At 66.7% G+C, this 53995-nt stretch carries 64 protein-coding genes and 1 tRNA gene (3 of these 65 running past the window's edge); 45 read left to right on the top strand and 20 right to left on the bottom strand.

All coding sequences use genetic code 11. The features are described from left to right. The 26 genes from rpsC to MKI84_RS00900 all read left to right on the top strand — a co-directional run. Positions 1-36, top strand: partial view of a 30S ribosomal protein S3 gene (gene rpsC / locus MKI84_RS00775; RefSeq protein ID WP_241616066.1) — the final stretch only. 672 nt of this gene lie to the left of the window's left edge; 36 of the gene's 708 nt are visible here — the last part of the coding sequence; the start codon falls outside the window, past its left edge; it ends in the stop codon at positions 34-36. A gap of 27 nt (positions 37-63) precedes the next feature. Continuing rightward, positions 64-477, top strand: a complete 414-nt coding sequence (rplP, locus tag MKI84_RS00780) for a 50S ribosomal protein L16 (RefSeq protein WP_241616067.1) — start codon at positions 64-66, stop codon at positions 475-477. An 11-nt stretch (positions 478-488) separates the two neighbouring features. Next, positions 489-698 (top strand): 50S ribosomal protein L29, encoded by a 210-nt coding sequence (rpmC, locus tag MKI84_RS00785; RefSeq protein ID WP_241616068.1) that lies wholly within the window; start codon positions 489-491, stop codon positions 696-698. A 10-nt stretch (positions 699-708) separates the two neighbouring features. Then, positions 709-957: a 30S ribosomal protein S17 gene (rpsQ, locus tag MKI84_RS00790; RefSeq protein WP_241616069.1), complete on the top strand. Its 249-nt coding sequence runs from the start codon at positions 709-711 to the stop codon at positions 955-957. 72 nt (positions 958-1029) lie between these two features. After that, a complete protein-coding gene (gene rplN / locus MKI84_RS00795; RefSeq protein ID WP_163073307.1) occupies positions 1030-1398 on the top strand; it encodes a 50S ribosomal protein L14 in 369 nt (122 codons plus the stop codon). Continuing rightward, positions 1398-1715 (top strand): 50S ribosomal protein L24, encoded by a 318-nt coding sequence (gene rplX, locus MKI84_RS00800; protein WP_241616070.1) that lies wholly within the window; start codon positions 1398-1400, stop codon positions 1713-1715. The genes rplN and rplX overlap by 1 nt, the downstream gene beginning before the upstream one ends. Further along, positions 1708-2268, top strand: a complete 561-nt coding sequence (gene rplE / locus MKI84_RS00805; RefSeq protein WP_241616071.1) for a 50S ribosomal protein L5 — start codon at positions 1708-1710, stop codon at positions 2266-2268. Before rplX ends, rplE begins: the two co-directional genes overlap by 8 nt. A gap of 57 nt (positions 2269-2325) precedes the next feature. Next, positions 2326-2631, top strand: a complete 306-nt coding sequence (gene rpsN / locus MKI84_RS00810) for a 30S ribosomal protein S14 (protein WP_241616072.1) — start codon at positions 2326-2328, stop codon at positions 2629-2631. 13 nt (positions 2632-2644) lie between these two features. Beyond that, the gene (gene rpsH / locus MKI84_RS00815; protein ID WP_241616073.1) at positions 2645-3043 is read left to right on the top strand and encodes a 30S ribosomal protein S8; all 399 of its coding nucleotides are present in this window, start codon (positions 2645-2647) and stop codon (positions 3041-3043) included. 21 nt (positions 3044-3064) lie between these two features. Further along, positions 3065-3598 (top strand): 50S ribosomal protein L6, encoded by a 534-nt coding sequence (gene rplF, locus MKI84_RS00820; RefSeq protein ID WP_241616074.1) that lies wholly within the window; start codon positions 3065-3067, stop codon positions 3596-3598. A 12-nt stretch (positions 3599-3610) separates the two neighbouring features. Beyond that, positions 3611-3973 (top strand): 50S ribosomal protein L18, encoded by a 363-nt coding sequence (gene rplR / locus MKI84_RS00825; protein WP_241616075.1) that lies wholly within the window; start codon positions 3611-3613, stop codon positions 3971-3973. Positions 3974-4013: 40 nt separating this feature from the next. Then, a complete protein-coding gene (rpsE, locus tag MKI84_RS00830; protein WP_241616076.1) occupies positions 4014-4565 on the top strand; it encodes a 30S ribosomal protein S5 in 552 nt (183 codons plus the stop codon). A 12-nt stretch (positions 4566-4577) separates the two neighbouring features. Then, the gene (gene rpmD / locus MKI84_RS00835; RefSeq protein WP_241616077.1) at positions 4578-4766 is read left to right on the top strand and encodes a 50S ribosomal protein L30; all 189 of its coding nucleotides are present in this window, start codon (positions 4578-4580) and stop codon (positions 4764-4766) included. Between the two features lie 22 nt (positions 4767-4788). Next, a complete protein-coding gene (gene rplO / locus MKI84_RS00840) occupies positions 4789-5280 on the top strand; it encodes a 50S ribosomal protein L15 (RefSeq protein WP_241616078.1) in 492 nt (163 codons plus the stop codon). A 54-nt stretch (positions 5281-5334) separates the two neighbouring features. Further along, on the top strand, positions 5335-6666 hold the full coding sequence (gene secY / locus MKI84_RS00845; protein WP_241616079.1) for a preprotein translocase subunit SecY: 1332 nt from the start codon (positions 5335-5337) through the stop codon (positions 6664-6666). Then, complete coding sequence (locus MKI84_RS00850; RefSeq protein ID WP_241616080.1) at positions 6663-7247, top strand: adenylate kinase; 585 nt, start codon at positions 6663-6665, stop codon at positions 7245-7247. The genes secY and MKI84_RS00850 overlap by 4 nt, the downstream gene beginning before the upstream one ends. 193 nt (positions 7248-7440) lie before the next feature. Continuing rightward, positions 7441-7809, top strand: coding sequence for a 30S ribosomal protein S13 (rpsM, locus tag MKI84_RS00855; RefSeq protein WP_241616081.1), 369 nt, complete (start codon positions 7441-7443; stop codon positions 7807-7809). A gap of 116 nt (positions 7810-7925) precedes the next feature. After that, the gene (gene rpsK / locus MKI84_RS00860) at positions 7926-8315 is read left to right on the top strand and encodes a 30S ribosomal protein S11 (RefSeq protein ID WP_241616082.1); all 390 of its coding nucleotides are present in this window, start codon (positions 7926-7928) and stop codon (positions 8313-8315) included. 118 nt (positions 8316-8433) lie between these two features. Continuing rightward, the gene (locus tag MKI84_RS00865) at positions 8434-9459 is read left to right on the top strand and encodes a DNA-directed RNA polymerase subunit alpha (protein ID WP_425353777.1); all 1026 of its coding nucleotides are present in this window, start codon (positions 8434-8436) and stop codon (positions 9457-9459) included. 72 nt (positions 9460-9531) lie between these two features. Beyond that, on the top strand, positions 9532-9957 hold the full coding sequence (gene rplQ / locus MKI84_RS00870; protein ID WP_241616084.1) for a 50S ribosomal protein L17: 426 nt from the start codon (positions 9532-9534) through the stop codon (positions 9955-9957). Positions 9958-10090: 133 nt separating this feature from the next. Then, positions 10091-11512 (top strand): DegQ family serine endoprotease, encoded by a 1422-nt coding sequence (locus MKI84_RS00875; protein WP_241616085.1) that lies wholly within the window; start codon positions 10091-10093, stop codon positions 11510-11512. A gap of 3 nt (positions 11513-11515) precedes the next feature. Then, positions 11516-12835, top strand: coding sequence for a replication-associated recombination protein A (locus tag MKI84_RS00880; protein ID WP_241616086.1), 1320 nt, complete (start codon positions 11516-11518; stop codon positions 12833-12835). Then, positions 12832-13215, top strand: a complete 384-nt coding sequence (gene crcB / locus MKI84_RS00885) for a fluoride efflux transporter CrcB (RefSeq protein WP_241616087.1) — start codon at positions 12832-12834, stop codon at positions 13213-13215. Before MKI84_RS00880 ends, crcB begins: the two co-directional genes overlap by 4 nt. Positions 13216-13301: 86 nt before the next feature. Then, positions 13302-14387, top strand: coding sequence for an RluA family pseudouridine synthase (locus tag MKI84_RS00890; RefSeq protein ID WP_241616088.1), 1086 nt, complete (start codon positions 13302-13304; stop codon positions 14385-14387). 348 nt (positions 14388-14735) lie between these two features. Further along, positions 14736-16163 carry an exopolysaccharide biosynthesis polyprenyl glycosylphosphotransferase gene (locus tag MKI84_RS00895; RefSeq protein WP_241616089.1) on the top strand — a complete coding sequence of 476 codons (1428 nt, stop codon included), beginning with the start codon at positions 14736-14738 and terminating at the stop codon, positions 16161-16163. A gap of 127 nt (positions 16164-16290) precedes the next feature. Continuing rightward, positions 16291-17070: a polysaccharide deacetylase family protein gene (locus MKI84_RS00900; RefSeq protein WP_241616090.1), complete on the top strand. Its 780-nt coding sequence runs from the start codon at positions 16291-16293 to the stop codon at positions 17068-17070. Positions 17071-17097: 27 nt separating this feature from the next. Here MKI84_RS00900 and MKI84_RS00905 read toward each other — a convergent pair whose 3' ends face one another. Further along, positions 17098-17982, bottom strand: coding sequence for a LytTR family DNA-binding domain-containing protein (locus MKI84_RS00905; protein ID WP_241616091.1), 885 nt, complete (start codon positions 17980-17982; stop codon positions 17098-17100). Positions 17983-18331: 349 nt separating this feature from the next. Here MKI84_RS00905 and MKI84_RS00910 point away from each other — a divergent pair, with 349 nt between their 5' ends. Continuing rightward, positions 18332-18862, top strand: a complete 531-nt coding sequence (locus MKI84_RS00910) for a methyltransferase family protein (RefSeq protein WP_241616092.1) — start codon at positions 18332-18334, stop codon at positions 18860-18862. A 150-nt stretch (positions 18863-19012) separates the two neighbouring features. Here MKI84_RS00910 and MKI84_RS00915 read toward each other — a convergent pair. Then, positions 19013-19097, bottom strand: a tRNA-Leu gene (locus tag MKI84_RS00915). A gap of 193 nt (positions 19098-19290) precedes the next feature. Between MKI84_RS00915 and lipB the strand changes: the two genes are divergently transcribed. Continuing rightward, on the top strand, positions 19291-20010 hold the full coding sequence (lipB, locus tag MKI84_RS00920; RefSeq protein WP_241616093.1) for a lipoyl(octanoyl) transferase LipB: 720 nt from the start codon (positions 19291-19293) through the stop codon (positions 20008-20010). 6 nt (positions 20011-20016) lie between these two features. Here lipB and MKI84_RS00925 read toward each other — a convergent pair whose 3' ends face one another. Next, positions 20017-20301: an acylphosphatase gene (locus tag MKI84_RS00925; RefSeq protein WP_241616094.1), complete on the bottom strand. Its 285-nt coding sequence runs from the start codon at positions 20299-20301 to the stop codon at positions 20017-20019. 159 nt (positions 20302-20460) lie between these two features. On the opposite strand from MKI84_RS00925, the gene mgtE reads away from it, so the two are divergent. The 3 genes from mgtE (at position 20461) to MKI84_RS00940 (ending at position 25088) form a co-directional block, all read left to right on the top strand. After that, positions 20461-21861, top strand: a complete 1401-nt coding sequence (gene mgtE / locus MKI84_RS00930; protein WP_241616095.1) for a magnesium transporter — start codon at positions 20461-20463, stop codon at positions 21859-21861. A gap of 183 nt (positions 21862-22044) precedes the next feature. Then, the gene (locus MKI84_RS00935) at positions 22045-24273 is read left to right on the top strand and encodes a bifunctional diguanylate cyclase/phosphodiesterase (RefSeq protein ID WP_241616096.1); all 2229 of its coding nucleotides are present in this window, start codon (positions 22045-22047) and stop codon (positions 24271-24273) included. Between the two features lie 17 nt (positions 24274-24290). Beyond that, positions 24291-25088, top strand: a complete 798-nt coding sequence (locus MKI84_RS00940; RefSeq protein WP_241616097.1) for a YdcF family protein — start codon at positions 24291-24293, stop codon at positions 25086-25088. A gap of 13 nt (positions 25089-25101) precedes the next feature. Here the strand turns inward: MKI84_RS00940 and MKI84_RS00945 are convergent, their stop codons facing one another. Together MKI84_RS00945 and MKI84_RS00950 are read right to left on the bottom strand one after the other, a co-directional pair. Further along, the gene (locus tag MKI84_RS00945) at positions 25102-25398 is read right to left on the bottom strand and encodes a DUF3253 domain-containing protein (protein ID WP_241616098.1); all 297 of its coding nucleotides are present in this window, start codon (positions 25396-25398) and stop codon (positions 25102-25104) included. Continuing rightward, positions 25395-26084, bottom strand: a complete 690-nt coding sequence (locus tag MKI84_RS00950) for a DUF599 domain-containing protein (RefSeq protein WP_241616099.1) — start codon at positions 26082-26084, stop codon at positions 25395-25397. The genes MKI84_RS00945 and MKI84_RS00950 overlap by 4 nt, the downstream gene beginning before the upstream one ends. Before the next feature lie 647 nt (positions 26085-26731). Between MKI84_RS00950 and MKI84_RS00955 the strand changes: the two genes are divergently transcribed. From MKI84_RS00955 to MKI84_RS00965, 3 genes are all read left to right on the top strand, one after another. Next, positions 26732-27406 carry a glutathione S-transferase family protein gene (locus MKI84_RS00955; RefSeq protein ID WP_241616100.1) on the top strand — a complete coding sequence of 225 codons (675 nt, stop codon included), beginning with the start codon at positions 26732-26734 and terminating at the stop codon, positions 27404-27406. Between the two features lie 31 nt (positions 27407-27437). Next, entirely contained in the window at positions 27438-27872 is a 435-nt protein-coding gene (locus tag MKI84_RS00960) for a DUF1489 family protein (RefSeq protein ID WP_241616101.1), read from the top strand. Between the two features lie 68 nt (positions 27873-27940). Beyond that, on the top strand, positions 27941-28126 hold the full coding sequence (locus MKI84_RS00965) for a hypothetical protein (protein ID WP_241616102.1): 186 nt from the start codon (positions 27941-27943) through the stop codon (positions 28124-28126). A gap of 7 nt (positions 28127-28133) precedes the next feature. Here the strand turns inward: MKI84_RS00965 and panC are convergent, their stop codons facing one another. After that, complete coding sequence (gene panC, locus MKI84_RS00970) at positions 28134-29024, bottom strand: pantoate--beta-alanine ligase (RefSeq protein WP_241616103.1); 891 nt, start codon at positions 29022-29024, stop codon at positions 28134-28136. Positions 29025-29208: 184 nt separating this feature from the next. Here panC and MKI84_RS00975 point away from each other — a divergent pair, with 184 nt between their 5' ends. Together MKI84_RS00975 and MKI84_RS00980 are read left to right on the top strand one after the other, a co-directional pair. Next, entirely contained in the window at positions 29209-29934 is a 726-nt protein-coding gene (locus MKI84_RS00975; protein ID WP_241616104.1) for a VWA domain-containing protein, read from the top strand. After that, complete coding sequence (locus MKI84_RS00980; protein WP_241616105.1) at positions 29931-30641, top strand: DnaJ domain-containing protein; 711 nt, start codon at positions 29931-29933, stop codon at positions 30639-30641. The genes MKI84_RS00975 and MKI84_RS00980 overlap by 4 nt, the downstream gene beginning before the upstream one ends. Before the next feature lie 12 nt (positions 30642-30653). On the opposite strand, the gene MKI84_RS00985 is transcribed toward MKI84_RS00980, so the two are convergent. Further along, positions 30654-32375, bottom strand: a complete 1722-nt coding sequence (locus MKI84_RS00985; RefSeq protein ID WP_241616106.1) for a D-alanyl-D-alanine carboxypeptidase — start codon at positions 32373-32375, stop codon at positions 30654-30656. Between the two features lie 376 nt (positions 32376-32751). Here MKI84_RS00985 and MKI84_RS00990 point away from each other — a divergent pair, with 376 nt between their 5' ends. The 5 genes from MKI84_RS00990 to MKI84_RS01010 all read left to right on the top strand — a co-directional run bounded on the left by MKI84_RS00990 (position 32752) and on the right by MKI84_RS01010 (position 37707). Continuing rightward, positions 32752-33090: a phasin family protein gene (locus MKI84_RS00990; RefSeq protein WP_241616107.1), complete on the top strand. Its 339-nt coding sequence runs from the start codon at positions 32752-32754 to the stop codon at positions 33088-33090. Between the two features lie 444 nt (positions 33091-33534). Next, positions 33535-33870 (top strand): ATP-dependent Clp protease adapter ClpS, encoded by a 336-nt coding sequence (gene clpS, locus MKI84_RS00995; protein ID WP_241616502.1) that lies wholly within the window; start codon positions 33535-33537, stop codon positions 33868-33870. 31 nt (positions 33871-33901) lie between these two features. Next, positions 33902-36337 carry an ATP-dependent Clp protease ATP-binding subunit ClpA gene (gene clpA, locus MKI84_RS01000; protein ID WP_241616108.1) on the top strand — a complete coding sequence of 812 codons (2436 nt, stop codon included), beginning with the start codon at positions 33902-33904 and terminating at the stop codon, positions 36335-36337. 345 nt (positions 36338-36682) lie between these two features. Beyond that, positions 36683-37360, top strand: coding sequence for an AzlC family ABC transporter permease (locus tag MKI84_RS01005; protein ID WP_241616109.1), 678 nt, complete (start codon positions 36683-36685; stop codon positions 37358-37360). Further along, positions 37357-37707, top strand: a complete 351-nt coding sequence (locus MKI84_RS01010) for an AzlD domain-containing protein (RefSeq protein WP_241616110.1) — start codon at positions 37357-37359, stop codon at positions 37705-37707. Before MKI84_RS01005 ends, MKI84_RS01010 begins: the two co-directional genes overlap by 4 nt. 10 nt (positions 37708-37717) lie before the next feature. Here MKI84_RS01010 and MKI84_RS01015 read toward each other — a convergent pair whose 3' ends face one another. The 4 genes from MKI84_RS01015 to MKI84_RS01030 all read right to left on the bottom strand — a co-directional run bounded on the left by MKI84_RS01015 (position 37718) and on the right by MKI84_RS01030 (position 40738). Next, positions 37718-38140 (bottom strand): HIT family protein, encoded by a 423-nt coding sequence (locus tag MKI84_RS01015; protein ID WP_241616111.1) that lies wholly within the window; start codon positions 38138-38140, stop codon positions 37718-37720. Positions 38141-38209: 69 nt separating this feature from the next. After that, complete coding sequence (locus MKI84_RS01020; RefSeq protein ID WP_241616112.1) at positions 38210-39400, bottom strand: GNAT family N-acetyltransferase; 1191 nt, start codon at positions 39398-39400, stop codon at positions 38210-38212. Positions 39401-39512: 112 nt separating this feature from the next. Continuing rightward, a complete protein-coding gene (locus tag MKI84_RS01025; protein WP_241616113.1) occupies positions 39513-40259 on the bottom strand; it encodes a glycerophosphodiester phosphodiesterase family protein in 747 nt (248 codons plus the stop codon). Positions 40260-40276: 17 nt separating this feature from the next. Continuing rightward, on the bottom strand, positions 40277-40738 hold the full coding sequence (locus MKI84_RS01030) for a RidA family protein (RefSeq protein WP_241616114.1): 462 nt from the start codon (positions 40736-40738) through the stop codon (positions 40277-40279). Between the two features lie 138 nt (positions 40739-40876). Between MKI84_RS01030 and MKI84_RS01035 the strand changes: the two genes are divergently transcribed. Continuing rightward, positions 40877-41710 (top strand): cell envelope integrity EipB family protein, encoded by an 834-nt coding sequence (locus MKI84_RS01035; RefSeq protein ID WP_241616115.1) that lies wholly within the window; start codon positions 40877-40879, stop codon positions 41708-41710. On the opposite strand, the gene MKI84_RS01040 is transcribed toward MKI84_RS01035, so the two are convergent. Beyond that, positions 41667-43013, bottom strand: a complete 1347-nt coding sequence (locus tag MKI84_RS01040) for a DNA polymerase IV (RefSeq protein WP_241616116.1) — start codon at positions 43011-43013, stop codon at positions 41667-41669. The two genes, MKI84_RS01035 and MKI84_RS01040, sit on opposite strands and share 44 nt — an antisense overlap. Positions 43014-43025: 12 nt before the next feature. Beyond that, on the bottom strand, positions 43026-43328 hold the full coding sequence (locus MKI84_RS01045; protein ID WP_241616117.1) for a DUF3572 domain-containing protein: 303 nt from the start codon (positions 43326-43328) through the stop codon (positions 43026-43028). Between the two features lie 95 nt (positions 43329-43423). Between MKI84_RS01045 and MKI84_RS01050 the strand changes: the two genes are divergently transcribed. Further along, positions 43424-43795 carry a response regulator gene (locus tag MKI84_RS01050; RefSeq protein ID WP_241616118.1) on the top strand — a complete coding sequence of 124 codons (372 nt, stop codon included), beginning with the start codon at positions 43424-43426 and terminating at the stop codon, positions 43793-43795. A gap of 94 nt (positions 43796-43889) precedes the next feature. On the opposite strand, the gene rpmG is transcribed toward MKI84_RS01050, so the two are convergent. The 5 genes from rpmG to rnr form a co-directional block, all read right to left on the bottom strand. Beyond that, complete coding sequence (gene rpmG, locus MKI84_RS01055) at positions 43890-44057, bottom strand: 50S ribosomal protein L33 (RefSeq protein ID WP_241616119.1); 168 nt, start codon at positions 44055-44057, stop codon at positions 43890-43892. Between the two features lie 126 nt (positions 44058-44183). Beyond that, on the bottom strand, positions 44184-45341 hold the full coding sequence (locus MKI84_RS01060) for an MFS transporter (protein WP_241616120.1): 1158 nt from the start codon (positions 45339-45341) through the stop codon (positions 44184-44186). Between the two features lie 218 nt (positions 45342-45559). After that, positions 45560-46294: an NUDIX hydrolase gene (locus tag MKI84_RS01065; protein ID WP_241616121.1), complete on the bottom strand. Its 735-nt coding sequence runs from the start codon at positions 46292-46294 to the stop codon at positions 45560-45562. Beyond that, positions 46291-46743, bottom strand: coding sequence for a DUF983 domain-containing protein (locus tag MKI84_RS01070; protein WP_241616122.1), 453 nt, complete (start codon positions 46741-46743; stop codon positions 46291-46293). Before MKI84_RS01070 ends, MKI84_RS01065 begins: the two co-directional genes overlap by 4 nt. A 36-nt stretch (positions 46744-46779) precedes the next feature. Continuing rightward, positions 46780-49113, bottom strand: a complete 2334-nt coding sequence (gene rnr / locus MKI84_RS01075) for a ribonuclease R (protein ID WP_241616123.1) — start codon at positions 49111-49113, stop codon at positions 46780-46782. Positions 49114-49291: 178 nt separating this feature from the next. Here rnr and MKI84_RS01080 point away from each other — a divergent pair, with 178 nt between their 5' ends. Further along, on the top strand, positions 49292-50767 hold the full coding sequence (locus MKI84_RS01080) for an MDR family MFS transporter (RefSeq protein WP_241616124.1): 1476 nt from the start codon (positions 49292-49294) through the stop codon (positions 50765-50767). A gap of 68 nt (positions 50768-50835) precedes the next feature. Here MKI84_RS01080 and topA read toward each other — a convergent pair whose 3' ends face one another. After that, positions 50836-53523 carry a type I DNA topoisomerase gene (gene topA, locus MKI84_RS01085; protein WP_241616125.1) on the bottom strand — a complete coding sequence of 896 codons (2688 nt, stop codon included), beginning with the start codon at positions 53521-53523 and terminating at the stop codon, positions 50836-50838. 284 nt (positions 53524-53807) lie between these two features. Here topA and MKI84_RS01090 point away from each other — a divergent pair, with 284 nt between their 5' ends. Beyond that, positions 53808-53995 carry the 5' portion of a hypothetical protein gene (locus MKI84_RS01090; RefSeq protein WP_241616126.1) on the top strand. Its footprint extends 10 nt past the window's final position, so the window shows 188 of its 198 coding nt (coding positions 1-188); the start codon lies at positions 53808-53810; its stop codon lies beyond the right edge, outside the window. Continuing rightward, positions 53975-53995, bottom strand: the end of a protein-coding gene (gene dprA, locus MKI84_RS01095; RefSeq protein WP_241616127.1) for a DNA-processing protein DprA. 1089 nt of this gene lie beyond the right edge of the window; 21 of the gene's 1110 nt are visible here — the last part of the coding sequence; its start codon lies beyond the right edge, outside the window; the stop codon is at positions 53975-53977. The genes MKI84_RS01090 and dprA overlap by 31 nt on opposite strands.

Raw genomic sequence — 53995 nt, forward strand, 5'->3', positions numbered from 1 at the left:
TCGGGCGGTCGTTCTTCACGTCGCGACGCGGCGTGAGATCAATAAAGGAATAAGAGGCGCGACATGCTGCAACCGAAGCGCACAAAGTTCCGCAAGCAGTTCAAGGGCCGCATCAACGGCACTGCGAAGGGCGGGACTGACCTCAATTTCGGCCAGTTTGGCCTGAAGGCGCTGGAACCCGAGCGGGTCACCGCTCGCCAGATCGAAGCCGCGCGCCGCGCGCTGACCCGTCACATGAAGCGTGCGGGCCGCGTGTGGATCCGGGTGTTCCCGGACGTGCCGGTGTCGTCGAAGCCGACCGAAGTCCGCATGGGTAAGGGCAAGGGCGCTCCCGACTATTGGGCCGCCAAGGTCAAGCCCGGCCGTATCATGTTCGAGATCGATGGCGTGAGCCAGGAGATCGCCAAGGAAGCGTTGACGCTGGCCGCTGCGAAGCTGCCGATCAAGACGCGCTTCGTCGAACGTATCGTCGAGTGACGGGGGATATGATGACTAAGGCTTCCGACATTCGGACCAAGACCGTCGACGAGCTGTCCGACGAGCTGCTGAAGCTCAAGAAGGAACAGTTCAACCTTCGCTTCCAGAAGGCGACGGGCCAGCTCGAGAACACCGCGCGTGTGCGTCAGATCCGTCGCGATATCGCCCGGATCAAGACCGTTCAGGTGCAAAAGGCCGCTGTCGCGGCCCAGGCTAAGTGAGGAGACAGCGATGCCGAAGCGTTTGCTGCAGGGCGTCGTGGTGAGCGACAAGCAGGACAAGACCGTCGTGGTTCGTGTCGAGCGTCGTTTCACTCATCCGCTTCTGAAGAAGACCGTCCGCCGTTCCAAGAAGTACCACGCCCATGACGAGGCGAACTCCTGGAAGGAAGGCGACACTGTGTGGATCGAGGAGCATCGCCCCTTGTCCAAGCTGAAGCACTGGATTGTTGTCCAGGGCGAGAAGCGGGTTGAAGTCTGAGCTTCCCGGCAACGGGGTTGAGGGTGCGCCGGTCTTACGGCAGCGCGCAATTTTACGAGAAATAGGTGCGTCATGATCCAGATGCAGACCAATCTCGACGTGGCGGACAATTCCGGCGCGCGTCGCGTCATGTGCATCAAGGTGCTTGGCGGTTCAAAGCGTAAATATGCCCATGTCGGCGACATCATCGTGGTGTCGGTGAAGGAAGCTATTCCGCGTGGCCGCGTTAAGAAGGGCGACGTGATGAAGGCGGTCGTGGTTCGCACGGCCAAGGACATCCGGCGCGTTGACGGTACGGTTATCCGCTTCGATCGCAATGCGGCCGTGCTGATCAACAACAACAAGGAGCCGGTCGGCACGCGTATCTTCGGACCGGTTCCGCGCGAGCTGCGCGCGAAGAACCACATGAAGATCATCTCGCTGGCGCCGGAGGTGCTTTGATGGCCGCTAAGATCAAGAAGGGCGACAAGGTTGTCGTCCTCGCCGGCCGCGACAAGGGCCGCACCGGCGAAGTGTTTGAAGTGCTTCCGAAGGACAACACCGCCAAGGTGCGCGGCGTGAACCTGGTGAAGCGTCATCAGCGGCAGACCGCGAACCAGGAAGGTGGGATTATCTCCAAGGAGGCTCCCATCCAACTGTCGAACATCGCGATTGCCGATCCGAAGGACGGCAAGCCGACCCGCGTCGGTTTCCTTGTGCAGGCGGACGGCACCAAGGTGCGCATCGCCAAGCGCTCGGGGGAGAAGATCGATGGCTGAGACCAACTACACCCCGCGCATGAAGGCTCATTATGAGTCCGTCGTGCGCCAGGCCATGATCGAGCAGTTCGGCTACAAGAACCCCATGGAAGTGCCGACGATCGAGAAGATCGTCATCAACATGGGCGTGGGCGAAGCCACCGCCGACACCAAGAAGGTGCAGACCGCCGCTGGCGATCTCGCGCTGATCGCCGGCCAGAGGCCGGTTGTCACGCGTGCCCGGCAGGCGATCTCGAACTTCAAGCTGCGCGAGAACCAGCCGGTCGGCGCGAAGGTCACCCTTCGCAAGACCCGCATGTACGAGTTCGTCGACCGTCTCGTGAACATCGCGCTGCCCCGCGTGCGCGATTTCCGCGGCCTGAACCCCAAGAGCTTCGATGGCCGCGGCAATTATGCCCTGGGCATCAAGGAGCATATCGTGTTCCCGGAGATCAACTACGACAAGGTTGATCAGATGTGGGGCATGGACATCATTGTCGTGACGACGGCGAAGACCGACGACGAGGCGCGCGCGCTTCTGAAGGCCTTCAATTTCCCGTTCATCGCGAAGTAAGCATCCCCTTCCGGCTGTGGGGCGGGAGCCCCAAACGCGGAGACTAGGAGCAAGACCATGGCTAAGAAAAGCGCGGTCGAGAAGAACGAACACCGCCGGAAGCTCGCCAAGAGCTATGCCGGCCGGCGTTCGCGTCTCAAGGCCCTCGTGAGTAACAAGGAACTGCCGATCGAGGAGCGCTTCGCGGCGGTTCTCAAGCTGGCGCAGCTGCCCCGCAATTCGGCGCAGGTCCGCGTTCGCAACCGTTGCGAAGTGACCGGTCGTCCGCGTGCGTATTACCGCAAGCTCAAGATGTCGCGTATCGCGCTCCGTGAGCTGGGCTCGCAGGGCCAGGTGCCCGGTCTTGTCAAGTCGAGCTGGTGAGGAGGGCTGATCCATGTCTACCACTGATCCGATCAGCGACCTGATCACCCGCATCCGCAATGCGCAGATGCGTCGCAAGGAAAAGATCTCGACCCCCGGCTCGCGTCTGCGTGCGTCGGTGCTGGACGTTCTGACCGCCGAGGGCTTCATTCGGGGCTACAGCGCGTCGGAGCCGGTCAATGGCCGTTCCGAGTTCGAGATCGAGCTCAAGTACTATGATGGCGAGCCGGTGATCCGCGAGATTTCTCGCGTGTCCAAGCCTGGCCGCCGGGTCTATTCGTCCGTCAAGACCCTTCCCCGCGTCGCCAACGGTCTCGGCGTCGCTGTCGTCTCCACGCCGCAGGGCGTGATGGCGGACCACGAAGCCCGCGACAAGAACGTGGGCGGCGAGGTCCTCTTCACGGTCTTCTGATCGGAGAGGGAGAGAGAGCACATGTCCAAGATCGGCAAAGCCCCCATTACCGTTCCCGCCGGCGTCACCGCCTCGGTTGACGGACAGACTGTGAAAGTAAAGGGCCCCAAGGGCGCCCTGGAAGTCACGATCGTCGAAGAAATCGGTGCGACCCTCGAGAACGGGGTCCTCGAATTCAAACCGCGCGGCGAGACCAACCGCCACCGTGCGATGTGGGGCCTGTCCCGCACGCTGGTGTCGAACATCGTCGAAGGCGTGACCAAGGGCTTCGAAAAGAAGCTCGAGATCAACGGCGTCGGCTATCGCGCCGCGGTGCAGGGCAAGAACCTGAACCTCGCGCTCGGCTACAGCCACGACGTGGTCTACGCGATCCCGGAAGGTATCCAGATCGTGACGCCGAAGCCGACGGAAATCGTCGTGTCCGGCATCGACCGTCAGAAGGTCGGTCAGGTCGCCGCCGAAATCCGCGAGTATCGCGGCCCCGAGCCCTATAAGGGCAAGGGCGTCAAGTACGCTGGCGAGTTCATCTTCCGCAAGGAAGGCAAGAAGAAGTAACGGAACTGGAAAATGGCACAGCATCAGGACGCTACCGAGCGCCGTAAGGCGCGTGTCCGTCGGGCGATCCGCTCGACGGCGAACGGGCGGCCGCGCCTTTCGGTGCATCGTTCGTCGAAGCACATCTATGCGCAGATCATTGACGATGCGAAGGGCGTGACCATCGCCGCCGCATCGTCCCTTGAGAAGGATCTGCGGGGCAGCCTCAAGACCGGCGCGGACGTCGCGGCGGCCCAGGCTATCGGCAAGCTCGTGGCGGAACGTGCCGTCGCGGCCGGCGTGAAGGACGTGGTCTTCGACCGCGGCGCCTTCATCTATCACGGCCGCGTCAAGGCCCTCGCCGAAGCCGCCCGCGAGGGCGGCCTCAACTTCTGATCACGAGCGGGATCCCCCGCAGAACTACGAGGATAAGATCATGGCTCGTGAACGTGAGCGTGAACGCGAGGATCGCGACAACACGTTCGTGGACAAGCTGGTCCACATCAACCGTGTTGCCAAGGTTGTTAAGGGCGGCCGTCGTTTCGGTTTCGCCGCCCTGGTCGTCGTCGGCGACCAGAAGGGCCGCGTCGGCTTCGGCCACGGCAAGGCCCGCGAAGTGCCGGAAGCCATCCGCAAGGCCACGGAAGCCGCCAAGCGCGCGCTGATCCGCGTGCCGCTGCGCGAAGGCCGTACCCTGCATCATGACGTGCACGGCCATCACGGCGCCGGCAAGGTCGTGCTGCGCGCGGCTCCGGCCGGTACCGGCATCATCGCTGGCGGCCCGATGCGCGCCGTCTTCGAGACGCTCGGCATGCAGGACGTGGTGGCGAAGTCGTTCGGCTCGTCCAACCCGTACAACATGGTCCGCGCGACCTTCGACGCCCTGAAGAACCAGGACAGCCCGCGCCTCGTCGCGGCGCGCCGGAGCCTCAAGGTGTCGCAGCTTCAGTCGCGCCGTCGCGTCGACGACGCCGAAGCGACCGACTGATAGGAGCGCATCATGGCGAACGCTAACCAGATCACCGTCGAGCAGACCGGCAGCCCGATCCGCCGTCCGGGCGAGCAGCGGGCGACCCTCATCGGTCTCGGCCTTAATAAGCTCGGGCGTCGTTCGACGCTCGAAGACACCCCCGCCGTGCGTGGCATGATCTTCAAGGTCCGCCACCTGGTGCGCGTCGTCGAAGCGTGACGACGGGCGAAGGAGACAGGCGATGAGCAGCCTCAACGGCATTAAGGACAACGAAGGCGCGCGCAAGAAGCGCATGCGCGTCGGTCGTGGCATCGGTTCGGGCAAGGGCAAGACCGGCGGCCGGGGCGTGAAGGGTCAGACCTCCCGCACCGGCGTCGCGATCAAGGGTTTCGAGGGCGGCCAGATGCCGCTGCATCGTCGCCTGCCCAAGCGCGGCTTCAACAATATCTTCGCGCTGGACTGGAACGAGGTCACCCTCGGCCGCATCCAGACCGCGATCGAGGCCGGCAAGCTCGACGCTTCCGCGACGGTCGATCAGGCCGCGCTGGTGGCTTCCGGCGTGCTGCGCCGCGCCAAGGCCGGCGTGCGCGTGCTGGGCTCGGGCGAGCTGAAGGCCAAGGTCAAGCTTGAAGTGGCTCATGCCACCAAGTCGGCCGTGGAAGCGATCGAGAAGGCCGGCGGCACTGTGACGCTGCTCGCGTCGAAGGCCGAGGCTGGCGAAACGGCGGCCTGAGGATTACCTCAGGCCTAGACTACCTTTCAGGGCATCAAGTGAGGAGCGAGCCATATGGCCTCCGCAGCGGAACAACTCGCGGCAAACCTCAATTTCGGTGCTCTCGCAAAAGCTGATGAACTCAAGAAGCGCATCTGGTTTACGCTGGGTGCGCTTCTCGTGTATCGGCTTGGCACCTACATCCCTATGCCGGGCATCAACCCGGACGCGCTTGCCGACGTATTCCGCACGGCGCAGCAGGGCATTATCGGCCTGTTCAACATGTTCTCGGGCGGCGCGGTGTCGCGCATGGCGATCTTTGCCCTGAACATCATGCCGTACATCTCCGCCTCCATCATCATTCAGCTGCTGACGACCGTCTCCCCGACGCTCGAGGCGCTGAAGAAGGAAGGCGAGGCCGGCCGCAAGACGATCAACCAGTACACGCGCTACCTCACCGTAGTGCTCGCCGTCTTCCAGTCCTACGGCATCGCCGTCGGCCTTGAGGGTTCGGGCGCCGTGGTTTCGGATCCGGGCTGGTTCTTCCGCATCTCCACCGTGATCACCCTGACCGGCGGCACGATGTTCCTGATGTGGCTCGGCGAACAGATCACCTCGCGTGGCATTGGCAACGGTATCTCGCTGATCATCTTCGCGGGCATCGTGGCCGAACTCCCGTCGGCGATGATCAATACGCTGGAGCTCGGCCGTCAGGGCGCGCTGTCCACGGGCCTGATCCTGGCCGTTCTGCTGATGGCGGTCGCGGTGATCATGTTCATCGTGTTCGTCGAGCGCGCCCAGCGTCGGCTGCTGATCCAGTATCCGAAGCGCCAGGTCGGCAACAAGGTGTATGAGGGCCAGTCCTCGCATCTGCCACTGAAGCTGAACACCTCGGGCGTCATCCCGCCGATCTTCGCGTCGTCGCTGCTGTTGATCCCGACCACGGTCGCGAGCTTCACGCAGGGTTCGGGACCGGCGTGGCTGACCACCGTGACCACGCTGATCGGCCACGGCCAGCCGCTGTTCATGCTGCTCTATGTGCTGTTGATCGTGTTCTTCTGCTTCTTCTACACCGCGATCGTGTTCAATCCCACAGAGACCGCCGACAACCTCAAGAAGCATGGTGGCTTTATCCCGGGCATCCGGCCGGGCGAGCGTACCGCTGAGTATATCGACTATGTGCTGACTCGCATCACCGTCCTCGGTGCGGCTTACCTTGCGATCGTCTGCCTGTTCCCGGAGATCCTGATTTCCTATGCGGCGGTGCCTTTCTACTTCGGCGGCACCTCCCTGCTCATCGTGGTGAGCGTGACGATGGATACCGTGGCGCAAGTGCAGGGGCATTTGCTGGCCCATCAGTATGAGGGGCTGGTCAAGAAGGCAAAGCTCAGGGGGAAGCGTCGATGAGGTTGATTCTGCTCGGGCCGCCTGGGGCGGGCAAGGGCACGCAGGCGCAGCGTCTGGTCGCCCGGCATGGGATCGTCCAGCTCTCGACGGGGGATATGCTGCGCGAGGCGGTTCGTGACGGAACGCCGGTCGGTCTCAAGGCCAAGGCCGTGATGGATGCCGGGCAGCTGGTGTCGGACGACATCGTGATCGGGATCATCTCTGACCGAATCGACCAGGCGGATGCCGCCAAGGGCTTCATCCTCGACGGTTTCCCGCGCACCGTGGCCCAGGCGGAGGCGCTCGACCGCATCCTTGCCGAGAAGGGCCTCAAGCTCGACGCGGTGATCGAGTTCAAGGTCGATCAGGAGAAGTTGGTCGGCCGCATCATGCAGCGTGCTCGCGAGGCCGCCGAGCGCGGCGAGCCGGTGCGCAAGGATGACGATCCGGAAATCTTCAAGACCCGCCTTGAAGCCTTCAACCGCGATACCGCGGTCGTTGGGCCCTATTACGAGGCCCACGGGCTTCTGGTTCCTGTCGATGGCATGCGCCCGATCGACGAGGTTGAACAGGCGATTTCCCAGGTTCTGGAGACGGCCTGAGGGACGTTGGCGCTGCGGCGCTTGACATGGAGCGGGAATCGCTCTATGTGCCGCGCTTCACTTAAGCGAGCGTCGCCGATCGACATCATTCGCAGATGTCGATCGGTTGCGCACGTAACCCCGCAAGGGCCGGCCTCCACCGGACGCGGGGCTCATTTATCACCGGCTTGTCCGGTCTACATGGAGACGGCTCGTGGCCCGTATCGCAGGCGTAAACATTCCGACCAACAAGCGCGTGATCATCGCGCTTCAGTACATCCACGGCATCGGCGCGAAGTTCGCGTCCGAGATCGTCGAGAAGGTCGGCATTCCGGCCGAGCGTCGCGTGAACCAGCTCACCGACCAGGAAGTGCTTCAGATCCGCGAAGCCATCGATCGCGACTACCTCGTCGAGGGCGATCTGCGTCGCGAAGTCTCGATGAACATCAAGCGCCTGATGGACCTCGGTTGCTATCGCGGCCTGCGCCATCGTCGCGGCCTGCCGGTGCGCGGCCAGCGCACCCACACCAATGCGCGCACCCGCAAGGGTCCCGCCAAGGCGATCGCCGGCAAGAAGAAGTGAGGCGGGCGGGCGTCGCGCCCGCTCTCCACCCCGGCGGCCACGGCTGCCGGTTTCGCACGACAATTATTGTCCCGAGCGCCTGGCATCACGGGCGCGTCTGAAGGATCGAGAGTTTTATGGCTAAGGAAGCTACCCGCGTTAAACGCCGCGAGCGCAAGAACATCGCGTCCGGCGTTGCCCATGTGAACGCGTCGTTCAACAACACCATGATCACCATCACCGACGCGCAGGGCAACACCATTGCCTGGTCCTCGGCTGGTGCCATGGGCTTCAAGGGTTCGCGCAAGTCCACCCCCTATGCGGCGCAGGTTGCCGCTGAGGATTGCGCCCGCAAGGCGGCCGAGCACGGCATGCGCACCATCGAGGTCGAGGTCTCCGGCCCCGGTTCCGGTCGTGAGTCGGCTCTGCGCGCCTTCCAGGCGGCGGGCTTCATGGTGACGTCGATCCGCGACGTGACCCCGATCCCGCACAATGGTTGCCGTCCGCGCAAGCGTCGGCGCGTCTGACGCAGTTTCAATCCCGCGACGCTCGTCGTCGCGGGGCCGCCGCGTTTGGCATTCGCTCCCGCCGCAGGGTGGGGATGGCGCCGCCGGGTGAAGGTTCCGGGCGCTGTCGCAAGCAAGGGTGACCCAAGTGATTCAGAAGAACTGGCAAGAGCTGATCAAGCCCGAGAAGCTCGAAGTTGCCGTGGGCAGCGATCCCAAGCGCCTCGCGACGGTCGTCGCCGAGCCGCTGGAGCGCGGCTTCGGCCAGACGCTCGGCAATGCGCTTCGTCGTATTCTCCTGTCCTCGCTCCAGGGCGCGGCGGTGACGTCTGTCCACATTGACGGCGTGCTGCACGAGTTCTCCTCGATCCCGGGCGTTCGCGAGGACGTGACCGACATCATCCTCAACATCAAGGACATCGCCATCAAGATGGCTGGCGATGGCCCGAAGCGGATGGTGGTCAAGAAGCAGGGCCCCGGCATCGTTACCGCCGGCGACATCCAGACCGTGGGCGATGTTCAGGTGCTGAACCCCGAGCTGGTGCTGTGCACCCTCGACGACGGCGCCGAGATCCGCATGGAGTTCACGGTCGACACGGGCAAGGGCTATGTTGCCTCCGACCGCAATCGTCCGGAAGATGCGCCGATCGGCCTTATCCCGGTCGATAGCCTGTATTCCCCGGTCAAGAAGGTCTCCTACAAGGTCGAGAACACCCGTGAGGGCCAGATTCTCGACTATGACAAGCTGACCATGACCATCGAGACCAACGGCTCGATCAGCCCGGAAGATGCGCTGGCCTATGCCGCTCGCATCCTCCAGGATCAGCTCGAAATCTTCGTGAATTTCGAGGAGCCGAAGCGCGAGACCGAAAGCCCTGCGATGCAGGAGCTTCCGTTCAACCCCGCGCTGCTGAAGAAGGTGGACGAACTGGAGCTTTCGGTCCGTTCCGCCAACTGCCTGAAGAACGACAACATCGTCTATATCGGCGACCTGATCCAGAAGACCGAGGCGGAGATGCTCCGTACCCCGAACTTCGGCCGCAAGTCGCTGAACGAGATCAAGGAAGTTCTCGCCTCCATGGGGCTGCACCTCGGCATGGAAGTGCCGGGCTGGCCGCCGGAGAACATCGAGGATCTCGCCAAGCGGTTCGAAGATCACTACTGAGCATTCGCGCGGCGTTCGAGCCGCTAGTCCCTTATCCCGGCTCGAAAGCCGCCGCATTTTAGGAAATTCGCCATGAACCACGGCAAGACCTATCGCCGGTTCAACCGGACCGCCGAACACCGCAAGGCCATGTTTGCCAACATGGCTCAGGCGCTCCTGACCCATGAGCAGATCGTCACCACCCTGCCGAAGGCCAAGGACCTTCGCCCGGTGGTCGAGAAGCTGATCACCCTCGGCAAGCGCGGCGGCCTTCATGCCCGCCGTCAGGCTATCGCGGAAGTGCGCGACGTGGCCGTGGTGCGCAAGCTGTTCGACGTGATCGGCCCGCGCTACAAGGAGCGCAATGGCGGCTATATCCGCATCATCAAGGCGGGCTTCCGTCATGGTGATTCGGCCGCCATCGCCGTGATCGAACTGGTGGATCGCGATGAGTCGGCCAAGGGCGCGGCGGACCTCGCCCGCCACGAGGCCACCAAGAGCGAGGAAGTCGCGGCCTGATCGGCGGCGATTGCTCGTCACACCACGAATTTGAAAAGGGCGGCCTTCGGGTCGCCCTTTTTCGTTGTCCGGAGTGGCTGTGCGCGTCACGGCTGCCCTTTCTCCGCCATCGGGCGAGGTTTATATCTTCGCCATGAACATGCTGTCGCGCTTCGCCCTCGCTTTCATCCTCGTCGCAACCATCGTTCCCGCGCAGGCCCAGCAGCCGCGCGTGCCGGCCTCGCGCGCCGAGATCGGTCTGTCGTTCGCTCCCGTGGTGGCGCGCACCGCGCCGGGGATCGTCAACGTCTACGCCCTGAAAAGCATGCCGCGGAATAACCCGCTGCTGGACGATCCGTTTTTCCGCCGCTTCTTCGGCGATCGCGGGGGCCCGGATGTGCCAGGCTTCGATGGGCCGAGCGAGCGCATCCAGCGCTCGCTGGGTTCCGGTGTCCTGGTCGATCCCAGTGGCATCGTGGTGACCAACAACCATGTTATCGAGGGCGCGGACGAGGTGCGGGTCGCGCTCGCCGATAAGCGCGAATTCGACGCGGAGCTGGTGCTGCGCGATCAGCGCACCGATCTCGCCATCCTGCGGCTCAAGGGCGGGAAGGGCGCTTTCCCGTTCGCGGAGCTCGGTTCGTCGGATGACCTGGAAGTGGGCGACATCGTGCTCGCCATCGGCAACCCCTTCGGCGTGGGCCAGACGGTGACGCAGGGCATTGTCTCCGCGCTCGCCCGCACCCAGCTCGGCATCACCGATTACGGCTTCTTCATCCAGACCGACGCGGCGATCAATCCGGGCAATTCGGGCGGCGCACTGGTTGACGGCGCCGGGCGGGTGGTCGGCATCAATACCGCGATCTTCTCGCGCTCCGGCGGCTCGCAGGGCATCGGCTTCGCGATTCCGGCCGACATGGTGCGCGTGGTGCTGCAATCCGCGCTCGGCGGCAGCAAGGTGGTGCGCCGCCCCTGGCTCGGCGCCAATCTGCAAAAGGTGACGGTCGATATCGCCGAGGGGCTCGACCTTCCGCGCCCGACCGGCGCGCTGGTGCAGAGCGTCGTGCCGCGAAGCCCGGCGGCCGGCGCGGGCCTGAAGCCCGGCGATCTGATCGTCTCGGTGGCCGGCCAGGCGATCGACGACCCCGACGGCTTTGGCTACCGCTTCGCCACTCGGCCGCTCGGCGGCTCGACGCAACTCGGAATCATCCGGCAGGGCCGCGAGATGTCGCTGGATGTGGCGCTGCAATCGGCGCCGGAAACAACGCCGCGCGATGAGCTGACGCTCGACAATAGATCGCCCTTCGCCGGCGCGACGGTGGTCAATCTGTCGCCTGCCGTCGCGGAGGAAATGCGCACCATCGAGGTGGAGAGCGGCGTGGTCGTCACGGCGGTCGCTGAGAATTCGCCGGCCGAGCGCTTCAACCTGCGCGCGGGGGACGTTGTGCTGGAGGTGAACGGTACCGAGATTGCCCACACGGCGGATCTCGCGCAGGTCACCGCCCAGCGCTCACGGATCTGGCGCATCACGCTCCAGCGCGGCGGGCGCAAGCTCACCGCCATGCTTCCGGGGTGAGGCGTGTCCGATCTTTTCGCTTCGGCCGGTCTGGATAACGCGGCACCGCGGCCGCTGGCGGACCGGCTGCGCCCGCAGCAACTCTCCGAGGTGGTCGGGCAGGAGCACCTGACCGGGCCAGACGGCATGCTGACCCGGATGATCACCAATCACGCGCTCGGCTCGCTGGTGTTCTGGGGCCCCCCCGGCACCGGCAAGACCACGGTGGCGCGGCTGCTGGCGCGGCAGACCGATCTGCATTTCGAGCAGATTTCCGCGATCTTCACCGGCGTCGCCGACTTAAAAAAGGTGTTCGAGGCCGCGCGCGGGCGCCGGGCGATCGGGCAGGGCACGCTGCTGTTCGTGGATGAGATTCACCGCTTCAACCGCGCCCAGCAGGACAGTTTCCTGCCGGTGATGGAAGACGGCACGGTGACGCTGATCGGCGCGACGACCGAAAATCCGTCTTTCGAGCTCAACGCGGCGCTGCTTTCGCGCGCGCGTGTCCTCGTGTTCAAACCGCTGGATGCTGCCGCCATCGAGGGCCTGCTGGAGCGCGCCGAGGCGCTGGAGGGGCGGCGGCTTCCCATCGATGCGGAGGCCCGCTCCGCGCTGGCCGGGATGGCGGACGGCGACGGGCGCTATCTTCTCGGTCTGGTCGAGGAACTGCTCTCGCTGCCGCCGGGGCCGGACCTCGATGTCGCGGCGCTCGCCGCGACCATGCAGAAGCGCGCACCAGTCTACGATAAGGGGCAGGACGAGCATTACAATCTGCTGAGCTGCTTCCACAAGAGCCTGCGCGGCTCGGATGCCAGCGCGGCGATGTACTGGGCGGCGCGCATGATCGTGGGTGGCGAGGACCCCGGCACGATCTTCCGCCGGCTGTGCTGCGCGGCGTCCGAGGATGTCGGCATGGCCGACCCGCAGGCCATGCCGCAGGTGGTGGCGGCATGGACGGCGTTTGAGAGAGTGGGCTGGCCGGAAGGGCGGCTGTTCCTGGCGCAGGCCATCGCCTATGTCGCGACCGCTCCGAAATCGAACGCGTCCTATTCCGCCTTCAACGCCGCCATGGCGCTGGCGCAGAAGACCGGCTCGCTGCAGCCGCCCCGGCACATTCTCAATGCGCCGACCAAGCTGATGAAGGATCTCGGCTACCACGCCGGCTATCAATATGATCACGACTACCCGGACGCCTATGCCGGGCAGAGCTTTTTCCCGGACGAGCTGGCGCCGGACGGCCATCTCGACCTCTACCGGCCCAATGAGCGCGGCTTTGAGCGCGAGGTGAAGAAGCGGCTCGATTATTGGGCGCGGCTGCGCGCGGAAAGGCGGGGCAAGGAATGAACGCTCTGGTGCTGGTCTTTCTGGGTGCGGGAATTGGCGGGATGTTCCGGTACGGTGTGAACGTGTACGCCCCCCGCCTGTTCGGCACGAGCTTTCCGGCCGGCACCATGTGCGTCAACGTGCTCGGCTCCTTCCTGATCGGCTGCGTCGCCGGCTGGTTGACCTTCAAGATGGCGGCGCCGTGGTCGCAATCGGCGCGGCTTTTCGCCGTGACCGGCGTTCTCGGCGGCTTCACGACCTTCTCCGCCTTTTCGCTGGAGACGGCTCTGCTGGTCGATCGCGGGGCAACCGGGCTTGCCGCGCTCTATGTCGGCGGCTCGGTGGCGCTGTCGCTGGTCGGGGTGTTCGGCGGGCTGGCGCTGGTCCGGGCGCTGGCGTGAATGCCGCGCACGCCGATTGTAGCTCGTAAAGCGTGACGTGGGGCCCGGTCTCGGCTATCTGCTGGGGTTTGAGGAGATTGCATTCCATGGCCGTCGAGACACGCAACGTCGACCGCGACGAAGAGGGCATGCGCCTGGACCGCTGGTTCAAGGCGCATTTCCCGGATCTGTCCTTCGGCCATCTCCAGAAGCTGCTGCGCAGTGGGCAGGTCCGCGTCGATGGCGGGCGGGTAAAGACCAATACGCGGCTCTCGGCCGGACAGGCCATCCGCATTCCTCCGCTGGAAGAGAAGCCGCAGCCCTCCGCCGCCGATTTTCTGGAGGCTCAGGAGGCGGTGGCGCGTGGCGAGGCGCCCCCGCGGCTGCCGCGTGCGCCATCGGGTGAACCGCTGGCGGCGCCGGCGGTGAAGCGGGCCTCCTCCGACGACAAGGACGCCGCCGCGCTGCGCGACATGACGCTGTATGAGGACCGCGACGTGCTGGTGCTGAACAAGCCGTTCGGCCTCGCGGTGCAGGGCGGCTCGGGCACCTATCGCCATGTCGACGGCATGCTTGAGGCGCTGCGCGGTTCGGACGGCCAGAAGCCGCGCCTCGTCCACCGTATCGACAAGGACACCTCCGGCATCCTGCTGGTGGCGAAATCGCGTCTCGCAGCCTCGACGCTCGCCAAGACCTTCCGTTCGCGTTCGGCTCGCAAGGTTTACTGGGCGCTGGTACCCGGCGTTCCGAAGCCGCGTCAGGGGCGCATCTCGACCTATCTCGCCAAGGACGAGGCGGCCGAGCGCATGCGGGTTGCCCGCCATGGCGAGGATGAGGCGAGCCACGCCATCTCCTATTACGCCGTGGTGGATCATGCCGGGCAGAAGCTGTCCTGGCTGTCGCTGAAGCCGGTGACCGGGCGCACCCATCAATTGCGCGCCCATGCCGCCCATATCGGGCACCCGATCGTCGGCGATCCGAAATATTTCGACATCGAGAACTGGCCGCTGCCCGGCGGGCTGCAGAACCGCCTGCATCTGCTGGCGCGCCGGCTGGTTATACCGCACCCGCGCGGCGATGATCGCCTGATAGACGTTTCCGCACCGCTGCCGCCTCATATGCAGCAGAGCTGGAACGTGCTCGGCTTCGATGCCTCGCACTACGACCCGATCGTCGACGCGCCGGAAAGCTGACGGCGCACCGCGCGCCTCAAAATATGCCCGACATCTGGCGGCTGCTATCAATACGTCATATGATTAAACTATATGCGCGCATTCTGTCGGCGCGGATCGAACCTGTGTCTGGAATCCTGCCTTCAGGGCATGTCCGTCGGGTGCGTCCTTCATAAAGGCGCAGGATTATTGGAGTTAAAAGGGACGTCCGCCTGCATTGAGGGCGGCCCGGCCTGATATCAGAGCCTGAGGCTCTGCTGATGGTCTGCGAATTGCTTGGAGCTATTTTGCGGAGGGGCAGCGGTTTGCGACGCTGTCGTTCCGGCCTATTTTTTAAACTGACTGTTGGGGGAATTGGAACAGTCGGCCATGAGCGATATTCGACTTTACAATCTTGCCGACGCCCCGCGTGACAAGCGGCGCGCGCGGCGTTTTTCCAGCGGCTTTCTGACCCGCTATCGTCATGTCGTGCGCTATGCCCTGGTCGTCGGTGCGGCGCTGCTCGACATGCTGTGCTTCGCGCTTGCCGGGTGGGCGGCCTCTGCCATCCGCTATGACGGCTTTCAGATCGAAAACGTGTCGGACGCCGCCGCGCTGCTGGCGCCGATCTATCTGCTCGCAGCCTTCCTGCTGCGTGCCTACGACATACGCACGCTCCGGGTACTCGGGCGAACGCTGCTGGCGGCCTTCCTGGCCCTGTGCATCGCGGTTGCGATCGGCTTCTTCGTCATCTTTGCGCTGAAGGTAAGCCAGGACCTATCCCGCGTTGAGACCGCAAATACGCTGGTGATCGTGCTCTCGCTGCTCTGGGCCAGCCGGATCGTCGGCTATCGGCTGCTGCGGCGGCTACTGGCACCGGCGATCGAGCCGCGCATCGTGGTGCTGACCGACGGTACCGGGATCGAGCGGCGCTCGGGCAACCGGGCGACCATGCTGGTCGATGTGCGCAACAGCGGACTGGTGCCGGAATTGAGCGATCCCGGCTTTTTCGACCGAATAGGCCGGCTCGCCCGCGATGCCGACCGCATCGTGCTTTCCTTCGCCGACCCGCGTGACCGGCAGCTCTGGTCACGCGCGATGCGGCTGAGCGGTTATGACGCCGAGGTGGTCGCCGATACCGGTGACATGCTCCCGCTCGCGCTGTCGAGCTGGGAAAACCACCCCACGCTGGTGATCTCGCGCGGACCGCTCAATCTCGGCGAGCGTTTCGTCAAGCGCCTGTTCGATCTGGTGGTGACCAGTGGCATGCTGCTGGTGTTCGGCCCGGTCATCGGGCTGTTCGCCATTCTGGTAAAACTCGATTCGCCCGGTCCCGCCTTCTTCGTGCAGGAGCGCGTCGGGCGGAACAACCGATCCTATCGCTGTTTCAAGCTGCGCTCGATGCGCACGGATCGCACCGACGACACCGGTGGCGTCTCGGCCTCGCGCGACGACGATCGCGTCACCCGGCTGGGCAAGTTCCTGCGACGCAGCAGCATCGACGAGCTGCCGCAACTCTTCAACGTGCTGTTCGGGGACATGAGCCTGGTCGGTCCCCGGCCTCACGCGCTGGGGTCCCGGGCGGAGGGGGCGCTGTTCTGGGAACTGGTGCCGGACTATTGGAGCCGCCACGCCATGAAGCCCGGCGTCACCGGCTTGGCTCAGGTGCGCGGCTTCCGTGGGGCCACCCATCACCGCACGGATATCGAGCAGCGTGTCGCCGCCGATCTCGAATACATCAATGGCTGGTCGCTGTGGCTGGACATCAAGATCCTGTTGATGACCGTCCGCGTCACGGTGCACCATAACGCCTATTGAGCCGCCATCTGAGGGGGCAGGAGAGGCGGACAAGCCGGCCTTGCAGGGCATGTCCGCCAATCTCCCGATTCCATCCGGCCTAAAAAGCGGCTAGGCACGGGTGCCCGACACTGGTTTGGAACTCGACATGCCGTCGCTCCCTCGGCTCGCCGCCCTGCTCATCATGGCCTCCTGTTCATCGCAGGCGCTGGCCGCTGCCTCCTGTGACGGCAAGCTCGGCACCTCGCGGGTGATGGAGGTCGATGCGCGCGGCCTTCAGGTCGGCACCAAGCATTTCCCTCAGACGCTTGATCTCGCAGAGGGCGAGGTCGTGCTCACCTTCGATGACGGACCGTTTCCCGCGACCACACCGGCGGCGCTGAAGGCGCTGCGCGAAGCCTGTGTGCAGGCGACCTTTTTCGTGGTCGGCCGCAATGCGGCGGCGCATCCCGATCTCCTGAAACGCATCATCCGGGACGGCCACACCGTCGGCCATCACAGCCAGACCCATCCGATGACGCTGGCGGATATGCCCTTCGACAAGGCTGTCGCCGATATCGAAAAGGGCATCGCCTCCGACGAGAAGGCGGCCTATGGCACGGCCGGCGCCCATCCGCGCGTGCCGTTCTTCCGCTTTCCCGGCTTCGGCTCCTCGCCTGAGCTGCTGGATTATCTGTCCAAGCGCGGTATCGGCGTGTTCGGAGCCGATCTGTGGGCCGGCGACTGGGTGCAGATGACGCCCGAGGTGCAGTTGCATCTGGTGATGGAGCGTTTGGCTCATGCCAAGCGCGGCATCATCCTGTTCCACGACACCCGCGCGCAGACCGTAAAGATGCTGCCCGCCTTCCTGGCCGCGCTCCAGGCCGGCGGCTACAAGGTGGTGCACATCGTGCCGGCCATGTCCGAAACAGCGGCGGTGCCGCAATAAGCGGCATGTGCGGTCAGGTCGGAGGGCTCACGCGCAGGCATTCTCCCGGCCGATAGCGGCCTCCTCCAGCGGGGAGGCCGCGACGTCGAGCGCTTCTGCAACCTGCTGCAGGTAGCGCTGTGACACCGGCGCGCGCAACCCGTTGCTGAGCTGCACCATGCCGGTGCGGCCCGCACGCTCGAAACGTTCCACCGCGCCATCGGCCACCCACCATGAGCGGTGCACCTGCCGCCCCGGCACCGGCTGGGTGCGGGCGATGGCATCGCGCAGGCGCATCAGGACCAGGGTGGAGCCGTGCGTGGTGTGCACGCGCACATAGTGGTCCTGCATCTCCAGGCAGACCAGCGGTCCGCGGATGTCCGGCGGAAGCTGCAGGATCAGCGGGCAGGTGAGACCGGCGGAGGGTAGCGCGTCGTCCGCAGCCGCCGGCAGGGCCGGGCTGTCATGGCGCGCCTCGAATTCGGCACGCCCTGCGGCTTGCGCCGAACGGACCAGAGGCGCGACCAGACGATCGCCGACAGGCATGAAGGCTGAGCCAAGCACGAGGATCTGGCAATACAGCTCGGTGACCTCAGCGACGGAGGGGTGCCAGCCATGCAGCGCCTCGATCGCGCCCCCGACGATGCCGATCATCGGAACCGCGGCGAGCGCGAGCGTGACGGCACGTCGCGGCCAGCTATGGAGCGCCCCGACCGTCGGGCTGCGTGCCAACAACTGCTCGCTCACTGCGACGAGCACGAACCAACTGGCCAGCACTCCGCTCCAGAATCCCATCCGTGCGAGAAACGATCCCTCGACGAGGTCGAACGGTCCGATCCAGGCCAGGGCCGGACTGACGGCGAGCGCCACCACGATCTCGGCCGAGCGCAGTCGGAACCACGCGTCATCCCAGAAAATCGCGAATTCGCGCATCGCGAAAGCTCCCCATCCGCACATGTCGGCACGGTAGCGAAGAATCTGGCGCAATTGCGAAACCGCCATGGCGGCGCGGTGGGGGAGGGCGGAGCAATGGCGTTCACCGCTTCCCTTCGCCCCAAGAGCCGAGCTCAACCATGACATTGCCCGCCATTCCCCGCCGCCGGCGCCGATGCCAGCGCGCCGATGGCCCCTCGGGCCGGCTTTCGGGCCGGTTCCGATGAGGGCGGCGGGGAGTGAGCCGCAGGCGGGCGGCGGCACCCGCGCACGGCGTGGATATCTCGACCAGCATGGCCGAATCGCAGTGCTCGGCATCTGCGTTGGCCTCGTCGCAGGGGGAATTCTGGTGTCCCGCAGCGTCTGGGCGCCCGATTCGCTGGCATTCAGCCTGCTGCGCGCCTTGGGGCAGAGCTTCATCCTGACAGCCACGCTCGGCCGCCTATGGTGCACGCTCTATATTGGTGGGCGCAAGAATGCGACGCTGGTGACCGAAGGGCCGTACTCGGTCACGCGCAACCCGCTCTATCTGTTCTCGATCATCGGCGCAGCCGGGGCGGGGCTGGCCTTTGGCAGTCTTGTGGCGGCGCTGGTGCTTGGCGGCGTCAGCTTCCTCCAGCTTCGCCACACCGCGCAACGGGAGGAGAGGCTGCTCGCCGGCCGTTTCGGCGGCGCCTATGCCGCCTACGCGCGGCGGGTGCCGCTGCTCTGGCCGCGCCTTGCGGCGTACCGCGAGGCGGAGGCGCCCCGCTTCCATCCGCGCGTGCTCGCCCGCGCGCTACGCGACGCGCTGCTGTTCCTGCTGGTGCTGCCGGTCGCGGAAATGATCGATTACGCGCGCGCAACGGGATTGCTGCCGCGTCTTCTGCCGCTGCTTTGAGCGCGCCGCAGGCATCAGGGATCGTCGCCGGCACATCGAGGGAAGGTCGTTCACGCGGTGGGCCGGGCCACACCGGCCGGGCACCCGGGGCAGGGCGGCCGAAGCCGGCTCCTGCTTTCAGGCATCGAATGAATGCGCACCTGAAGAAGATGGTGCGGTCGAGAGGACTCGAACCTCCACGGTGTTACCCACTGCCACCTCAAGGCAGCGCGTCTACCAATTCCGCCACGACCGCATCGCCAACCGCCGGAAAAGCCGAAGAGTGGCTACCGACGCGGGCGGGCATCGTCTAACAGATCGCCCGAGGGTCCACAAGAGCCGCAAGCCGCAGTTCCGCACAGGGCTGTGAACAGTCGCGCCGGCCATGCAGGCCGGCAGGGCAGACAGAGGGCGTTGCGATGATTATGTGTGGCGACAGGAGCCGCACCATGAGCACCATCGAGACCGCACGCGCGCCTGCGAGGCAGGAACTGGAGACCACCCTGTTGCCGTCGCCGGGCGCTGCCCCGGTGCGCTGGCGCGTGTCCGACGGGCTGCTGGATTACGCGGAGGCGCTCGCCGAGATGGATCGCCTCGCTGAGGCGATCGCCAGCGGGCGCGAGCCGGAGACCGTCTGGCTGCTGGAGCACCCGCCGCTTTACACCGCCGGCACCAGCGCGCGGCGCGAGGACCTGATGGAGCCGGAGCGCTTTCCCGTGTTCGAGACCGGCAGGGGCGGGCAGTTCACCTATCACGGCCCCGGCCAGCGCGTGGCCTATGTGATGCTGGACCTCAAGCGGCGCACGCCCGATCTGCGGCGCTACGTGGCGACGCTGGAGGAATGGCTTATCCGTACGCTGTGGTCGTTCCACATTCGCGGCGAGCGGCGTGAGGATCGCGTGGGGGTGTGGGTGGTGCACCCCACCAAGGCCGGACCGGGCGAGGACAAGATCGCCGCGCTCGGCATCCGGGTGCGGCGCTGGGTGACCATGCACGGCATCTCGCTGAACGTGGACCCCGAGCTGTCGCATTTCGAGGGAATCGTCCCGTGCGGCGTACGCGAGCACGGCGTGACCAGTCTCGTGGAACTCGGCCTGCCCGTGACCATGGCCGATGTCGATATCGCGCTGCGGCGTGAGTTCGAGGCGCTGTTCGGCGCGACCGAGTAACGCTGCTCAAGTCGTCGGCCGTACCTCGAACCCGGTGGCGCGTGTCGCCGGGATCTCGGCAGTATCGATCGCGCTGACGCTGGCCGCCGGCGGCCCCTGCCGACAGGCCGCGATCATTTGCGCCACGGCGCCGGCCTCGCCTTCGATCTCCGCTTCCACCGTGCCATCGCGGCGGTTGCGTACCCATCCGCGCAGGCTGCGGCGACGTGCCTCGCTCGCGAGCCAGGCGCGGTAGCCGACGCCCTGAACCCGGCCGTGAACCAACAGATGCACCGCCTTTTCCACCGTCATGATACCACCCGGCGCCCGGTCTCGCGCCGCGCCGCGCGCCCATACCTGAAGCCGGGCTTTGCCATGCGCCACGCGGGGTGAAAGCTGATTTGCGTTCGGCGCCAATGCTTCATAGAACGACTCCATTCCTCGATTCAGTGGCCGAACCCGGAGTGCGGCATGCGCGACGAAGACGAGCTCGCCGGCACTTCGGCTGCGCGCCCGCCCGAGCCGGAACGCAATCCGGCCGAGGAGCCCGCCTTTATCGAGCGCGTCGTCGCGGCGGTCGATGATGGCGATGTCGACGCGCTGCGCCAGCAGATCTCCGAGCTGCACGAAACCGACCTGGCCCGCCTGCTGGAAGCGCTGCCCGCCGCGGAACGGCCCCGGCTGATCGAACTGCTCGGCTCGGACTTCGACTTTACCGCGCTCACCGAGCTCGACGAAACCGTCCGCGTGCAGATCCTTGAGGAGCTGTCGACCAAGACCGTGGTCGAGGGCGTGCGCGATCTCGATTCCGACGACGCGGTCTACATTCTCGAAGACCTCGACGATGCCGACAAGCAGGAGATTCTCGGCCATCTGCCGACGCTCGAGCGCGCTGCGCTGCAGCGCAGCCTCGACTACCCGGAAGAAAGCGCCGGCCGGCGCATGCAGACCGAGTTCATCGCGCTGCCGCCGTTCTGGACTGTCGGGCAGACGCTGGATTATCTCGGCGAGACCGAAGGGCTGCCGGAGACCTTCTTCGAGGTTTTCGTGGTCGATCCGACCTACCGCCTCACCGGCTCGGTGCCGCTCGATCGGCTTTTGCGCACCAAGCGCGGCATGAAGCTCGGCGACGTGGTGATGCCCGACCGCCATGTGGTCAAGGCGATCGACGACCAGGAGGACGTGGCGCGCGTCTTCGAGCGCTACAACCTCATCTCCGCACCGGTGGTCGACGATGCCGGCCGGCTGGTCGGCGTGCTCACCGTCGACGACATCGTGGACGTTATCCAGGAGGAAGCCGAAGAGGACCTGAAGGCGCTGGGCGGCGTCGCCGGCGACGAGGAGCTGTCGGACAGCTTCTGGTACATCGCGCGCAGCCGCTTCTCATGGCTGCTGCTCAACCTCATCGCCGCGAACATCGCCTCCTTCGTCATCGCGCTGTTCGAGGACGAACTGCAGCGAATGGTCGCGCTGGCGGTGCTGATGCCGATCGTCGCCAGCCAGGGCGGCAATGCCGGTACCCAGACCATGACCGTCGCGGTGCGTGCCCTTGCCACCCGCGAGCTGCGCCCGAGCAACGCCAAGCGCGTGATCGCGCGCGAATTGCTGGTCGGCCTTTTCAATGGCGTGGTGTTCGCGGTGATTATGGCCGGCGTGGTGTTTGCACGCTTCGGCATTGCCGATCTCGGTTTCGTCATCGGGCTGGCGATGATCATCAACCTTGTCGCGGCGGCGCTGGGTGGCATCTTGATACCCTTGACGCTTGACCGCCTGAAGGTGGATCCTGCGGTGTCGTCGGGACCGTTCGTGACCACGATCACTGATGTGGTCGGATTCTTCGCCTTTCTGGGCATCGCGTCGCTATGGTTCTGACTACGGCAAACGGCGCTGGAAAAATGCCGTCGCTTCGCGCAGCATTAACCCATCGCGTCTAGATTGCTCCGTGAGCGGGAGGAGCCAATGAGGACGCCCACCGGCGCCCTTCATCGGGCTCCGCCAGAGAGTGACGTGTCGGCCATGCGGCGTGGTTGGTCTTCCGAGGGTTTGCGAGGCTCGGTGTCGATCCGTGCCGGCGACCGGATGATCGCCGCTGTCATTCTGGTCATACTCGCGGCGGTGGTGGCCATGGGCGCCTTCTCGCTGCTGGCCGCCGAGCGCATCGACGCCGCCGCCCGCGTGCGCGGCGTCGAGCTGGTGCGCAATTCGCTGGAACGCCGCGCCACCTATCTCCAGCGTGACCTCGCAAGCTTCGCGCACTGGGACGAGTCGGTGCTGCGCACGGCCTATTATCTCGACGCCGACTGGGTTCACCGCAATTTCGGCCGCTGGCTGCACGACACCCAGCAGCATGACCGCTCCTATATCGTCGTCGAAAGCGGGGTGGCCTACGCCTCCATAGACGGCAATCTGGTGCCTCCCGATTCCGCGCCTTTCGACGGCGCCGCGATCATGCCGGTGGTCGACAAGGTGCGGGCGGCCTATCTCGAACGCGTCGCCCAGTTCGAGAAGCGGGTCGAGACCACGCCGGAGGCGGGCCGCGACCTGCCGCCGGTCTTCGAGTCCGGTTATGTCCGCGTGGACGGGCGTCCGGCGCTGGTTGGCGCCATCAGCATCACACCGGATTTCGGGCGGGTGGTCGTGCCGGACCATATGGCGCCGATCGCCGTCACCGTGCTGTTCCTCGATGAGGGATTTCTGCGCGACCTTCTCGGCGAGTTGCAGATCGTGAACCCGGTGATCTCGGACGAGGTGCCGTCCGCCGAACTCGAAGCGGTGGCGATTCCGTTCACGGGCGCGGATACGCCGCCGGCCTGGCTGAGCTGGCAGCCTGAAAATCCCGGCGGCTCGCTGATCCGCGCGCTGCTGCCGGCCCTGCTCGGCACGGCGGTGCTGCTGCTGACCTCAGCCGCCATCGTGCTCTGGTATGCCCGCCGTGCCACGCAGGACCTCGCCCATAGCGAGGCGCTGGCGACCCATCTGGCCTATGTGGATCCGCTCTGCGGGCTGGCCAACCGCGCCATGCTGATGCGCGAACTCGATGCGCGCGTCATGCGACTGGCGAACGGAGAGCGGCTCGCGGTGTTCTTCCTCGATCTCGACGGGTTCAAGGACATCAACGACACGCTCGGCCACCATGTCGGCGACATGCTGCTGATGGAGATCGGCACGCGGCTCCAGATGCTGCCGTTCCCCGATGGCGTGGCGTCGCGCTTCGGCGGCGACGAGTTCGTCATACTGGTGCCGGTGGGGCCGGGCCCGCAGGCGGTGGCCGAGGCCGGCGCGATCATCATCGACATGGTGCGCCAGCCGATGTCGATTGCCGGCCAGACCATGATCGTGGGTGGAACCATCGGTGCCACGCTGGCGCCCGACCACAGCCGCGAGGCCACCCAGCTCATCCGTCTCGCCGACATCGCGCTCTACCGCGCCAAGACCGAGGCGCGCGGCACGATGTTCGTGTTCGAGCCTCAGATGGAAAGCGAGCTGATGCGCCGGCGCGACATCGAGCTCGAATTGCAGCGCGCCCTCGTCGAGAACGAGCTGACGGTCTACTACCAGCCGCAATTCTCGGCCGACGGCGAGACCGTGATCGGCTTCGAGGCGCTGGTGCGGTGGCTTCATCCGGTCAAGGGTCTGATCTCGCCGGGCGAATTCGTGCCGATTGCCGAGCGCACCGGGCTGGTGACCGAACTCGACATGACGGTGCTGCGCCGCGCCTGCGAGCAGGCGAGGGGCTGGGGCGAGACCCGGCTGGCGGTGAACCTGTCGCCGGTGGATTTCCGCATGCCGAACCTTGCCGGCGCGGTGGCGGCCATCCTCGCGGAAACCGGGTTCCCGGCCGAGCGGCTGGAGATCGAAATCACCGAGAACCTGCTGTTCGAGAACCAGCCTGAGGCGTTTTCCGCGCTCTCCGCGCTGCGGCGCATGGGCGTGCGCATCGCGCTGGACGATTTCGGCTCCGGCTATTCCTCGCTCGGCTATCTGCGCCGGTTCCGGGTCGACACCATCAAGATCGACCGAAGCTTCACCCAGAACATCGCCCATACCGACGACGCGGCCGCCATCATCGATTGCGTGGTGCGCCTGGCGCGGGCGCTGGCTATTACGGTGACGGCGGAGGGTGTGGAGACGCGCGAGCAGCTGCGCTACCTGCAATCGGTGGGCTGCCACCATATGCAGGGCTTCCTCCTCGCCGGACCCATGCCGGTGGAGAGCGTCGCGCGCTATCTCGATCGCGCGGCCAATCCCGCCAGCGTGACGTACCAGCGCCGCCAGCGCGTTTGAGGGAGTGACCGGAGCGGATGTTCTTTCAGCTCTCAAAGATATTCTGGGCGATCGCCGTTCCCTCGACCTTTCTGACCATCGTCGCCGTGCTCGGCCTCGTGCTGCTGCTGTGCCGGCTGCGGCGGGTCGGCCTCGCGCTGATCTGTGCCGGTCTGCTGGGACTGGTGGTGTTCGGCCTCGGCCCTCCCGGCAGGGCGCTGACCGTCCCACTGGAGAACCGTTTCCCGTCCTTCGTCGATGATGGCTTACCGGTTCATGGCGTGGTCGTGCTCGGTGGAGGCGAGTTGCCGCTCATCACGCAGGCGCGGGGGCAGGCGAGCTTTCAGGAAGCCGGCGAGCGCATCACGACGCTGGCCGACCTCGCCCGCCGTTACCCGGACGCGAAGATCGTTTTCTCGGGCGGTAGCGGCGAACTGGTGCGCGAGACCCGTCTCAGCGAGGCCGACGTGGTGCGGATGGCGCTGCCCCAGCTCGGCATTCCGGTCGAGCGCGTCACCTTCGAGGATCGCTCGCGCAACACCGCCGAGAACGCCGCGTTCAGCCGCGATCTGGTGGCTCCCAAGCCGGGCGAGCGCTGGTTGCTGGTGACCTCGGCCTATCACATGCCGCGTGCCATGGGCTGCTTTCGCGTCGCCGATTTCGACGTCACCGCCTACCCGGTAGACTTCCGCACCACCGGCCATTCCCGCTGGACCGAGCCGTTCCGCAATGTCGCCGAAGGGCTGGCCTTCACCGATCTCGCGGTGCGCGAGTGGGTCGGGCTCGCGGTCTACTACCTGACCGGGCGTACCAATGCGCTGATGCCGGCGCCCTGAGCGGGCTGCTTGGTCACGCCTCGTCGTACCGCGGCAAGCCCAGCCGGTAGACGCCGCGGAAGTTCTCGGGATCGACCGGCTTGCCCTTGCGATAAATGACCAGTTGCCCCTCGCGCGCGAGCCGCACCGCCGCCTGCCGGATCGCGGGCAGCAGGCGCTGCCAGTCGCTCTCCGTTGCCAGTGCGCGGGCCACCTGCTCGGGCGCGACGCTGCGGCCGGCATCCGGAGCGGCGGCGGTGGCCAGGATGGCCAGCGCCACGGCATCGGTATCGGCGGAATCGGCGCCTTCCGGCGGCAGATCGGCGGTCATAGCGGCTCCTGGTCGTCGAGCACCCAGTGCGAATCGGGGCCGAACTGCCGGTTGGTCATCACGATGAAGATCGCGAGCGTGGCGGCCATGAAGGCCCAGGCGTTGATGTACCAGCCCAGATAGCCGATGGCGAAGAAGAAGGAGCGCTGTCCCCGGTTGAAGTGCCGGCCGGCCAGCGTCGCCATGCGCGCGGCCTTGAGCACATGAGCCTTGGCCTGCGGGGTGTGCGCCTCCGAGGGCGGCGGGGTCGAGCCGAGCAGGATGGTGGTGTAGTTGAACAGCCGGTACGCCCAGCCGAACTTGAAGAAGGCATTGGCGAAGATCAGCGTGATGCCGAGCGTCTTCAGCTCCCAGCTGGTGCGGTGGGGCGAGACGAAGGGCAGGTCGGCGAACAGCTTCATCACCGCGTCGGTGGATTGCAGGATCGCGAGCGCGGCGCCGATGGCCAGCAGCGAGGTCGAGGCGAAGAATGCCGTGCCATTTTGCAGCGCGGCAACGATCTGGGCATCGACGATGCGATTCTCGCGCGTCAGCATGCGCTGCATCCACTCGATCCGAAACGCGTCCATGCGGCGGTTGAGCGTGCGGCGTTCCGACCATTCGCCCTCCATCAGATAATGGTAGGCGATCCACGCGGCGATGAAGGCCGCGAAGGCGACGGCGTCGATAAAGCTGAAGCCCATCATGGGGTTGGATCCGTCTTTCCGGCGGCTGGTCGAGTGGGAGGTTTCCAGCCCGGTGCAGGATGACGGGCCGGGCGCCGCTGTTCAAGAGCGCGAGGTGGCGGGGTGGCTCTCGTTGCGACATGCGGGCGGCACGCGGGAGACATGCGCCTGGTGCAGTGGAATGTGACGATATTGCGATTGCGAAATCGGTAACCTTTTATTAAATATTGTTTCGTTCCGCGCGTCGGACAGGGAGTCGTTCCCGCAAGTCTACGCGGTAGTAGAGTTTACCCCGGAGTTCCACATGAATTCGGTTACCGAGCGCTCCTGTTGGGGAGTCGCACGTTGGGCCGTTGTGGCGTTTTTGACGGCAGTTGCACTGGTTTACCTGTTTGGCGGCTTCCAGTCCGCCAGCCAGATCGCCAGCTGACGCCAGACGCCGGACGGCCGGTCACGTTTAGGCACATCGCCGCTGCGAACCGCGCGGCACCGCCTTATCCATTGGAAGCCCCGGCGGTTGAGCCGGGGCTTTTTTCATGGTGCAGCGCCCGCGCCGCCGCGCGGTATCCATAGCGAGCCTTGATGGCGGCCATCAACATTGATCGATTGCCGAATGCGCGAGGCTGGCAGATGCTGCCGGCCTTTTCCACGGCCAAGCGGGGATGGCGATGGCGCTCAGGCTCATCATCGGAAACAAGAATTATTCGTCCTGGTCGCTGCGGCCCTGGCTGGCGATGACGGCCTTCGGCATTCCGTTCGAGGAAGTGCTGGTGCCGCTGGATGCCCCGGACTTCAAGGAGCAGGTGCGCCGGCATTCCCCGGCCGGCAAGGTGCCGGTGCTGATCGACGGCGAGGCCGTGGTCTGGGAATCGATCGCGATCCTCGAACATCTCGCCGAGCGCTTTCCCGACCGCCCGCTCTGGCCGTCCGACCCCGCCGCTCGCGCCCATGCCCGTTCGCTGGCGACCGAGATGCATAACGGCTTCGGCGGGCTGCGCTCGGCATTTCCGATGAACCTCTGGCGCCCGGTCGAGGCGCGCGCGGTGCCCGATGCGGCCGCCAGCGACCTGCGCAAGATCGGCCGGCGCTGGCTGGAGGCGCGGGAGCGCTTCGGGCAAAGCGGGCCGTTTCTTTATGGCGCCTTCAGCGCGGCCGACGCCATGTACGCCCCGGTCGCGACCCGCATCCGCACCTATGAGCTGCCGATCGATCCGGCGCTCGCGGATTATGTGGCGGCGATCCACGACCACCCCGCCTTCGTCGCGTGGAAGGATGCCGCGCTCAAGGAGACCGGCATCCTGGCCGAAGACGAGATCGACTGGCCGGTCGTGAAGCGGGTATAGAGGGGCCCCCTGTCGCCCGTGCCGGAACACCATGACCCTTCATCTGCTCAAGCTCTGCGTCGGTGCCGAATCAGTCCAGGACCTCGAAGAGTGGATCGCTGAGAAGCGGGCCGAGAAGGCCGCGCGCGGCGAGACCGTCGAGACTTTCCACACCACGCGCATGGTGCCGACCCGCACAGCGGAGCTGCTGGCCGGCGGCTCGCTCTATTGGGTGATCAAGGGCGAGACCGCGTGCCGGCAAGAGCTGGTGGACATTCGCCCCTTTGTCGATGGCGACGGCATCCGGCGCTGCCGGCTGATCCTCGATCCGGTGGTGCACCGGGTCGAGCCGCGGCCGAACCGCCCGTTCCAGGGCTGGCGCTATCTCGCGCCGAAAGAGGCGCCGGCCGATCTGGCCGCCGGTGGCGCCGCCCCCGCGCTGCCGGAGGACATGCGCCGGGAATTGCGGGCGCTCGGATTGATCTGAGCGCGGCCGGGAGCAAATCGGCTGCTGATGCGTTGCCCCTGACACGGCAGAAAGCACAGGAGGCGATGATGGCCGATAACATGACGCATCAGGATTCCGACGATCACCGCGTCGTCGAGAATGGCGAGGTGGTGGTGAAGGCGGATACCGAGGAGCGGCAGGCGGTGGAAGTGAAGCCGATGCGCTATGTGCTCGGCATCGGGCTCGCGGCCGTGATCATCGGCATGGCAATCAGCTATATCAGCTTCACCTGACCGGCCGTCACAGCGGGACCGGAATATTGTCGATGAGCCGCGTGGTGCCGATCCGCGCGGCGACCAGCAGGCGCAGCGGGCCGTCGGTCGCTGCAGCGACGGGCGCCAGCGTGCGGGCATGACGCAGTTCCAGATAATCCAGCGCGAATCCCGCCGCGATCACCTGCGCCCGCGCGGCCTCGACCGCGAGCGCCGGCTCGGCGCCTCCGGCGATGGCGTGCGCGGCCTGCGTCAGCGCGCGATGGAGGGCGGGCGCGTTCGCGCGCTCGGCGGGCGACAGATACACATTGCGCGACGACAGGGCGAGACCGTCAGCCTCCCGCACGGTCGGGACGCCGAGGATGGTCACGGGCAGATCCATATCGCGCGCGAGCTGGCTCACCACGGCGAGCTGCTGGTAATCCTTCTCTCCGAACAGCGCGACATCGGGCGCCACCTGGATCAGCAGCTTGGCAACCACCGTCGCGACGCCGGCAAAATGGGTCGGGCGGAAATCGGTCTCCAGACCCAGCGCGGGCCCTGCGAGCGAGATGGTGGTGCAAAAGCCGTCCGGGTACATGTCCGCCGCCGACGGGACGAAGGCGAGCGCGACACCGGCGCCCTGCGCCTTGGCGAGGTCGGCTTCCAGCGTGCGCGGGTAGCGGCTGAGATCTTCGGTCGGGGCGAACTGGGTCGGATTCACGAAGATCGAGAGCACGACCTTGTCCGCCTGCCGGCTGGCGGCCTCCATCAGCGCGACATGGCCGGCATGAAGCGCGCCCATGGTCGGCACCAGCGCGATGCGCTTCCCGGCCTTTCGCCAATCTCCGACCTGCCGCCGCAGATCGGCGACGGTGTGGACCATGCCGACCGGCATCGACCCGGTGTCGGTGGAGGAGGAGGTGGCGCTGAAGGACATGACGAGGCTCGCAACTGTGCCGTTCGGGCGCGGGAACGTATCAGACGAAGGTCGCGGGTCAACCGCCCCGCGCGGCGGATGGCGGTTGCGGGCGGCGGTCTTTAACCTAACTTAACCTTGTTATCCGGCGGCCCCGGCCACGATTCCCGTGGCCGACGCCGACGGGCCAGCGTTTCGAGAGAGAATGAGTTCCGACCTGAAGAAGACACGTGCCGACGAGCTTGCCGGCACCCCGACGTCCGGCGGCGTCGCGGCCTTCCTCGCGGAGGTTAAGGCCCGTCCGCCGGTGGCCGCGTCGCGTCGGGGACGTCTGATCTTCGCGATGGACGCCACCCTGAGCCGGCAGGCGACCTGGGACCTCGCCTGTACGCTACAGGCCGAGATGTTCGAGGAGGCCGGGGCGGTCGGCGGGCTCGACGTGCAACTGGTCTATTATCGCGGCCTCGACGAGTGCCGCGCCTCGCCATGGATCGCGGAACCGCGCAAGCTCGGCGCGATGATGGCCAGGATCGACTGCCGGGGAGGGCGCACCCAGATCGGCCGCGTGCTCGGCCATGCCGGGCGCGAGGCGGTGGAAGGGCAGGTGGGGGCCCTCGTCTTCGTCGGCGACGCCATGGAAGAGACGCTGGACGAACTGTGCGCGCAGGCCGGGCCGCTCGCCCTGCACGGCGTGCCGGTGTTCCTGTTCCAGGAGGGGACGGATCCGCATGCCGAGCGCGCCTTCCGCGAGATCGCCCGGCTGACCAAGGGCGCCTGGTGCCGCTTCGATGCCGGTGCCTCGGCGCAGCTTCGGGCGCTGCTCCGGGCGGCGGCGAGCTACGCGGCGGGCGGGCGGAGCGCGCTCACCGCGCTGGCCGGTTCCTCGCCGGGGGCACGGGCGCTGATCGCCGCCATGCAGGACGCGCGATGATCACGCTTCTGATGGCCGCGATCATCGTGGGGCTGCTCTATTGGGGCCTGAAATCCTTCAGCCGCAGCGACCCGAAGAAGCTCGCCCGGCTGGCGCGCAGCGGCGGCGGCTGGGCGATGGTGCTGCTCGCCGGGTTTCTCGGCGCGCGCGGACAGATCGCGACGGCGATCCCGCTCAGCCTGTTCGGCCTCTCGCTGCTGGGCTGGAATCTCGGGCAGCGCATGCCGTGGCGCGGCATTTCCGGTCGCTCGCGGCGCAGCCCGGGCCGCTCCTCCAAGGTGCGCACCGCGATGCTCGACATGCGGCTCGACCATGACAGCGGCCGGCTCACGGGAACGGTGATCGCCGGCGCGCTGGCAGGACGGGAGCTCGACGGGCTGGAGACCAGCGCCGTCGCCGGTCTGGCGCTGGAGGTCGATGCCGAGAGCCGCCAGCTACTCGAAGCTTATCTGGACCGCCGGACGCCCGGCTGGCGTGAACACGCTCAGGGCGAAGCGGGCCGGGGGAATGCTCATCCGCCGCGCCGCGGCGCGATGACGGAAGAGGAGGCCTACGAGGTCCTGGGGCTTCAGCCGGGGGCGGGGCCGGACGACATCCGCAAGGCCCACCGATCCCTTATGAAGAAACTGCATCCCGACCAGGGCGGGTCGAATTATCTGGCCGCCCGGGTGAACGAAGCCAAGGATATCCTGATCCGGGGTCATTGAACGCAACCCCTCTCAGTTGCGGAAGACCATGCAGCCGAAATCGCTGCGCTTCAGGGCCTGGCAGGCCTTGCGCGCGGCGGATTCGGCGTCGAAGCCGGCGAAGCGGGCGCGCACGATCGGGGTGGAGCCCTTCACCGCGGTCTCCGTATAGGGATCGACATTGGAGAGCGCCTGCGGCGCCTTGCCCTTCGCCTTGGCGAGCTGGGCGCGGGCATCGGCCTCGGAGCCGAACGCACCGATCTGGATCGCCCAGCCGGCGCGCGGCGCGGCGGCCTGGCCGGCGGCCTGCGCGGCCTGAAGCGGGATGTCGCCCGAGCCAAGGCTGGCAACCTGCACCGGCTGCTGCGCGGGCGCCGCCTGCTTGAGCGCCTGCTGAGCCGGGGCGGCGGCGACATTCCTGGAGCCGGCGGCGTCGGAGCTGGAGAAGGACAGCGTGCCGAGAATGCCGGGCTGGTTGCTGAAGCTCGCGGTGGGCGCGGCGGAGGGGCGGACCACGGCGATGGTCTTCACCGTGGTGGGAACGATCGGTGCGGCGGAGCCGGCTTCCGGCAGCGCGGCCGCCGGGTCGAGCGAGGCGACGCGCACCGGCGCGGCGCGCGGCACGGGAACGGCGCCGGTCACCACCGGATCGGCCTCGTCCGTGGAAGCGGGGCCGGCGGCGGAGGCCATGGCCACGCGCGGATTGCTCTGCGGCACCGGAATGACGTCCAGCTCGGCGGAAGCGACGGGCTCGATGAGGGCGACCGGGTTGGGCATCGGCGTCGGGGCGGTGGCGACAGCGACCGGCGCGTCTTCCATCGCGCCACTCGGGGCCTTGTCCATGCGGGCGACCTGCTGGCGGCCGGAATAGGCCTTGGGCAGCGCCTCGGTGATCAGGGCGGCCATGCGGTTGTCGCGGGAGGCGCCGCTGGTGCCGCCGAGCACGACGCCGATCACATAGCGGCCATCGCGCTTCACGCTGGTCAGCAGGTTGAAGCCGGAGGCATTGGTGTAGCCGGTCTTGATGCCGTCCACGCCGTCGATGCGGCCGAGCAGGCGATTGTGATTGCGGATCGCCGCGCCGCGATAGTTGAACGAGCGGGTCTCGAAATAGGCGTAGTAGCGCGGGAAGCGCTCCTGAACGGCGCGGCCGAGAGTGGCGAGGTCGCGCGCAGTGGTGACCTGCTGCGGGTTGGGCAGGCCGTGGGGGTTCTTGAAGGTGGTGCGCGACATGCCGAGCTGGCGGGCGCGGCGGGTCATGAGCTGGGCGAAGCTGTTCGCGTCGCCGGAAATGTTCTCGGCGATCACCACGGCGACGTCATTGGCCGAGCGGGTGACGAGCGCCTGGATCGCGTCTTCCACCGAGATGGTGGAGCCGGCCTTCACGCCGAGCTTGGAGGGCTGCTGGCGGGCGGCGTTGGCGGATACCTTGAGCTGGGAATCGAGACGCAGGCGCCGGGCTTCGAGCTGCTCGAACAGGATATAGAGCGTCATCACCTTGGTGACGGAGGCCGGATGGCGCAGCGCATCGGGATTGTCCTGATGCAGGATGCGCCCGGTATTGGCGTCGATGACGATATCGGCATAGCCGCGCTGCCAGACGCGGCTGTCGACGACGCGTGAAGCGGTCGGCTTCGCGCCCGTCTTCTTTTTCTTCGTCGCCGCCTCGGCGACGCCGCCACTGACCAGTGAAGCCGCCAGAAGCACCATTCCCGCACGAAGGAAATACGTGCCGACCCTGCCCGGAACCCGCATGAACCCGTCCCGTTACTCACACCCGGTCGAAGCCGGGTACCACCTAAGCCCTTGAACGCCCAAGACCCGCCATCCCGATAATGCCGGGCAAACTGGCGGGCGGCTCGGGAGACGTTGCCGGACGAACACTCCCTGAATGTTAGGGAGAGTGCGGTTACGAAGTCGTAAACCGGCGCTTATGAACCTGCCTGATTTGGCAATATCATGGACACCATGCGGCAAGCTTCATAAGCGGTCATAACGGCACGTTGTGCGATGCACAATTTTCTTGACGGCGATGGTGCGCTGCATTATCCATTTGTGCCGGGAGAATTCCCGGGCGTACGTGCGCTTCTGGTGCATGGGACGCGAGGAAGCAGCATCCAGGAGGCGGCCCATGGTCCAGAACATCGACGAGCTGCAGAAGCTCGGCAAGGATAACCTCGAGAACGCGATGAAGGGTTTCGGCGTGATGTCGAAGGGCCTTCAGGCCATCTCGGTCGAAGTGGCCGACTATTCCAAGAAGTCCTTCGAGGAAGGCACTGCGGCGGCTGAGAAGCTGCTCGGCGCCAAGACCCTCGACAAGGCTGTCGAGATCCAGACCGACTATTTCAAGGGCGCCTATGAGGGTTTCGTGGCCCAGGCGACCAAGATCGGCGAGTTGTACGCGGACCTCGCGAAGGAAGCGTACAAGCCCTATGAGGGCATGATGGGCAAGCTCCCGCTCGCCAAGTGAGTTCGTCGCCGCGTCACGGAGTTTGTCCGGTCGGTTTGTGGGGGCGGGCAACGGGTTTATGCCCGATCTTTTGAATTTTTGAATTTTTCTTGATCGGTCATGCGATTTTAGCTGATCCAGACAAACGCCGGTGACGCGGCGGCGACGCCTACCAGCCTATGCAATCAAGGCCCGGTTCACGCCGGGCCTTTTTGCATTGCACGACCACGCGCGCGGTGCGTCACGTTCACGCAATCTGTGAGGACGGGCACGATGCCTGTGTTTCCAACATCTCGCGGCGGGTGGTGCCGCATTTGTCACCGGATTGCGACAGGAGATGTGAGCGGAAGACTCTGGCGCCCTCCATCGGGCGTACCTATTATAAGTCTCGCGAACCCGGTCACCCTGGCCGGCCCGAACCGAGCCTCAATGCCCGTGCCTCATCCGCTCCGCTCCACCCCTTTCATGATGTCTGACGACGAGCGTCGCCGGCGCGGCGACAACGTGCCCGGGACGGCGGTGATCACGCGTACCAAGCCGCAGGTCAAGCGGCCGAGTCTCTATCGGGTGCTTCTGCTCAACGACGACTACACGCCAATGGAGTTCGTCGTGCACGTGCTGGAGCACTTCTTCGCGAAGAACCGGGAGGAGGCCACCCAGATCATGCTGCATGTGCATCAGCATGGCGTGGGTGAATGCGGTGTCTTTACCTATGAAGTGGCCGAAACAAAAGTCACGCAGGTGATGGACTTCGCCCGAAAGCACCAGCATCCTTTGCAGTGCGTCATGGAGAAGAAGTGACGCTCCGCAGCGGCTAAACGAAGAGGTCCCGATGCCTACCTTCTCCCGCAGCCTCGAGCAATCTCTCCACCGGGCGCTGGCGCTCGCCAATGAGCGTCACCACGAATACGCGACGCTGGAACATCTGCTGCTCTCGCTCGTCGACGACCAGGATTCCGCCGCCGTGATGCGCGCGTGCAATGTCGATCTCGAGAAGCTGCGCCGCAACCTCGTCGAATATATCGACACCGAACTCGACAATCTGGTCCAGGACGCGGGCGAGGATTCCAAGCCGACCGCCGGCTTCCAGCGCGTGATCCAGCGCGCGGTGATCCATGTCCAGTCGTCCGGCCGCGAGGAAGTGACCGGGGCCAACGTGCTCGTGGCGATTTTCGCCGAGCGCGAGAGCCACGCGGCCTATTTCCTGCAAGAGCAGGACATGACCCGCTACGACGCGGTCAATTACATCAGTCACGGCATCGCCAAGCGCGCCGGCATGTCGGAAAGTCGTCCCGTTCGCGGCGCCGAGGAGGAGACTGAGACGAAAGCGGGAGAGGACACCAAGAAGAAGGCCGATGCGCTCGACGCCTATTGCGTGAACCTCAACAAAAAGGCACGCGAGGGCAAGATCGACCCGTTGATCGGCCGCGACGACCAGATTCAGCGCACCATCCAGGTGCTGTGCCGTCGCTCCAAGAACAACCCGCTCTTCGTGGGCGATCCCGGCGTGGGCAAGACCGCCATCGCCGAGGGCCTGGCACGCCGCATCGTCAATGGCGAGGTGCCCGAGGTTCTGCGCAAGGCCACGGTGTTCTCGCTCGACATGGGCACGCTGCTCGCCGGCACCCGCTATCGCGGCGACTTCGAGGAGCGCCTCAAGCAGGTGGTGAAGGAGATCGAGGCCTATCCCGACGCCATCATGTTCATCGACGAGATTCACACGGTGATCGGCGCCGGCGCGACGTCCGGCGGCGCGATGGATGCCTCCAACCTGCTCAAGCCGGCCCTGGCGTCGGGCTCGCTGCGCTGCATCGGCTCCACCACCTATAAGGAATACCGCCAGTATTTCGAGAAGGACCGCGCGCTGGTGCGCCGGTTCCAGAAGATCGACGTGCCCGAGCCGACCGTGCCGGACGCGATCGAGATCCTCAAAGGCCTCAAGCCCTATTTCGAGGACTATCACCGGCTGCGCTACACCAACGACGCCATCAAGGCGGCGGTGGAGCTCTCCGCGCGCTACATCCACGACCGCAAGCTGCCGGACAAGGCGATCGACATCATCGACGAATCCGGCGCGGCGCAGATGCTTCTGCCGGAGGGCCGGCGCAAGAAGACCATCGGCGTGAAGGAGATCGAGGCGACGATCGCCACCATCGCCCGCATCCCGCCCAAGACCGTCTCCAAGGACGACACCGAGGTGCTGGCCGGGCTGGAGACCACGCTCAAGCGCGTGGTCTACGGGCAGGACAAGGCGATCGAGGCGCTGTCCTCCGCGATCAAGCTGGCGCGGGCCGGGCTGCGCGAACCGGAGAAGCCGATCGGCTCCTACCTGTTCTCGGGCCCCACCGGCGTCGGCAAGACCGAGGTGGCCAAGCAGCTGGCGTCGTCGCTCGGCGTCGAACTGCTGCGCTTCGACATGTCGGAATATATGGAGCGCCACACGGTGAGCCGGCTGATCGGCGCGCCTCCCGGCTATGTCGGCTTCGACCAGGGCGGCCTGCTGACCGATGGCGTCGACCAGCACCCGCATTGCGTGCTGCTGCTCGACGAGATCGAGAAGGCGCATCCCGATCTGTTCAACATCCTGTTGCAGGTGATGGATCACGGCCAGTTGACCGACCATAACGGCAAGCAGGTGAGCTTCCGCAACGTCATTCTCATCATGACGACCAATGCGGGCGCCGCCGATATGTCGAAGTCGGCCTATGGCTTCACCCGCTCGAAGCGGGAAGGGGACGATGTGGAGGCGATCAACCGCCTGTTCGCCCCCGAATTCCGCAACCGGCTCGACGCGATCATCCCGTTCGCGCACCTCACCAACGACATCATCGCGCTGGTGGTGGAGAAGTTCGTGCTTCAGCTCGAAGCGCAGCTTGCCGACCGCAATGTGACGATCGAGCTGTCCGACGACGCCACCGCCTGGCTGGTGGAGCGCGGCTATGACGTGCAGATGGGCGCGCGCCCGATGGGCCGCGTGATCCAGGAGCACATCAAGAAGGCGCTCGCCGACGAGGTGCTGTTCGGCCGGTTGAAGAATGGCGGTCATGTCCGCGTGGTGGTGACGACACCGGAAGACGGGGCAAGCGAACTCGGCTTCGAGTTCCCCGAAGGCCCGGTCACGCCGAAGCCGGACAAGATCGTCGCCGAAAAGCCCAAGCGCGCGCCGCGTCGCAAGCCGGCCGCCAAGGCGAAGAAGCCGGCCGGGGACGCGGGCAAGCCGGGCCCCTCCGGCTCACGCGTGCCGAAGGTGCCGCTGGTCAAGGCCTGATCGCGGCTGAGAGGCCCCACGACATGGACGGCCCCGCCGGGAGACATCCCCGGCGGGGCCGTTCGCGTTTGGGCCGGACAGGCGGCCTTGCCCGGCCGTGGACGCCACCTCCGCGCGCGGCAAGGCCGGTTGCGGCACGGTGTTCGGCCCGCAGATATGCGCCAGGCTGTGGGGCGCGGCCCGCGGCCCCGCGATCGGGGCATAGCTGCGCCCGATGGGCCAAGGTTCAGCTTGACCTCTTCGGCGCAGGGGAGGATCAACGGCCCGCACAGGTCGTCAATGCATTCATCATCCAATTCCCCTCCCACCGAATCCGGTCGCCCGCTGCTCTGGTTCCTGCAGGGCATGCACGCCAGCATCAGCGCGCCCGGTCTGGTGCTGATGGCGACCTTTGTCGGCTTTGGCGGGCTGATGCACGATATCGGCTTTCCGATCGTTGCCGGGGTGCTGTCGACCATCCTGATCTGGGCGCTGCCGGCACAGGTGATTCTGATCGGCGGGCTCGCGGCGGGTGCCTCGCTGCCGGCGCTGGCGATCGCGGTGTGCCTGTCCGGCGTGCGGCTGTTCCCGATGGTGGTGTCGCTGATGCCGCTGATGCGCGGGCGGCGCTCCAACATCGTCGTCGAGCTGATCTGCGCCCATTTCGTCGCGGTCACGCTCTGGGTGGAAGGCTTCCGCATCCTGCCCGGCGTGGCGCGCGAGGGGCGGCCCGCCTTCACCATTGGGATCGGCACCGGGCTGATCGGAATCAGTTGCGCCGGCACGCTGCTGGGCTTCTACCTGACGAGCGCGCTGCCGGGGCCGTTGGCGGTGGCGTTGCTGCTGGTGACGCCGATTTCCTTCACCATCCTGCTGGTGCGCAATGCCAAGGCGGCGGTGGACTGGCTGGCGATCGGGCTGGGCGCGGCGCTGTCGCCGCTGGTGGCGAATTCGCCGGGCGGGCTCGATCTGTTCTGGAGCGGGGTGGGCGGGGGCACGCTCGCCTTCTTCGCCATGCGGCTGTGGAAGAGGCGACGGGCATGAGCGCCTATCAGAGCGAATTCGCCGCCATCATGGTCGTGCTGGTGATCGGCTTCCTGCCCAATGAGGTGTGGCGCGTGCTCGGCGTGCTGTTCGGGCGCGGCATCGACGAGGAAGGCGCGTGGATGCAATGGGTCAAGGCGGTGGCGACGGCGTTGCTGGCCGCCGTCGTCGCGCGCCTCATCCTGATCCCGAACGGCGCGCTGGTGGCGCTGCCGCTCTGGCTGCGCCTGTCGGCCGTCGGCGCGGGCGTGGGCGGCTTCATCGCGCTGCGCCGCTCCGTGCTCGCCGGGGTGCTGCTGGGCGAGGCGGTGCTGGCCGGTGGCGCCTGGTGGCTCGGCGTCGCCTGACGCGGCCCGCTCAGGCCGCCAGCGCGGCCTTCAGCTTCTCCGCCTGCGCGGCCAGCACGTCCATCTCTTCCTTGTAGGACAGCGGGGCCTTGAGTTCGACGCCCGCCACGCGCGGGATGACGTGGACGTGGAGGTGGAACACCTCCTGCCCGCCGGCCGGCTCATTGTGCTGGGTGAGGGTGATGCCCTCCGCATCGAATGCCACGAGTTGCGCCCGCGCGATGCGCTGCGCCGCTGCCATCACTTTCGAAAGATCGGCCGGGTCGACATCGAGGAGATTGCGGGCCGGTGCCTTGGGGATGACCAGCGTGTGGCCCGGCGCGCGCGGGAAGATGTCGAGGAAGGCGAGCACGCTCTCATCCTCATGGACCTTGAAGGCGGGAATCTCGCCGCGCAGGATCTTCGCGAAGATGTTGCCGGGGTCGTAGGTCATGGCAGGCTCCTTCAAATCGGGTGCGCTTCGATGGCAAGCCGGCGGGAGCCGGTCAAGCGTCGATCGCCCTCACGCCTCGTCCGGGATGCGGTGGAACGGGCCGAGCGCCGCCAGTTTCTCGCCGGCGCTTTCCACATGGCGCCGCTCGCGCGCCAGATAATGCGCGACCGCCTCGCGGAAGCCGGGATCGGCGATGTAATGCGCCGAGCGCGTGGTGACGGGGAGATAACCCCGCGCCAGCTTGTGCTCGCCCTGTGCGCCGGCCTCCACCGTCTTCAGCCCGCGCGCGATGGCGAAGTCGATGGCCTGATGGTAGCAGACCTCGAAATGCAGGAAGGGATGGTCCTCGACGCACCCCCAGTGCCGTCCGTAAAGCGTGTCGGCGCCGATGAAATTGATGGCCCCGGCGATGTAGCGGCCGGCGCGACGGGCCATGACCAGCAGCACACGGTCCGCCATGCGCTCGCCGATCAGCGTGTAGAATTGGCGGTTGAGGTAAGGGCGGCCCCATTTGCGCGAGCCGGTGTCGATGTAGAAGCGGAAGAAGGCGTCCCAGGCCTCCTCGGTAATCGCCGCGCCGGTGAGCGCCTCGATCTCGATGCGGTCCGCCAGCGCCTCGCGCCGCTCGCGCTTGATCGCCTTGCGCTTGCGCGAGGCCAGCTCACTGAGGAAATCCTCGTAGCTGGCATAGCCCTTATTGGTCCAGTGGAACTGCTGGTCGATGCGGGGCAGGAAGTCTTCCGCCTCCAGCGCGCTAGCATCCGCCTCGTTCAGAAAGGTCGCGTGGACCGAGGACGCGTTGCGCATGCCGGCCAGTGCCTTGAGCCCCTGCGCGAGGGCGTTGCGGGCGGTCTGCGCCGGCGCGGCGGTGCCGACCAGCAGGCGCGGACCGGCGGCGGGGGTGAAGGGCACGCTGACCTGAAGCTTGGGATAATAGCGCCCGCCGGCGCGCTCATAGGCATCGGCCCAGCCATGGTCGAAGACGTATTCGCCCTGCGAATGCGACTTGAGATAGGCCGGGCAGACGCCGAGCACCGTCCCGTCCGGCGCTTCAAGCACGAGATGCTGCGGTAGCCAGCCTGTCTCGGCCGCCACGCAGCGGGACTCCTCAAGCGAGGATAAAAACTCGTGCGATATGAATGGATTGATTGATGTTTCTAAATCAGAATGGGAGTCAGTACGCGCAAGCGAATTCCACGACGGCGCCGGAATCCGGGCGATCTCGCTCTCGACGCGCAGGGTGAAGGTCTGGTCGCTCATGCGGGAATCGTGTCGGCAAGGGGCGGAGGCGCGGCTGCGATCATGAAGGTGAATGTGCGCGCTGCCGGCGACGCGCGAAAGCCCTTCTCACGCGATTGCGACGTTCCTGCCGTCAGGGCGTGAAGCCCTCGAAGATCACCTGGTCAGCATGCCGGGCGGCGACACGGCGGTCTTCCTCGCTGCGCACGGTCCAGGCGAGGATCGGCAGGCCGGCAAGACGCCGGGCCATCGATGGGGCCGCGGCGGGCAGTTCCTTCACATAGTGGGCGATGAAGTCCGGCCGCGTGCGCGGAAAGTGCAGCAGGTTGCCCCAGGCGAATTTGGTGGCCGGCGGCAATGGAGCCCATTCGGGATCGTCGTAGCGATGCTCCATGGTGATGCCGCGCGGGATGTGCGGGGCGAGCCGGCGTACAGCGGCGACCAGATCGGGATCGAACGACATCAGCGCCGCCGGTCCGTCATAGCCCGCCAGTACCTCGACCGCGCGGGCGGCCACGGCCGTGTCGCCGTCGAACCGGCTTTTCAGCTCGATCACCAGCGCCACGCGGCCGGCGACCTGATCCAACAGCTCGCGCAGCGTCATCATGCGGTCGGCGGTGCCGCGCATCTCGACCGCCTTGAGCGCCGCCGTCGTCCGCGCGTGGAACGGTCCGGTGGCGTGGGTCAGGCGATCGAGGTCGTCATCGTGGAACACCAGCGCCTCGCCATCGGCGGAGAGCTGGATGTCGACCTCGATGGCGTAGTTGCGCGCGAGCGCGGCCGCCACCGCCGAGGGCGTGTTCTCGATGATGCCGCGCGCCGCATCGTGCAGGGCACGATGGGCGACAGGGCGCGCGGTGAGCCAGCCGGGGGCGTTCATTGTCAGGCGTTCACGGCTCAGACGAATTCGACCACGGCGTCGATTTCCACGCTGACATTCATCGGCAGGGCGGCGACGCCCACGGCGGAGCGGGCGTGGCGGCCGGCATCACCGAACGCCTCGACGAACAGGTCGGAGGCGCCGTTGACCACCTTGGGCTGGTCGGTGAAATCCGGGGCCGAATTCACGAAGGCCACCAGTTTGACGACGCGCTTCACCCGGTCGAGATCGCCGAGCGCTGCCTTCATCTGCGCCATCAGGTTGATCGCGCAGGCGCGGGCGGCGGCCTGGCCGTGTTCGATATCGGCCGCGCTCGACAGCCGCCCGGTGATCGGCTTGCCGTCGGCGGCGGCGATCTGGCCGGAAATCCACAACTGGTTGCCGCTGATCACGGTCGGCACATAATTGGCCACCGGCGGATTGGCGACCGGCACGGTGATGCCGAGCGTGGCGAGTTTGGCTTCGACGGTGCCGGACATTCGATTCTCCAGGAGGCGGGCCGGTGTTGACAGGCGCCAACTTTGGCTCATGTTTTTGCAGGATATTCGGTTGGTGATGTTTGGCCGATCGGCCTGCCGTGCGCAAGCGGGCGGGCCGGCATTCGGGAGCGAGTATTGATGTCTGCGGCCACCGGTTTTCGTGCCTTCACCCTTGCATCGCTGATGTTTGGGACGTTTTCCGCGGGCTCGGTCGCGCAGGCGGCGATCCAGCTTTCCCCGCACCGCGCCACCTACACGATCTCGCTGGACGCCGCGAAGGCCGCCAAGCGGGTCAATGCGGCTCAGGGGCAGATCGTCTACGAGATGCGCGGCAGTGCCTGCGCCGGCTATTCCGTGCAACTGCGCCAGAGCACCGATCTCGACACCGATGGCGGCGGGCGGCTCTCCACCGCGCTCTCCACCGCGACCTGGGAGGACGGTGCGGGCAATGCCTACCGCTTCCGCGTCTCCAACACCATCAATGGCGAGCGGCCGGACGAGGCGGACGGCGTGGCCGAGCGCCGCGACGGCAAGCTGGTGGTGAAGGCCACCAAGCCGGAGGTGGAGACCATCGAACTCGCCAAGGGCGTGCTGCTGCCGACCCAGCATGTGCTGGAAGTGCTGGACGCCGCCGCGCGCGGCGATGCCATCCTTCAGGCACCGGTGTTCGACGGTTCGCCGGATGCGCGCAAGATCTACGAGACGCTGTCGGTGATCGGCAAGCCGCTGACCGGAAGCGACGGTCTGGAGGCGAGCGCGGCGAAGGGCGACCTTGCCGGGCGCACCCGCTATCCGGTGGTCATCAGCTATTATGAGAAGGGCGGGTCCGAGACCACGCCGGACTACATCATCAGCTTCGACCTGTACGACAACGGCGTCAGCCGCGCGCTTCGGCTCGATTATGGCGATTTCGCCCTGCGCGGCACGCTCACTTCCTACGAGCCCCTGCCTCAGGAGGCGTGCCCGAAATAGCGGGCCGGTCGGTGCTCTCGCGCCCGGAGCCCGGCCGGCGCGGGGCGTCGAGGGCGATGCCGTGCTCCACCACGCTGTGGCCGAAGCGGGCGCGCAGCGCGTCGGCCGCCAGTTCCGCCTTGCCGCGCTTGGTGGCCTGCACGTCCACCAGATCGTCCGGGTCGGCCAGCGCGGGATCGGCCAGCTCCGACACGCCCACGCCGATCAGCCGGAACGCGCGTCCGTCGACCTCGCGGCGCAGCAACTCGCGGGCGTGATCGAAGATGCGATGGGCGAGGCGGGTCGGGTCTTCCAGCGAGCGCGAGCGGGTGATCAGCCGGAAGTCCGCGGTCTTGAGCTTCAGCGTGATGGTGCGCCCGGCGAAGCCGGCGGCCTTCAGCCGCGTCGAGACCTTGCCGGCGAGCTTGTGCAAGGTCTGCTCAAGTTCGCGGAAGTCCCGGATATCATTGTCGAATGTCGTCTCGGTGGAGACGCTCTTGGTCTCGCGCTCCGGGTTCACCGGGCGGGGATCGATGCCGCGCGCCAGCCGGCCGAGCCGCAGCCCTTCCGCCCCGAAACGGCGCATCAGCACGGTCTCGTCCGCGGCCTGAAGGTCGGCGATCAGGCGGAAGCCTTCGCGGGCGAGCCGCTCCTGCGTGGCCTTGCCGACGCCCCAGATCGTGCCGACATCGCGCGGGGCGAGGAAGGCGGCGGCCTCGGACTGACCGATGATGGCGAAGCCGCGCGGCTTGTCGAGGTCGGAGGCGATCTTGGCGAGGAACTTGTTGGCCGCGAGCCCGATCGACAGGGTGATGCCGATCTCGGCCTCCACCTCGCGCGCCAGCCGCGCCAGCGAGCGCGCCGGCGAGGCGCCGTGCAGCCTCTCGGTGCCGGCGAGGTCGAGGAACGCCTCGTCGATGGAAAGCGGCTCCACCAGCGGGGTCAGCGCCAGCATGCGCTCGCGCACCTGCCGGCCGACCGCGACATATTTCGCCATGTTCGGCTTCACCACCACCGCTTCCGGGCACAGCGCCAGCGCCTTGAACATCGGCATGGCGGAGCGCACGCCCTTCACACGGGCGAGATAGCAGCAGGTGGAGACGACGCCGCGCTTGCCGCCGCCAATGATCACCGGCACGTCGCGCAGTGCCGGGTCGTCGCGCTTCTCCACCGCGGCATAGAAGGCGTCGCAGTCGATATGGGCGATGTGCAGCGTATGGAGTTCGCCGTGGCGCGCGAGGCGCGGACTGCCGCAATGCGGGCAGCGCGGGGCAGCGCCGGCATCCTTCAGGCAGTCACGGCAGAAGGCGGGCTCGCGGGTCATGGTGAGGCGCGATCATAGCGCCCGGTGGCCCTTATGGGCCAGTATCTCGCGGGCGGCGACGACGTGGCCCGGATCGATGCCTGCGTCGCCGGCATGGGCGATCAACAGATCCTGCCGCTCGATCAGATAATCGAGCACCGCCACATGGAAGGCCGGCTGGCCGGCGACGCCGCGCAGGTCGCCCGGCGCCAGCCCGCTCTGCGCAAGGAAGGGGCCGATGCGCTCGGGATCGCCGGCGAGATAGAGCAGGGCGCCCATCGCCACCTCGCGGGCGGCGGCCTCGGTGGAGATAGGGCGGGATTTACGGTTCTGCATTTGGGGTTCCGTAAGGAATGGGCCACTAGGATCAAACGGGTTTGCGCGCAGGTGCCCGCCCGACTCCCTCTTCAGACTCACACGCCGAGCGCCTCATGTCCAAGACCGTTCTGATCGTGGAAGACAATGAGCTCAATATGAAGCTCTTCAACGATCTGCTGGAAGCCCACGGCTATGTGACGCTGGGCACGCGCAATGGCATCGAGGCGATGGAGCTTGCCCGCAAGCACCGCCCCGATCTGATTCTCATGGATATCCAGCTTCCCGAAGTCTCCGGCCTCGACGTGACGCGCTGGCTGAAGGCCGATCCTGAGCTGAAAGCCATCCCCGTCATCGCCGTCACCGCCTTCGCGATGAAGGGCGACGAGGAGCGGATTCGCGAGGGCGGCTGCGAGGCCTATCTTTCCAAGCCGATCTCGGTCGCCAAGTTCCTGGAAACCGTGCGCCAGTTTGTGCCGCTGGATTGAGGCGGTTCACGTCGGGCGGTTGAATCCACGCCCGAACAAACGAAAAAGGCGCCTCGCGGCGCCTTTCGTCGTTCAGAGCGTGGCGATCAGGCGATCACTTGATCTTGCCTTCGCGGAACTCGACATGCTTCTTCGCGACCGGGTCGTACTTCTTCACGACCAGCTTGTCGGTCATGGTGCGCGAGTTCTTCTTCGTCACGTAGAAAAAGCCGGTGTCGGCGCTCGACACGAGCCGGATCTTGATGGTCGTTGCCTTGGCCATTGACCGCTCTCCTGGAGGCGTGGCCTAGGCCACGTCGAAATCTATGGGTTCGCGCGGCATCCGTGCCGCTCGTTGCGCGTTCCTATCCGTGATCGCGGCCCGATTGTCAAGGAAGGCGGCGCGATTTCAGCGCTCGCGCGCCATCTGGGCGGCCACCACCACGACGTAGAAACCCAGCAGTGCCGCCAGAACCCAGGCGAAACCGTCCGGGTTGACGACTTCCATGCCGACACCCACCGCCGTGGGGCCGACAATGAGGCCCACGGAGTACAGCATCACGAACGCCGCATTGGCGGTGGCGAGCGCCGCCCCGTCGAATCGCGCGCCGAGCAGGGCGAGGCCAAGCGTGTAGAGCCCGGCGACGATGCCGGTGGTGACGAACACGGTTCCCCACATCGCCCAGCTGTCGATGGCGAGGAAGGGAATCAGCGCCGATCCGATGAGCCCGACCAGGCCGCAGCCCAGCAGCAGCTTGCGCCGGTCCATGCGGTCGCTCAGCAGGCCGAGCGGGAGTTGCAGCGCGACATTGCCCAGTTCGGCAACGGTCAGCAGGATCGCCGCCTCGCCCTCCATCAGCCCGCGCCGCAGCCCGTAAAGCGGCAGGAAATTGATGAGGCCAGTCTCGACCGCGCCGAAGATGAAGGCCGCCAGCGTCGCCGCCGGGGCGATGCGCATCAGGCTCAGCACGCCGCTCGCGCTGTCCTTCTCGATGGCGGGCGCGCCGGAGGCGCCGAGCAACACGGGAATCGCGCCCAGCAGGAAGAAGCCGGCGCCGATGAGATAGGGCGCCCAGCCCTGCGTGCCGACCAGCGCCAGCACCATCGGCCCGGCCGCGAAGCCGGCGGAGAGCACGGTGGCGTAGATGCCGATCACCAGCCCGCGCCGGTCCGGCGGGGCGGCGGCGTTGATCCAGAACTCGCTCACCACGAACAGCACGCACAGCGCCATGCCGAAGATGAAGCGCAGCGGGAACCACAGCACGAACGAATCGGTGACCTTGAACGCCAGCAGGCTGAGCGCCGCTGCCGCGATGGCCGCCATCAGCAGCGGGCCGGCACCGAGCATGCGCACCAGACGCGGCAGGAACGGCGCGGTGACGATGGTCGCGACGCCGCCAAAGGCGGTGTTCACCCCGATCCACGTGCTGGAGATTCCGCGCTGGTCCAATTCGATCGCGAGCAGGGGGATCGAGAGTGTCAGGCCGAAACCGACGATGGAGATCGCGGCGATGGCGGCCGCGATCGAGCCGATATCGACGCCGCGCGAGGAGGAGGGGGCATGCATGGAAGGCACCTGGACGTGGACGTGATGCTGTCGCGATCACGCGAAGCGCCCTTTCGCACCGCGGCGGGTCGGGGCGAAAAAGTCTTCTAAAACAGACAATTGAACCTCGGACGCGCGGCCCGGCGACTGGCGCGTCAAGAGCTCCCGATGAGCTGGAGCATTTTCTCACTGCGAAAGTCAATCGACTTTCGCGAAAATGAGTGGGCCCTCGCGCGTGCCTAGTCCAGCGTCTCGCGGTGGAAACGGCCGTTGCGGGAGAAGAAGAACGGTACCGGCAGCCACGGCTTGTTGCCGCGTGCCAGCCGGGTCTCGACCTCCTCGATCACCGCGAGGGTGATGGTGGGCACCTCGGCCTTGCGGGCCTGCGCGAATGTCATCCACGCCAGCTCGATCAACTCGGAGTCGGGGCCGATCACGCCGTCGAGCCGATGGGCGATGTTGCTCGCCTCCGCCATGAAGAAGCGGGTGTCGAAGCGCCGGGAGCGGCGCGGCGGGGTGACGGCACGGGCGACGAAGGTCAGCGCTTCGAGATCGGGATAGACGCCGGCCTCGACGAAGGGGGCCCAGGATGCGGCGGCGGTCTCCGGCGCGCCGGCATCGGTGGTGCCGAGCAGCAGGCCGGTCTCCTCGCAGGTCTCGCGGATGGCGGCGAGAGCGAGGGCGCGGGGGCGGCTGGCGCTGGGGCGGGACACGCGCGCATTGAGCCGGCGCTCGGTCACGTCGTCGAGCATGCCGAACACCGGCATCTGCCGGTCCTGTGCCTCGACGCGGCCGCCGGGGAACACGAACATGCCGGGCATGAAGGCCTGCCGCTCGTTGCGCCGGCCCAGCAGCAGGCGCGGCGTGCGTTGCGAGCGGTCGACGAGGATCAGCGTCGAGGCGTCGGCGGGGCGCAGATTCGGATGGGTGCCGGGCGCGGGGTCGGGAAGGCGCGCGCTCTCTGTCAGGCTCATAGCGGGCGCGCGCCGACCGGGCGGCTCACCTTCGGAATGTCGCGACGGCTCGGCGGCAGCGCTTCGCGCTCCGGGTCCGCCGGGTCGAAGCCGTGCATGCGCATCGCCCATTGATAGGCGATCAGCGCGCCCTTGACCGGCGGCAGCAGCACGAGACACAGCGCGACCGTCAGCGGCAGCCAGATCACCAGATGGATCCAGATTTCCGGGCGGAACGCCATCTCGACCGCCAGCAGCAGCGGCACGACGATGTGGCCGACCACGGTGATCACCATGTAGGGCGGGGCGTCGTCGGCGCGCTGGTGCCACAGTTCCTCATGGCAGGACGGGCAGTGCTCGTTGACCTTGAGATAGCCGCAGAACAGCTTGCCCTCGCCGCAGGCGGGGCAGCGCAGGCGCAGGCCGTTCATCATCGCCGCGCCGACCGGCCTCGAAGGCATCTGCGCCATGATCGTCTCATCCTTCCACGCCCGCAGGACGGGCGATCACTTGCGTTTGCCGCGCGGCGGGCCGCGCCGCGATGGCGGCGTGGGTCGCGCGCGAACCGGCCCGTCGCCGCGCCGCCCGCGGGGAGGCCGCTTGCCCCCCGGTACATAGCGCCCCTCGCTCAGAAGCTCAAACCGCAGCGCGCCGGCGACCGGAGCCGCCTCGACCAGCTTGACCTCCACCGGATCGCCCAGACGGTGCATTTCCCCGCTCTGCTCGCCGATCAGCGCGTGGCGGGTCTCGTCATAGCGGTAATAATCCTGCCCGAGCGTCGCGGCGGGGATGAAACCATCCGCGCCGGTGTCGTCGAGCGCGACGAAAAGTCCCGCCCGCGTCACCCCGGCGATGCGGCCCTTGAAGGTGGCGCCGATCTGTTCGGCCATGTGATGGGCGATCAGCCGGTCGATGGTCTCGCGCTCGGCCGCCATGGCGCGGCGCTCGCTCGCCGAGATGCGGGCGGCGGTCTCCGCGAGCCCCTCGGGCGTGGTGCCGTCCGGCAGGCCGTCGCGGCCGAAATGCAGCGCCCGGATCAGCGCGCGGTGCACGATCAGATCGGCATAGCGGCGGATCGGCGAGGTGAAATGCGCGTAGCGGCGCAGATGCAGGCCGAAATGGCCATAGTTCTCATTGGCGTATTCCGCCTGCGCCTGTGAGCGCAGGATCACCTGATTGACCAGCGGCGCCATCTCGGTGTCGACCACCCGCGCCAGAATCTCGTTGAACTGGGCGGGGCGGACGGTCTCGGTTTTCGCCATCTTGATGTCGAGCGTCTGCAGGAATTCGCGCAGCGACAGCATCTTCTCCATCGAGGGCTGGTCGTGCACCCGGTAGATCAGCGGCGTCTGCTTCTCCTCCAGCGTCTCGGCGGCGGCGACGTTGGCGAGGATCATGAACTCCTCGATCAGCTTGTGCGCCGCCAGCCGCTCGGGGATCACCACCTTGTCGACCGTGCCCTCGGGGGTGAGCAGGATCTTGCGCTCCGGGAGGTCGAGTTCCAGCGGCGAGCGGGCGTCGCGCGCCTTCTTCACCGCCTCATAGGCGGCATAGAGCGGGCGCAGCACCGGCTCCACCAGCGCTTCCGCCGCCTCGTCGGCCCGGCCCTCAATGGCGGCTTGAGCCTGCGCATAAGCGAGCTTGGCGGCCGAGCGCATCATGATGCGGTGGAAGGAGTGGGTTTTCTTGCGCCCGTTCGGGCCGATCACCATGCGCACGGCGAGGGCGGGGCGGTCCTCGTTCGGGCGTAGCGAGCACAGGTCATTGGAGATGCGCTCGGGGAGCATCGGCACCACGCGGTCGGGGAAATAGACCGAGTTGCCGCGCACCAGCGCCTCGCGGTCCAGCGCGGTTCCGGGGCGCACATAGGCCGCGACATCGGCGATGGCGACCGTGACGATAAAACCGCCGGCATTGGCCGGGTCGTCGTCCGGCGCGGCGTGCACCGCGTCGTCATGGTCCTTGGCGTCGGGCGGGTCGATGGTGATGAGGGGCAGGCTGCGCCAGTCCTCGCGGCCGGCCAGCGTGGCGGGCCGGGCGTCCTCCGCCTCGGCGAGAGTCTCGCGGCGGAACACGCTGGGAATGGAGTGGGCATGGATCGCGATCAGGCTGATCGCCTTCTCGGTCGCCAGCGAGCCGAGCCGTTCCTTCACCTTGGCAGTGGGCAGGCCATAGGCATGGTGGCGCAGGATCTCCACCGACACCAGGTCGCCATCCTCGGCACCGCCTTCGGCGCCGGGCGGAATGGCGAGCTCGCGCCCCATATTGCGCTTGTCGACCGGGATCAGCCGGCCGCCTTCGCCCTTGCGGTCGCGGCGATAGATGCCGAGCGTGAGGGCGCGTGCCTTCTCGATCAGCTTGAGCACGCGGCCATTGTGGCGGATGGCGCCGTCGGCCTCGGGGATTTCCTCGGTCTTGAGCAGCACCCGGTCGCCGATGGTCGGGGCCGGGCCGGCGAGGCGGCCGCGACGGGCGAGCCGCACCAGGATGCGCGGAGGCGCGCCGTGCTCCTCCTCGTCCCAGTCGATCGGCGTGGCGATGAGTTCGCCATCCTCGTCGCGCTCGATCACCTCAGCCATCACCACGGCGGGCAGGGCGCCCGGCAGATGCAGCTTGCGGCGCTTGGAGCCGATGATGCCCTCCTCGGCCAGCTCGCGCAGCATCTGCTTGAGCGCGATGCGGTCCGAGCCATCGAGGCCGAAGGCGCGCGAAATCTCGCGCTTGCCGACATCGCCGCCATTGGTCGAGATGAAGGCGATCAGATCCTCGCGCGAGGGCAGGCCCTGCTTCAGACGCGGCGCCGGGGGCTTCTTTACTTTCGGTCTGACGGGCTTTCGCACGATTCCTCGTCCATCGGATGGGTCTGGGCGACGCTAGACTCATCCCGGCCCGGCGTCGACCTCCCGTCACTGGCGCGCGCGATCGTCGGGCGCGCCATGTATGCGCTTGCATTTCATGACGCGAGCGCCGATTTTGCCGGCCGCGCGGGGGCAAGCCGCGACAGAAAGAATCAAACGGATGGATGCCCGTTCTGAGCAATCCGGCTCTCCCGTGCTGGGGCACGAGGAGATTCGCTCGGTATTGACCGGCGTGATGCTGGCCATGTTCCTTAGCGCCCTCGACCAGACCATCGTCGCCACGGCGCTGCCGACCATCGGCGTCCAGTTCAGCGATCTCGAAAGCCTGTCCTGGGTGGTGACCGCCTATCTGCTGACCGGCACGGCGGTGACGCCGCTGATCGGCAAGCTCGCCGACATCCATGGGCCGCGGCCGGTGCTCATGGCCAGCATCGCGCTGTTCCTCGTCGGCTCCGTGCTGTGCGCGGTGGCGCAGAACATGCTGTGGCTGATCGTGGCGCGAGGCGTGCAGGGGCTTGGCGGCGGCGGGCTGATCGCGCTGGCGCAGACCATCATCGGCATCATGGTCGCCCCGCGCGAGCGCGGCCGCTACCAGGGCTACTTCGCCACCGTGTTCATCACCTCCTCGATCGCCGGGCCGGTGCTCGGGGGCTTCTTCGCCGAGCATCTGCACTGGTCGCTGATCTTCTGGATCAACGTGCCGCTGGGATTCATCGCGGCGGCGATGAGCTTTCGCGCGCTCACAAAGCTGCCGGCGCATCATCATCCGCATCGGCTCGACGTGGTGGGGGCGCTGCTGATGTGCGCGGCGACCATCGCCATGATGCTGGCGCTGAGCTGGGGCGGGGTGCGCTTCGCCTGGGTCTCGCTGCCGATCCTCGCGCTGCTGGCCGGCTCGGTCGTGCTGTGGGTCGGCTTCGGGCTTCGGCTGGTCTCAACCACCGAACCGCTGCTGCCGCTCGCCGTGCTGTCCAACCGCGTGGTGCGCACCGGCGTGGTGTCGGCCGCCTTCGCCATGGGCACGCTGGTGGGCCTGTCGATCGAAATGCCGCTCTATCTCGAAGGCGTGCTCGGCTTCTCGGCGAGCCAGTCGGGTCTGGCGCTGATTCCGCTGATGGCGGGCGTCGTGGTGGGCGCGACCGGAAGCGGCAAGCTGATGGGCCGGCTGACGCACTACAAGCGCATTCCGCTGGTCGGGCTGACCATGGGCATCGTGTCGCTCGCCGTGCTGGCGCTGATGCCGGCGGGCCTGCCGGTCGCGGTGCTGGGCGGCGTGCTGGCGCTGACCGGCATCGGGCTCGGCACGGTGCTGCCGGTTGCCACCGTCTCGGTGCAGAACGCGGTGCCGATGCCGCAGCTCGGCACCGTGACCGGGGTGATCAACTTCTTCCGCTCGCTCGGCAGCGCCGTGCTGACCGCCGGCTTCGGCGCGATCGTGATCGGCATGTCGGGGCTGGACGGCCACGAAATCCTGGAGCGGATGCTGGACGGGCAGGCGACGACGGGACCGCTGGCGGATGCGTTCCGCTGGGTGTTCATCGCGGCGGCCGGCGCGCTGGTGCTGTCGCTTGCCGCCATGATCGCGATGGAGGAGCGCCCGCTGCGCTCCAGCACACCGCCGCCGCTCAGCGAATAGAGGCGACGGCCTGCGGCGGCGGGGCAGGGCGCCGTCGCGCGGCGCCCTCGGCTTCGCGTGCGCGCCGCTTATTCGGCGACCTTGGCCTTCTTGGTCGCCGGCTTCTTCGCCGCGGCGGTCTTGCTCGCCGAAGCCTTGCTCGTAGCCGCCTTCTTGGCCGGGGCCTTGCGGGTGGCGGTGGCGGGCTTGTCCGCGCTTTTCGCCGCCGCGCGCCGCGCGGGCTTGGCGGGAGCGGAGGCGGCCTTGGCGGCGATCAGCTCCACGGCCTGTTCGAGCGTGACCTGTTCCGGGTCCATGCTCTTGGGCAGGGTGGCGTTGACCTTGCCATGGCTGACATAGGCGCCGAACTTGCCGGGCCGCACCGTGACCGCGCCACCGAGCGAGGGATGCTCGCCGAGTTCGCGCCCCCCCGCGGCGCCGCGCCCGCGTCCCGGACCCTTGTTCTGCTTGTCCGCGATCAAGGCCACCGCCCGGTTGAGGCCGATGGCGAGCACGTCGTCGCCCTTGTCGAGATTGGCGTAGGTCTTGCCGGTCTGGACATAGGGGCCGAAGCGGCCGATGCCGGCGAGGATGGGTTCGCCGGTGTCGGGATGGCGGCCGATCTCGCGCGGCAGCGACAGCAGAGCGAGCGCGGTTTCCAGGTCGACATCCGCCGGGGCCAGGCCCTTGGGCAGGCTGGAGCGCTTGGGCTTCTCGCCGTCCTTGCCTTCGCCGAGCTGGAGATAGGTACCGAAGCGCCCGTCGCGCACCGTGACCTCAAGCCCGGTAACCGGATCGGTGCCCAGCACGCGGGTGCCATTGGCCGCGCCGTCGCCGTCGCCTTCGCCCTGAACCGCGAGCGGGCGGGTGTACTTGCATTCGGGATAGTTCGAGCAGCCGATGAAGGCGCCGAACTTGCCGACCTTGAGCGAGAGACGCCCCGTGCCGCAGGTCGGGCACAGGCGCGGGTCGCTGCCGTCTTCCTTCGGCGGGAAGATGTGGGCGGTCAGCAACTCGTCGAGCCGCTCGATCACCTCGGAGACGCGCAGATCCTTGGTCTCGCCGATGGCGGCGGCGAAGTTCTCCCAGAAGTCGCGCAGCACCTGCTTCCAGTCGAGGTCGCCGGCGGAAATCTGGTCGAGCTTCTCCTCCAGATCGGCGGTGAAGTCGTATTCGACATAGCGGTCGAAGAAGCTCTGGAGGAAGGCCGTGACCAGGCGGCCCTTGTCCTCGGGCACCAGCCGGCGCTTGTCGAGCTTCACATATTCGCGGTCGCGCAGCACGGCGAGCACCGAGGCATAGGTCGAGGGCCGGCCGATGCCGAGTTCTTCCATGCGCTTGACCAGCGAGGCTTCCGAATAGCGCGGCGGCGGCTCGGTGAAGTGCTGGTCGGCCTTGATGCCCTTGTTCGCCAGGCTCTCGCCGGACGCCATGGCGGGCAGGCGGCGATTCTCGTCGTCGTCGCCCTCGGCGGCATCGTCCTGCCCCTCGCGATAGAGGGTGAGGAAGCCGTCGAACTTGATGACCGAGCCGGTGGCGCGCAGTTCCAGCGCGCGCCCGGCGGCCTTGGCCTCGATCTCGACCGTGGTGCGTTCCAGCTCGGCCGATTCCATCTGGCTGGCGACCGTGCGCAGCCAGATCAGTTCGTAGAGCTTCGCCTGCTCGGGCTCCAGATGGCGCGCGACATCCTTGGGCCGCCGCGAGAGTTCGGTCGGGCGCACCGCCTCGTGCGCCTCCTGGGCGTTCTTGGCCTTGGTGGTGTATTTGCGCGGCACGGAAGGCACGTAGCGCGCGCCATAGTCGCGGCCGATGACGCTGCGCGCGCCCGCAACCGCTTCCGGCGCCATGTCGACGCCGTCGGTACGCATATAGGTGATCAGGCCGACGGTCTCGCCGCCGATATCGACGCCTTCATAGAGCCGCTGGGCGAGCCGCATGGTCTGCGCCGGGGCGAGGCCGAGCTTGCGGCTGGCCTCCTGCTGCAGGGTCGAGGTGGTGAAGGGCGGGTAGGGGTGCCGGCGGGCGGGCTTGGCTTCCACCGAGCGCACCACATAGTCCGCCGCTTCCAGCGCCTTGCGGAAATCGGCGGCTTCCTCGGCGGTGCCGACGTCGAGCCGGGTGATCTTCTTGCCGTCCGCCCCGGTAAGGCGCGCCTCGAAGGTCTCGGCGCGCGGCGTCGCCAGCGTGGCGGCGATCGACCAGTATTCGCGCTTGACGAAGGTTTCGATCTCGCGCTCGCGGTCGCACACCAGGCGCAGCGCAACCGACTGCACGCGCCCCGCCGAACGGGCGCCGGGCAGCTTGCGCCACAGCACCGGCGACAGGGTGAAGCCGACCAGATAATCCAGCGCGCGGCGGGCGAGATAGGCGTCGACCAGCGCGGCATCGATCTGGCGGGGGTTCTTCATCGCCTCCAGCACCGACTGCTTGGTGATGGCGTTGAACACCACGCGAGAGACCGGCTGGTCCTTGAGCGCGCGCTTCTCCTTCAGGATTTCCAGCACATGCCAGGAAATCGCCTCGCCCTCGCGATCCGGGTCGGTGGCGAGAATCAGGCCATCGGCGGCCTTTACCGCCCTGGCAATGTCGGAAAGACGCTTCTGCGCCTTCGGGTCGACGTCCCAGAGCATACGGAAATCCTGCTCGGGATCCACCGAGCCATCCTTGGCCGGAAGATCGCGAACATGGCCGTACGAAGCGATGACCTCGTAGTCCGAACCCAGATATTTGTTGATCGTCTTCGCCTTGGCAGGCGATTCGACGATGACGACCTGCATGCGCCCGCCGTGTCCTTGAAAGAGAGGCCCGTCCCCCGGAAGAGGCCGGAAAATGGGGTAGCCTTCACGCCCTGTCAAATGGGCAATCCGTACCTCTGCCCGTGCGATGGACATCGCGCCGTGGCCGGAGGTGTCGCGGGACGCCGGAAATGTCGGTTTCGCCCGATGAATTGTACGAAATTACAACCCTGAGTGCTTTTTGTCGTGATCGAATAAACCACTGATAGATTGTGGCGGATTTCGATGTTAGCCTTCGCCATCCCTTGGATAGGCAAGAGTCACCCTTGAACGAGATCCTTCGCGACCGGCGCAACGGTGCGCGCGAGACGGCGCACTATATCGCTTCACTGGCTGGCCAACTGGCCGAAATGGCCGATGCCGCCAGCCTGCCTGTGCTGCACTATCTGCTTGAGATGGCACGCGAGGAGGCGGCCTCGATTATGTCGGACGATCACAGCAGGGACACGCTGCC

The sequence above is a fragment of the Ancylobacter gelatini genome (assembly GCF_022601675.1).
In the GTDB taxonomy this organism is placed as follows: domain Bacteria; phylum Pseudomonadota; class Alphaproteobacteria; order Rhizobiales; family Xanthobacteraceae; genus Ancylobacter; species Ancylobacter gelatini.

Coding starts and splice junctions, on each gene's coding strand:
- rplP (WP_241616067.1), top strand. CDS start 64: ATGCTGCAACCGAAGCGCACAAAGTTCCGCAAGCAGTTCAAGGGCCGC.
- rpmC (WP_241616068.1), top strand. CDS start 489: ATGACTAAGGCTTCCGACATTCGGACCAAGACCGTCGACGAGCTGTCC.
- rpsQ (WP_241616069.1), top strand. CDS start 709: ATGCCGAAGCGTTTGCTGCAGGGCGTCGTGGTGAGCGACAAGCAGGAC.
- rplN (WP_163073307.1), top strand. CDS start 1,030: ATGATCCAGATGCAGACCAATCTCGACGTGGCGGACAATTCCGGCGCG.
- rplX (WP_241616070.1), top strand. CDS start 1,398: ATGGCCGCTAAGATCAAGAAGGGCGACAAGGTTGTCGTCCTCGCCGGC.
- rplE (WP_241616071.1), top strand. CDS start 1,708: ATGGCTGAGACCAACTACACCCCGCGCATGAAGGCTCATTATGAGTCC.
- rpsN (WP_241616072.1), top strand. CDS start 2,326: ATGGCTAAGAAAAGCGCGGTCGAGAAGAACGAACACCGCCGGAAGCTC.
- rpsH (WP_241616073.1), top strand. CDS start 2,645: ATGTCTACCACTGATCCGATCAGCGACCTGATCACCCGCATCCGCAAT.
- rplF (WP_241616074.1), top strand. CDS start 3,065: ATGTCCAAGATCGGCAAAGCCCCCATTACCGTTCCCGCCGGCGTCACC.
- rplR (WP_241616075.1), top strand. CDS start 3,611: ATGGCACAGCATCAGGACGCTACCGAGCGCCGTAAGGCGCGTGTCCGT.
- rpsE (WP_241616076.1), top strand. CDS start 4,014: ATGGCTCGTGAACGTGAGCGTGAACGCGAGGATCGCGACAACACGTTC.
- rpmD (WP_241616077.1), top strand. CDS start 4,578: ATGGCGAACGCTAACCAGATCACCGTCGAGCAGACCGGCAGCCCGATC.
- rplO (WP_241616078.1), top strand. CDS start 4,789: ATGAGCAGCCTCAACGGCATTAAGGACAACGAAGGCGCGCGCAAGAAG.
- secY (WP_241616079.1), top strand. CDS start 5,335: ATGGCCTCCGCAGCGGAACAACTCGCGGCAAACCTCAATTTCGGTGCT.
- MKI84_RS00850 (WP_241616080.1), top strand. CDS start 6,663: ATGAGGTTGATTCTGCTCGGGCCGCCTGGGGCGGGCAAGGGCACGCAG.
- rpsK (WP_241616082.1), top strand. CDS start 7,926: ATGGCTAAGGAAGCTACCCGCGTTAAACGCCGCGAGCGCAAGAACATC.
- rplQ (WP_241616084.1), top strand. CDS start 9,532: ATGAACCACGGCAAGACCTATCGCCGGTTCAACCGGACCGCCGAACAC.
- MKI84_RS00875 (WP_241616085.1), top strand. CDS start 10,091: ATGAACATGCTGTCGCGCTTCGCCCTCGCTTTCATCCTCGTCGCAACC.
- crcB (WP_241616087.1), top strand. CDS start 12,832: ATGAACGCTCTGGTGCTGGTCTTTCTGGGTGCGGGAATTGGCGGGATG.
- MKI84_RS00890 (WP_241616088.1), top strand. CDS start 13,302: ATGGCCGTCGAGACACGCAACGTCGACCGCGACGAAGAGGGCATGCGC.
- MKI84_RS00895 (WP_241616089.1), top strand. CDS start 14,736: ATGAGCGATATTCGACTTTACAATCTTGCCGACGCCCCGCGTGACAAG.
- MKI84_RS00900 (WP_241616090.1), top strand. CDS start 16,291: ATGCCGTCGCTCCCTCGGCTCGCCGCCCTGCTCATCATGGCCTCCTGT.
- MKI84_RS00905 (WP_241616091.1), bottom strand. CDS start 17,982: ATGCGCGAATTCGCGATTTTCTGGGATGACGCGTGGTTCCGACTGCGC.
- lipB (WP_241616093.1), top strand. CDS start 19,291: ATGAGCACCATCGAGACCGCACGCGCGCCTGCGAGGCAGGAACTGGAG.
- MKI84_RS00925 (WP_241616094.1), bottom strand. CDS start 20,301: ATGACGGTGGAAAAGGCGGTGCATCTGTTGGTTCACGGCCGGGTTCAG.
- mgtE (WP_241616095.1), top strand. CDS start 20,461: ATGCGCGACGAAGACGAGCTCGCCGGCACTTCGGCTGCGCGCCCGCCC.
- MKI84_RS00940 (WP_241616097.1), top strand. CDS start 24,291: ATGTTCTTTCAGCTCTCAAAGATATTCTGGGCGATCGCCGTTCCCTCG.
- MKI84_RS00945 (WP_241616098.1), bottom strand. CDS start 25,398: ATGACCGCCGATCTGCCGCCGGAAGGCGCCGATTCCGCCGATACCGAT.
- MKI84_RS00950 (WP_241616099.1), bottom strand. CDS start 26,084: ATGATGGGCTTCAGCTTTATCGACGCCGTCGCCTTCGCGGCCTTCATC.
- MKI84_RS00955 (WP_241616100.1), top strand. CDS start 26,732: ATGGCGCTCAGGCTCATCATCGGAAACAAGAATTATTCGTCCTGGTCG.
- MKI84_RS00960 (WP_241616101.1), top strand. CDS start 27,438: ATGACCCTTCATCTGCTCAAGCTCTGCGTCGGTGCCGAATCAGTCCAG.
- MKI84_RS00965 (WP_241616102.1), top strand. CDS start 27,941: ATGGCCGATAACATGACGCATCAGGATTCCGACGATCACCGCGTCGTC.
- panC (WP_241616103.1), bottom strand. CDS start 29,024: ATGTCCTTCAGCGCCACCTCCTCCTCCACCGACACCGGGTCGATGCCG.
- MKI84_RS00975 (WP_241616104.1), top strand. CDS start 29,209: ATGAGTTCCGACCTGAAGAAGACACGTGCCGACGAGCTTGCCGGCACC.
- MKI84_RS00980 (WP_241616105.1), top strand. CDS start 29,931: ATGATCACGCTTCTGATGGCCGCGATCATCGTGGGGCTGCTCTATTGG.
- MKI84_RS00985 (WP_241616106.1), bottom strand. CDS start 32,375: ATGCGGGTTCCGGGCAGGGTCGGCACGTATTTCCTTCGTGCGGGAATG.
- MKI84_RS00990 (WP_241616107.1), top strand. CDS start 32,752: ATGGTCCAGAACATCGACGAGCTGCAGAAGCTCGGCAAGGATAACCTC.
- clpS (WP_241616502.1), top strand. CDS start 33,535: ATGATGTCTGACGACGAGCGTCGCCGGCGCGGCGACAACGTGCCCGGG.
- clpA (WP_241616108.1), top strand. CDS start 33,902: ATGCCTACCTTCTCCCGCAGCCTCGAGCAATCTCTCCACCGGGCGCTG.
- MKI84_RS01005 (WP_241616109.1), top strand. CDS start 36,683: ATGCACGCCAGCATCAGCGCGCCCGGTCTGGTGCTGATGGCGACCTTT.
- MKI84_RS01010 (WP_241616110.1), top strand. CDS start 37,357: ATGAGCGCCTATCAGAGCGAATTCGCCGCCATCATGGTCGTGCTGGTG.
- MKI84_RS01015 (WP_241616111.1), bottom strand. CDS start 38,140: ATGACCTACGACCCCGGCAACATCTTCGCGAAGATCCTGCGCGGCGAG.
- MKI84_RS01020 (WP_241616112.1), bottom strand. CDS start 39,400: ATGAGCGACCAGACCTTCACCCTGCGCGTCGAGAGCGAGATCGCCCGG.
- MKI84_RS01025 (WP_241616113.1), bottom strand. CDS start 40,259: ATGAACGCCCCCGGCTGGCTCACCGCGCGCCCTGTCGCCCATCGTGCC.
- MKI84_RS01030 (WP_241616114.1), bottom strand. CDS start 40,738: ATGTCCGGCACCGTCGAAGCCAAACTCGCCACGCTCGGCATCACCGTG.
- MKI84_RS01035 (WP_241616115.1), top strand. CDS start 40,877: ATGTCTGCGGCCACCGGTTTTCGTGCCTTCACCCTTGCATCGCTGATG.
- MKI84_RS01040 (WP_241616116.1), bottom strand. CDS start 43,013: ATGACCCGCGAGCCCGCCTTCTGCCGTGACTGCCTGAAGGATGCCGGC.
- MKI84_RS01045 (WP_241616117.1), bottom strand. CDS start 43,328: ATGCAGAACCGTAAATCCCGCCCTATCTCCACCGAGGCCGCCGCCCGC.
- MKI84_RS01050 (WP_241616118.1), top strand. CDS start 43,424: ATGTCCAAGACCGTTCTGATCGTGGAAGACAATGAGCTCAATATGAAG.
- rpmG (WP_241616119.1), bottom strand. CDS start 44,057: ATGGCCAAGGCAACGACCATCAAGATCCGGCTCGTGTCGAGCGCCGAC.
- MKI84_RS01060 (WP_241616120.1), bottom strand. CDS start 45,341: ATGCATGCCCCCTCCTCCTCGCGCGGCGTCGATATCGGCTCGATCGCG.
- MKI84_RS01065 (WP_241616121.1), bottom strand. CDS start 46,294: ATGAGCCTGACAGAGAGCGCGCGCCTTCCCGACCCCGCGCCCGGCACC.
- MKI84_RS01070 (WP_241616122.1), bottom strand. CDS start 46,743: ATGGCGCAGATGCCTTCGAGGCCGGTCGGCGCGGCGATGATGAACGGC.
- MKI84_RS01080 (WP_241616124.1), top strand. CDS start 49,292: ATGGATGCCCGTTCTGAGCAATCCGGCTCTCCCGTGCTGGGGCACGAG.
- topA (WP_241616125.1), bottom strand. CDS start 53,523: ATGCAGGTCGTCATCGTCGAATCGCCTGCCAAGGCGAAGACGATCAAC.